Below are 57,671 nucleotides of genomic sequence, written 5' to 3'. Positions count from 1 at the left end.
ATATCATAATCGATATTCACATTCCCCGTGAATCCAATTGTCGGTTCAAACTCCATCCAGCCTGTTCCAGGTACATACGCTTCCACCCAAGAGTGTGCATTATCATTTGTAATTCGATACTCACGTAAACCGTCTGTCATTCGACCAGGATTACCAGGTGCAAAGCCTTTTACCCAGCGTGCGGGTATCCCTACCGAGCGTAGGAGCACGACCATTGATGTTGAGAAATTATCACAGTAGCCAACTTTAGTATCGAATAAAAACTGGTCAACATAATCTTGGCCCTCAGCCGGGGTTGCTACTTCTTTTTTATCGTATCTAAAGCCATGAGATGAAAAATATTTTTCGACTGCTTTTATCTGATCATATACCGAAGCTTTATTCTGTGTGATTTCTTTTGCTAAATTCTCTACACGTTGCGGAAGGGTGTTTGGCAATTGTAAAAAACGATTAAAGGATGAATCTAATGTTTTTAGCTCGGAAGGTTTAGACAATTGGAGCTGCTCCATACTATATACCGGATTACTATATGACACCGTATAGTTAGACAATAATTTTGAATCGCCATTCTGTTGCTCTATTGCTATTTTTTCAGTTTGTTCATCTTGAATAAATAGCGGTGAGTCTTGGGCAGAAACAGATGTCATGCCATATGTTTGAATTATAAATGGCATTGGAACAGCAATGTCCATTTGAATTTTACTTTCATTTTTAGGAGATCCAACTTGTAATGAAGTTTGGATAGGGGTATTGGTCTGATAAACATTTTTCCCAAAGTTACCCTCCGAAAGAATCCAGCCCTTGGATGTATAAGTATCCTTTGTATCTATCCGCCAATAATGACGATCACGGGAAGTTGCAGTAAAAATTAATGTATTATCACCTTTAAACGGTCCCCCTAATCGGCTATCATCCTCGCTGTAACCAACTGTTTTTTCACCCGTTCCAAAGTCCCCTTGCCCTGCAACCCCTTTAATAAAAGGCACAGGATCAGCCCAAGTCGGTCCTACCTTAGGTAAAAAAAATGCCACTACACTAACAAGCATTACCGAAACAATCATCGGAATAACCAATTTCCACTTTTCCATTACATTGCCCGGTGCATCTGTTTGAAGCCATAAGCGCTTAACAAAAAGCAAGCCTGTCATTATTAATCCAAGTACAACAACTTTAACAATTGCCACCTTTCCATCATAGTCACTAAATGTATCTAGTGTGGCAATAAAGAATACGGTTAACGCAAAGAAATAGAATATATTTTTCCTCACAGTTATCCAGTGATGAATTAGGTATATTAACATCCAAATAAGCGCAAGGAATAGCACCGTTCTAAATGAATCCGATACTTGTCCAAAATCGCCCGATAGAATAGTAGTCATATTCCATTTCAATTCATGCATTAAAAATGGTAACGTCTCTCCTGAGAAAAGGGGACTTTTACTATATATAAACACTATAAACCAAGTAATATAACCAAATTTCACTAACCCCGACAACAATGGATGTACTTGAAATAAGTTGAGTGCTAGTGATAGACCAATAAACACTAAAAATAAATGAAACACGCCTGTATTTGTTAACTCCATTACAGGAATAAGCCATTCACGTAAAATTAGAAAAATAATTACGTATGCTATTGCTAATTCTATAAAATCTCCTAGTGATTTTTTCACGGCTTCATCACCTCCGTGAACAAATGGTAATAATCTGTTGGATTAACATGTACAACTTGAATTTGCTTATAACGCTTTGCCAGCTCTGTTTGCATAGGTGGCTGCTCCGCTACTACAAAACAAATACAACTTTTCACCATCATGGCAAGAGAATGAAATAATTCATCGGATACTTCACTCGTAACATACAATAGTGTTGCAACATGCTTAAACACTTGTTGATTTCGTAATTGAAATTTGACCGTTTCAGCAGGTTTTATAGCAGCTAAATGATACATTACTTGATCTAGCTGCTTATTACCTTGAATAATCGGAAACGCCTTCGTTTTAGAACCAGCTGAAACAAATGAAATATCTCCATGTTCATTGACAATTGTTTGTAGCATCGATGCCACAAGCTCAATTTTTTCTTCAAATAACGGAGACTTTCCGGCATGAAGTACCAACATTAACTCCTGTGATTGACGATCTTCAAATTCCTTAGATTGCAACGTTTGTGTTTTCGCAAATGATTTCCAGTGAATCCATGAAAAACGGTCACCAGGAACATATTCACGTAAGCCAACAGCCATTGATGTATCCTTAACAATCGAATAAGGTGACATCATTGAACCAACATCAAATTTTGTTTGAAGCGCGGCATACCTCATCTCTCGTACTCTCGGGTAAACTAAAATAACTTGTTCCTTTTCTGCCGCAACTTGCTTTTTTGCCCAGCCAAAAAAATCACAGAAAACAATATTAACACCTAAGTAGCGATGCTCGCCACGGGACATATTTTCCAACACATAATTCCAGCTAAATTTTTTCCTAAAGCCAACGAACTTAATGGCATTCGTTCCTTGCACCTTCGATTGAACAAGGGCCTCGCTGTTCACAAGTTCTTCCATTATCATATAAGCAAACGGAAAGCGCGTTTTTCGTTCTACCGTAATTGTCACCTTAGCAGATTGTCCACTCTCCACATGGGAAGGCTCGATTTTGCGTTCCACCAGTAAAATATCTTCTTTCACCAGTAAGAAAGTAAATGCGTATAACAAAAACGGACTCACCGTAAAAAATACAAACCAACTGACAAACCCACCTTGGAACATGGCATAACAAAACGTTAAAATCATTAGCAAAGATACTAATAAGAAATGTTTACTTTTCTCTATTAAAGCTTGCCATTTCTTCATTGTTCTGCAAACCTCTTTGTGGGCACAGGTGTTTTGGCAATAATACGCTCAATAATTTCTTCTGCCGCTACGTTATCATAACGAGCATCTGGTTTTAATACTAAACGATGGCTAAAGACAAATGGTACTAAATATTGAACATCATCAGGAGTAACATAACTACGCCCTTTTATAAATGCATAAGCTTGTGAAGCTTTCATTAAAGCAATTGTTGCCCGAGGACTTACTCCTAAATGTACATAGCTATTTTCTCGTGTTTGAGTCGCTAGTTCGACCATATAGTTTTTGACTGAATCATCAACATACACACCCTGTACAAGCTCCTGCAATTCATTTAATTGCGCAACCGTTAGCACTGCTTCAATTTTTTCAATCGGTTTACCATGTTCAGCACGACGAAGAATCTCCACTTCTTGCCCTCTTGTAGGATAACCCATTTTTATTTTTAGTAAGAATCGATCGAGCTGTGCTTCTGGTAACGGATATGTTCCTTCGTGTTCGATTGGGTTTTGAGTAGCCATAACGAAAAATGGTTGACTGATTGTTAGAGTTTTACCATCAATAGTGACAGATGCTTCCTCCATCCCCTCAAGCAAAGCAGATTGTGTTTTTGGAGATGTACGGTTAATTTCATCAGCTAAAATTACATCCCCCATAATCGGACCAGGTCGAAACTCGAATTCCAACGTTTTTGGATTATAGATAGATACACCTACAACATCTGACGGTAATAAATCAGGTGTAAATTGAATCCTTTTAAACTGTGCATCAAAGGATTTTGCCAATGCTCGTACCATCATTGTTTTACCGACACCTGGTACGTCCTCAAGCAAGATATGTCCCTTTGCTAGCAAGGCTACTATGCTAAGCTCCGCAACCTCTCTTTTGCCTATCATTACTTTTTCTATATTTTCTAATACATCTTGTATTTGCGAATTCATAAATCAAAAAAACCTCCTATTTCATTTTCATCAATTGTTCGAATTGCATGATAATTCCTTTAAGAATAACGAAATATGTTTAGTAACACAATTATATGAGACGATCATCTATTGCTTAATCCCTATAGTTTGAGCACTTAGCGAGAAAAGTAGTAATACTTCAGCATGAGAAAGAAGGCTTGTCTGAATTCTCGTTCAAACAAGCCTATCTCCTAGTATAACGTCATTACCTATCAAAATGTTACAAATTTAATTTTTTTAACCATAAATTCTCTAATGAAGATGAATTTTCTTGTAAAAGTATTTCCTCTAATTCACCAGAAATTAGTATGTTTCCTTCATGTAAAACTAACACATCGTCCGCTACTTCCTCCGCAAAAGCAAGCAAATGCGTAGAAAATATTACAGTACAGCCTCTTGCTTTTTCCTCTAGCATCATTTTTTTCAGCTCTGCAATCCAATAAGGATCAAGGCCATTAGTCGGCTCGTCTAAAATAAGCAAAGAGCCTTCGCCAAGTAAGCTTTGAGCGAGATTAAGTCTTTGACGCATTCCCTTTGAGAAATGCTTCACTTTTTGCTTTCGAACATCCCATAAAGCAACACGTCTCAGTACATCTTCCTGTTCTTTTTTACCAATTTTCTTTAAAGAGGCAAGTAGCTGCAGAATTTCTGCCGCTGTTAACATAGATGGAAAATCCACATCGTCAGGCATGTATCGAATAGCTTGTGGTTTATGCCATATTATTTCTCCTGATTTTTGCTTTTCCTGCCCAGTTAGTAGGCGAATTAAAGTACTCTTTCCTGCACCATTTCCTCCTACAAGCGCTAAAATACGCCCTGCCTGTAAAGAAAAGGAGGCTTCTTGAAGACCTCTATTATTATCATAGATATTCGATAACTTCTTTGCTTCTAATAGCATTATCTTCTGTCCCCTTTCTTTAAAAGTAAGCTAGTGTAAGCTAACGGACATACTATCCAAAGCAATGTCACAGCTACGTATACTGCGTAACCTAATGGTGACGCATAAAACTGTGTTACTTTATAAAATGCTGGGCCAAGCACGCTAGCCTGATCTGTAAAAATAAAGTAACCAAAGCGCAACCACTCCACAGGATTAATATGTATCGCTATAATCGTCAGTTTTTGAAGAATATGACCAGCCACGACAGTTCCAATAGCCATTAAAGCGTAAGAGATTAGTAATAAAAAAATTGACCAAAAAACAAGTGATAACGACAGTGCAAATAATCTTGTTTTCGCAAAAGCTCCCACTGCAATGGCCAATGACACAAAAATGAATATACATAGCAAGGTTAGAATTATGAAAATAAATGGCAAACGCACTCCACCAAGAAATCCACCAAGCGCTAATATTACGCCAAACGCCACGACAACGACCAATAAAAAAGCAAGTACAGTGGCAATATACTTCCCTGCAATATATTGCGTACGAGTCATTGGATAAGTCTTTAATAATGAAAACCAGCCTGATTCTACATCACCAGCTACGCTCATACTACCGATAGTTAATATAAATAGAGGCAATAAAAACAACAGTACGTTTAAAAACGAGGCTGTCTGTCGTGTAAAACCCTCTACATCTGGTAATGCCATTTGCTGAATGACAATGATAGCTGTAAAAATGAAGGTGAAAAGTACGCCTACAAGCTGCATCCAACGACTTCTGAGCATTTGCTTTAATTCTAGTTTAATAAGCATACTATACATCACTTATGGATCCCCCATTTAAAATCGTGTAGATCCTTATAGGCAAGTAGCTGACCTTCTCCCTCTGTAGACATCCACTCCTGTGCCGCTTCCTTCGAATCGAACGCAACTACCCCATAATTCATAGGAGTCCAATAATCCTTGTTGTATACATAAACAGCATTAAAAACGTCAATCCATTCATTTTTTGCTTCGTCTTTAATATAAGCCGCCCCTATCTCATCTTCTCCATTTGCTTTTATATATTCCATCAGACAGCCAATGTCATCGAAAATTTCATAATCACCATTCTTCAATGCAATCTGACCAGCATATGCATTGTGAACTATACTCATATTGCAAATTTTACAAACATCGGTTTCACTTACTATTTCACGAGGTTCATATGTTTTTTCACTACAGCCCATCAACACACCACAACATAGCACGACAATCATTATCCATTTTTTCATTCTGTTATTCCTCTTTTCCATAGCCATAAACTACTTAATGTCAAGAATAAGCCTAATAGCATTTGCTCCATATTCATCTTGTTCTTTTCTTTATCATGCTTCATAGCCAATCGCGGAGTATTATCAACAAGCATATTCTTTTCAGTTCTATTAATTTGCTGATCCAGTGATGTCAGTAAAATAACGCTCGGAGATGCCACGAAATATTGGTAAACAGGCTGACGAACCATCCATTGACCAAAGCTTGACACAGCCACATAGGGAATATCACCAATACCATTGTCTTTTAAATCAATCCCTGAGTAATCATCATAATAATTATTTACTAGTCGAAAGCCTTGTTTATCGGAGCGCGCCGTTAAAATATTACCTGTAAAGTTATTACTACTAGCCATTGTGTCATCACTTACCTTGGTACCTTCAAGGGCTGTTTGGTTCATCTGAAAATCATTAGTTTCAATTTGGATATTTGAACTTTTCTGCATTGCAACACCAGTTCGATTATTTTTGATCGTGTTATGTTTAACTTTTGCTTGCTGTACATCATATAGCAGCATACCGTAGCCATTAAAATCAAAATGGTTAGCTATTGTATTACTCTCAAGGAGTATGTCAGTTGTCATCATAATCATAAGACCAGTCACATTATGAACATATGTATTAAAAAGTGCTTCAGCATCACTTGTATACATAAAGTGCGTACCGTAACGACTACTCGTTATCTTGTTATGTTGAACAACAATATGCTTTACCTCTTCTATATAAATTCCGTCCTGCACTTGCTCAATAGTATTGCCTTCGATGGTGATGTCCTCACTCTTAAAGACAGCTACCCCATTACCCTTTTTAGAATAATGACCTTCGATCCCAGTCACATTGATTTCATGTATGCGTACATTTTTGGAGCGTTGTATATGAACACCTGTATGAACATCTTTAATTTGTAATTTTCGTAGCTCTAGTCCATTTACAGTATTAGCAACGATCGCTTTATTTTTTCCTGATAACGTTATATTTTCCACAGTGACATTAGCAGTGTTTTCAATTCGGAGTGCTGGGTCGTTTCTTTCACCAATAAGTTCAGCTCCCACTTCACCTTGTAGCTTTATCGGTTTTGACACAATAAAATTACCTTGGTAACGACCAGCAGGAATATGAACGACCTCCCCTGGCTTTGCTTCATTAATTGCCTCCTGTACATCGAAATCGGCGTGCACTGTCTGACTCATGAATAGAAAAAATAATAAGGCAAACCCTATTTTTTTCACCAATCCTTACCTCCCAGTTCAGCACGAAAAGACTAGAGGAAATCCCCCTAGTCCATTCGATTAATGACCATGACCATCTTGTTTCTTTTCTTCCATATGCATAGAATCAGATTCACCTTTGGCTTCTTTTTCTGCTTTTTCATTCATTTTCTTATTACGACGCTCTAATGCATCATCTTTAATTTTTTGTAATTCCTCTACATGTGCAGTTGGATTGTCAGCTATATATTTGTCTGCATCAGCTTTATCTTTGAAATAAATATATCCCCAGTTCATCGGAGATCTTAGGTCTGTTTTGACGATAGTTGCATCATCAACCTTTACCCAATCTTTTGTATTAAAATCACGTACAAATTTTTCGTTCTTTTCATTATTTGCAACCTCGGCATTTACTAAACAGCCGATGTCATCATAAAAGGCAATTGTTCCATCCTCTTTAATTGCTTGAGTAGAAAATTCACCCATATCTTCGTCCTTCAAATATACTTTCATATTACACATTTCACACATTGTACCTTCTTTTGGCTCTTGTAAACGTGGATCCACTAAAGAAGCGACTTGTTTAGATTTATCCTTTGCTTCTGCTTCACTTGTTGTAACATCTTGCTTAGACTCTTCTTTCTTAACTTGATCTTTTTCTGTACCACACGCCGCAAGTAAAAGTAATGCTGCAAGTGCAGGTAACCATATTTTTTTCACAATTGCTTCCCCCATATTTCTGTTTTCTGTTTCTATTACATATTTTACAGGTAAGTTGTGAAATAAGTTAAAAATAGCTGTGAAGTATTGGAAAAATTACCTTGAATATTCATTGAACATCTCGACTTCAAATATTTTGAATATAAAATATATTATTTCCATTTTTTCGATAACTTACAGGGTGATTCTACTTCGATCAAACTTTCTCCAAAGGAAAAAACTCTCTACATTAAGAATGACATAGAGAGTCTCATAGTGTTGAAAAACAAAATCCTCAAAGGAATCTTTGTAAATGTTGGCGCTTTAAATGGAGTGATTTCCGTTTCAGGTACTCACTTTTCTGTGAGTAAGCGTACAGAAATATTTGTTGCAGAAGTTTCGTTGAATATATTAAAGTGACATACCAGAAGATACATATTATGTGAAGAGGTTGATTGGAGTGGAGGCCGGGCGACTCCTTGGGGATTAGAGTCACAGATGAGACCCTGGAGCGAGCATCGCGAGTGAAGCGGCTCATCGGACGCCCCTAGGAAAGCGCCATGCCGGAACGGAAATCAACCCCTCGTTTTGCCGAAGAGCCATACTTTATTTAATAGAAAACCTTTATTTTATTGACATAAAAGTTTCATTTACGATCGGTTATACAGAAGAGCGGTAACTATTGAGAAGCTTCTTTCGCTTGCTGACAAGACTTAGCTTAACGGCAGTTTCATTTAATTCATTGCGTATTTGTAAATCGTAAGCACTGTCCCCACAACCAGCCGCTATTTTATTTGGACGTTGTTGTTGAATTTGTCTAGTGTTACTTATATGTTTATTATTTTTATTCTTTTGCAAACTGTTTTTAAACTGTCTCTTCGGATTTTGTCCAAAATTATGACTTAAATCCCCAGCATGTAGATACTGTTGTTCGTTACGAAATATACTACTAGTCGTCGAACTTACTCTAGAAGTCCTCATAAATAATTACCCTCCTTTACTTTTCATCAACTTTATAGGTATATATATCGACATTATATGCTTGAACTTAATAATACAGAACCAAATTACTTAAAAAAAATAGAAAAGAGTTATAAGAAAAAGTGATAAACACTATTTCTTGTAACTCTTTCCCTAAATATTTGTTTACTCGCCACCAAAAGTTGGAGATGATAATTCCATTGTATATAAGTTGATTGAAGTGGAGGCTGGGCGACTCCTCGGGGATCAGCAATAGAGGAACGAAGGCTAAAACCATCACGTCCTGTGATAACGCCTTCGTGACCTACATCGTATTGGCCCGAGACCCTGGAGCGCAGCGGATGTTTTCTGTGCGAAAGCGAAGCGGCAGCGATAAAAGCGCCCAGCCGGAAAGGAAATCAACCCCACGTTATGATGATAGCTAAACATCACTTCCAAAAATCATCAAATATAGTAATTGGCATATGACGTTTGTGCTGGGAACGTAAATAATGCCCTTCTAATGTTTTTCGAGCTTCTTCAGGGATTTCTTTCCCTTCCAAATAATCATCAATTTGGTCATACGTTAAACCAAGCGCTACTTCATCTGGTAATGAAGGACGATCTTCCTCTAAATCCGCAGTTGGTGTCTTTAAATATAAGTGCTCCGGGCAATCAAGCGCAGCTAACAACTGCTTACCCTGGCGCTTGTTGAGACGGAAAATTGGCATTAAATCCGCCCCACCATCCCCAAATTTCGTGTAAAAACCTGTAATTGCCTCCGCAGCATGATCGGTCCCTAACACAACAGCATTATTCATTGCAGCAATTGAATACTGCACCTTCATTCGCTCACGTGCCTTTTCATTTCCTTTTACAAAATCGCTTAGTTCAATATCCGCATTCGTTAATGCTCTAACACTCGCATCGACAGCATCTTTAATGTTGACCGTATAAGTTTTCGTAGGCTTTATATAGTCAATCGCATCCTGACAGTCCTTTTCATCTGCTTGCACACCATATGGTAAACGAACAGCCCAAAACGAGTACTTCACTTCTCCCACCTCGGCATTTAACTCATCAACCGCAAGCTGCGTTAATTTCCCTGTTAACGTTGAGTCTTGTCCACCTGATATCCCGAGGACAAATCCCTTTACAAAGCTATAGCGACGCGCATATTCCTTTAAAAAATCAATGGATTTGCGAATCTCTCTCTGCGCATCAATAATAGGTAATACACGTAATTCCCTAATGATTTCTTGTTGTAATGTCATTTTGTCCTTCACTCCTTACGCTTTACAATCGATTGACCATATCACTTACTTCTTCAATATTGCGCATTTTATTATTCCAGCATTTTTGACTTAAATCGACTGGGTATTCTTCAGGATTCATGGCACGTTTATATTCATCCCATAACAACTCTAAATTCTCAGCTGCATAATCGCGCATTTCTTCTAAAGTAGGATTTTGATAATTAATTTCGCCATTTTTGATCACATGATGATGTAAATTCTTAGCTTCAAAGTTTGTTACAAATTTTGATACGAATGTATGAACAGGGTGGAACATTTTAATTCGTTCCTCTGATTGAGGGTTTTCATCTTGCATCGTAATGTAATCTCCCTCTGCCTTGCCGTTTTTTCTATCAATAATGCGATATACATTTTTTAAACCTGGCGTTGTTACCTTTTCAGCATTCGCTGATATTTTAATCGTATCTTCTAATTGTCCATCTTTATTTTCAATAGCGACCATTTTATAAACAGCCCCTAAAGCAGGTTGGTCGTAAGCTGTAATAAGTTTTGTACCAATTCCCCACACATCAACTTTTGCACCTTGAGCCTTTAAGTTTAAGATCGTGTATTCATCTAAGTCATTTGATACGATAATTTTAGCGTTCTGGAAACCTGCCTCATCTAACATGCGACGTGCTTCTTTCGACAAGAAAGCTATATCTCCACTGTCTAAACGAATTCCAATAAAGTTAATTTTGTCACCAAGCTCTTTAGCAACTTTGATCGCTGTTGGTACACCCGATTTTAACGTATTGTAAGTATCTACAAGGAATACGCAATCACGATGACGTTTTGCATAGGCGTGAAAAGCATCGTAATCATTTTTATAAGCCTGTACAAGTGCATGTGCATGTGTTCCTGATACTGGTATATTGAAGAGTTTACCTGCTCTCACATTACTAGTTGAAGCAAAACCACCTATAAACGCTGCTCGTGTTCCCCAGATCGCTGCATCCATCTCATGAGCGCGTCGTGTACCAAACTCCATCGCCACTTCATTTTTTATAATTTGTTTGATACGACTTGCCTTTGTTGCGATTAAGGTTTGGTAGTTCACAATGTTAAGTAATGCGGTTTCAATTAGCTGCGCCTCCACTAACGGTGCTTCAATGCGAACAATTGGTTCATTAGCGAAAACAATTTCTCCTTCCACCATAGAATACATATCCCCTGTAAATCGAATATTTTTTAAATACTCGATAAAATCCTCTTTATATCCAACCTCTTCACGTAAATACGCAATGTCTGAATCACTGAAACGGAAATTACTTAAATATTCAAGGATTTTCTCTAATCCTGCAAAAACTGCATAACCATTGCCAAAAGGTAACTTTCTAAAATATAATTCGAAAACTGCTTTTCTATTATGTATACCATCAGCCCAATACGACTCTGCCATATTGATTTGGTATAAGTCCGTGTGTAGCGCTAAGCTATCATCTGCATAGTTTGATCTCACAAGAAACCCCTTCTTCCGCTTTGATAATTAGTCCTAGTATACACTATATACCCAATTTCTTGCGTTTGAACATTCTCCTGTATTAATGTTAGATTTCCTTACATGAATAATCAGAAAATTTCAAACCAGACACATTTTAGACACATTTTTTTAGTACCGCTTTCATTCCTCTTAGAAAAACCTTTTTAGCAAACTATTACGAAACGCGAAATACATGATGTAACAAAACGTAACATGCATAACAAAATAATAATTGCACTGCTTTTTATGTCGTTTTAACATGTAAATTAAAATTACGCAAGGAGCTGGTATTGATGAAAAAAATAGAAGCAATCATTCGTCCTGAAGTTTTCGGTACTGTTAGGGACGGACTGGCACAGGAAGGAATTGCAGGACTAAGTGTTTCTGAAATTGCTGGCTGCGGAAGGCAATTAGGCCGGACTGGGCTATTTCGTGGAAATACCTATGAAATTGAATTTTTACCGAAGTTGAAATTAGAAATGATTGTAGATGACGAAAAAGTAGATCCAATTGTAGAAGTTTTATTACGTGATGCAGCAACCGGCAAGGTTGGAGACGGTAAAATCTTTATTTATCCAGTAGAACAAGCAATTCGTATCCGCACTAAAGAAGTCGGATCGATTGCAGTAGAATAAAGGAGGCAAAATATATGGATGAAGTAATATTATCTGTAAATTTAGTTTGGATGATGCTCGGTGCAATTTTAGTATTCTTTATGCATGCAGGATTTGCGATGGTGGAGGCTGGCTTTACGCGTTCAAAAAACGCAGTCAATATTATTATGAAAAACTTCCTTACTATTTCACTTGGCGGTATCGTCTATTTTCTATGTGGTTACGCCATTATGTTCGGTGATACAGTTGGAGGTTTCTTCGGTACAAGCGGCTTCGCTTTAAAAGGTGTAGATAATCTTTCCTTCTTTATCTTCCAAACGATGTTTGCAGCAACTGGAGCAACAATTTTATCTGGAGCAGTGGCAGAACGTACTAATATTTTTGCTTATATCGGCGTTATTATTCTCATGTCATCACTTGTTTATCCTGTTGTCGGTCATTGGGTTTGGAGTGGTCAAGGTTGGTTAACAAAACTTGGCTTTGTTGACTTCGCTGGATCTACTGTTGTTCACTTATCAGGTGCAGTTGCGGCATTTATAGCAGCGATTATGGTCGGCCCCCGTCTTGGTAAATATGAAAATGGTCGTGTTAACGTTATTACAGGACACAGCATTCCACTAGGAGCTTTAGGCGTATTTTTACTTTGGTTTGGTTGGTTCGGCTTCAATGGTGCCTCTACATTAGCTGCTGATCCTAAACTTGTTCCTATCGTAATCGCAAATACATTTTTCGCAGCGGCTGCTGGAGTTGTCGCTACTGCCTTTTATACACAGTTTCGATATGGTCATATTGATGGCTCACTAACATTAAACGGTGCTTTAGCAGGGCTCGTATCTATTACTGCTGGTGCTGCTAATGTTAGTATTATCGGTTCAATCATTATCGGCTTGATTGCTGCTCCATTATTAGTTGAAGGCGTCCGCTTTATTGAATGGAAATTAAAAATTGATGATCCTGTTGGTGCAATTGCTGTGCATGGTATCTGTGGTGCTTGGGGTACCCTTGCAGTTGGTTTGTTTGATATTGGTGGTCAAGGATTATTTTATGGAGGAGGCTTTAGCTTATTAGGTGTGCAAGCAATTGGGGTTATCGCTACAATTGTCTGGGTTAGCGTTTCTGTAACTGCTGGTTTATTTATAATAAAAGCATTTGTGCCATTACGAGTTTCCGCTGAGGAAGAAGTCGCTGGCTTAGATGTCATCGAACATGGCGCTCCTGCTTATGAATTTCAAGATATTTTCAAAGGCTCTGCCGTACGAGGAGAAACATTTGCTCAACGTCTAACTCATTTCGGTAAAACACACACCAAGGTCCAAGAAGAACATGTATAGTGTTCATTGAGCTTTTATTCCTTTGCAACGAAGAATAAGAATCTGCAAACGCTTTAAGCAGCATATGCAGATTCTTCTTATTATACTCTCTCTAGCTCAAGTAAAAATTCTTTCATAGCTAGTCCACTACGAAAGCCTGTTAGCTTACCATCTTTTCCAATCACACGATGACAAGGAATAATTGCCAATATTGGATTAGCACCGATTGCACTACCTACAGCTCTTACTGCTTTCGGATTACCGATGCGATGTGCAATATCTGAATACGTTGTAGTTGTACCATATGGTAACTCCTTCAAAGCATCCCATACTGCTAGTTGAAAGGGTGTTCCTTTGACATGTACTGGTAAATCAAATTCAGTAAGTTCTTTATTAAAATAAGCCGTTAATTGCTTAATATATTGCTGTAATTTATCTTTATTCTCTTCAAAGTGATAGCCTTTAAAGGGCTTTTTTGCCCACACTTCCACCTCTTCAAATGGTGCATTTGGTGTTCCGATATAGACAAGACCTTCATCTGAAGCAACGATGTACATATTACCTTGTGCATATGTTAATGTATCTACATATAATACATCCATTCTCTATCCCCCTTAACTTAATTTACCCATTACCTGTAAAATATTATTTAGCTTCCCTTTGTTTCATGCTACAGTTATTTTACCTATTAGTATAAAGGAGTTTTAACTTTATGAATACATCATATGAGCCTGCTATTCATTTTCAACAGGTCACCTTTTCATCGAATGACAAAATGATAATAAAATCGATTACTGGTTCATTCCCAAAAGGAAAAATCACTACATTAGTCGGCCCTTCAGGTGCTGGCAAAACAACTCTACTTAAATTGTGCAATGGACTACTATCCCCTACAGATGGTCAAATTTTAATTGATAATCAAAACATTTCTACATACGAGCCAACCGCTTTAAGAAGGCATGTGAGTATAGCTCTTCAAGCGGCCCCTATGATAGAAGGAACTGTATTTGACAATCTTGCACTTCCTCGTTCGTTACAAGGAGAACAGCTTACAGAGCAAGAAGCTATTCAATATTTACGAGATGTCGGACTCGATCAAAGCTTTTTACAACGCCCTACGCATAAATTATCAGGTGGACAACGACAAAAAGTTTCTATAGCAAGAACACTTATTAATCAATCCTCCATTTTATTGCTAGATGAAATCACATCTGCACTAGACCGTCAATCTGTTCAGGAAATTGAGACACTTATTGCTACAATCAATAAAAAGTTTAATGTCACAATAATTTGGATAACTCATAATTTACAGCAAGCGCTGACAATCGGACATTACACTTGGGTCATGATGGACGGAGAACTTATTGAAACAGGAAAAAGCTCCTTACTTAACGCACCTAAAAATCCACGTGTCGCTGAATTTGTACAGGGGGTGAATGTATGACGTATACTTCGCTTTCCTTAACGTTAATTTTTGTTTTAATTCCTCTTCTACTGTCAAAAACCTTAAAGCTAGGACTTGAAAAAGATACACTCATAGCTACTATTCGTTCTATTATTCAACTACTTGCCGTCGGTTACATTTTAAAATTTGTTTTTGATGCTCAAAGCTATATTTATATTTTCCTTATGATTGCTTTAATGATTATAGTAGCAACACTAAATGCTCGTAAAAAAGGGAAAGGTATTAAAGGTATTACATGGAAAATAGCACTAACTCTTATTGTAGTAGAATTTGTTACGCAAGGAGTATTGCTTGGTTTTGATATTGTACCTGCAACAGCGCAGTATATTATTCCAATTAGCGGCATGATGATTGGGAATTCAATGATATTATCGGTTCTATTTTTAAATCGTTTTACATCGGAAATTGCAAGTCATCAAAACGAAATTGAGTTAATTTTATCGCTTGGCGGCACACCAAAACAGGCAATTCATCGACAGCTAATGAATGCGATAAAGGCAAGTATGATTCCTACAATTGAAAGCCAAAAAACAATTGGTCTTGTTCAATTACCAGGTATGATGAGTGGACAAATAATTGGCGGAGCAGACCCTATTCAAGCGGTGCAATTCCAACTATTAATCATTTTCGCTCTGCTAACAGCAGCGACATTATCGAGCATAATGATAGGTTTTTTAAGCTATCCTGCACTTTTTAATGAGCGCATGCAAATGCTTGAAGTGAAATAATTGTTATAGTAAAAACAATATTTATTTTCTAAATTATGCTATAATATAGAAAAAAGAAATGCAGTGAGGAGAATGACCATGTTATTACGCGATTTTTTCATCCATTTATCTGAAAACCAACTATTAAATAGTGCTGCAAAAAAATACGGACTAAAATTAGGAGCACAAAGTGTAGTAGCTGGTACAAATATTGAAGAAACGATTGCGAGCATCAAAGAGCTTAACGCACATAAAATCTCTTGCACAGTAGATAATTTAGGGGAATTTGTTTCAACGGAAGAAGAAGCAACAAAAGCTAAAGAACAAATCCTTGCTGTAATTGAAGCTATTCATGAAAACGGCGTTGATGCGCATATTTCGTTAAAGCCATCTCAATTAGGTTTAGATATTGATGTTGATTTTTGCTACGATAATTTAAAAGAGATTGTAGAAAAAGCAGCAGCATATGATATATTCGTTAACTTTGATATGGAAAACTACGGCCGTTTACAAACATCCTTTGATATGGTTGAAGAGTTATCCAAATCATTTAATAATGTAGGTACTGTTATCCAATCTTACTTTTACCGTGCTAAGGACGACATCGAAAAATTCAAGGACTATCGTCTACGTATCGTAAAAGGTGCATATAAAGAACCTGTAGAGGTTGCTTTCCAAGATAAGTTAGATATTGATTTAAATTACATCGAGTTAATCGAATATCATTTACTACATGGTAAATTTACGTCCATCGCAACACATGACCATAATGTTATTGCACACGTAAAACGCTTTGTAGCTGACAATAATATTCCACTTGATAAATTCGAATTCCAAATGCTTTACGGCTTCCGTACAGATATGCAAAAAGAGCTTGCAAAAGAAGGCTATAACTTCTGTGTATATGTACCATTCGGCGAAGATTGGTACGGCTACTTTATGCGCCGTTTAGCGGAGCGTCCACAAAATGTTAATCTTGTAACAAAGCAAGTATTTACGAAAAAAACGAATACAGTCCTTGCTGTAGCAGCAGGTGCATTCGTTCTTGGACGTTTAACAAAACGTAAAAAATAAGGTCCCACATAAAGAAGCCAGAAGCTTAATCGTACAAGCTTCTGGCTTTAGTTGTGGATTTTCAAACTCTGATTCCTCAAGCACTGTTAGGAATTTCTTAAAAACGTGTCATAAAAATAATCAGTGGGGATGAAAAAAGCCCCACTGATTTAAGTTTTATATTATTCAACGTGTAACGCAATGGTTGAAACAATTGTTTCTGCTGCATACTCCCATTTACCATCAATAAGACTACCTAATTTTTGCCCAAGTTCTTGTATCATTTCGAGCGTAATCGGGATATCATTCTTTTGTGCTAATGTAGCAAGAAATGGTGCAGATAAACTTGTCCAACCTCCACGGTCAATTTTAATCTCTACTTTCTTTACTTCTCCATTTTCTATATCAATACGGTAGTATAACTGATCATCCGGACGCCAGCTTAAGTGATGGGATATTTGCCCATTTACAACTGTTAGTTCATTCTTTTTCGAAATAGAAGCTGGTTTTACATTAAATTCATGACCTAGTACATTTAATTTTTTAATTTCAGGACCGACTAGTGCCGCCTGAACAGCTAGATCCATATTACTTTGTAATGGGATAGATGTCTCCGTCTCAACTACTGGATCAACCATATCGTTGCTTGCAGCAAAAACGGCTGAAGGATATGCGCTAGTCATGGCAAAAGTTGTTGCTAATAATGCTGTTGAAGTAACTTTCATAATTTTTCCCATAATCATTTTCATCCTTCCTATTAGAATATTTATAGTTTTCTAAATATTATCATTAGTAGTCTAAATATTCAATATGCTAATATATTTTTTATAATAATAAAAGGCACTGAATTTAAATGATTCAATGCCTTTTGTCTATTTTTAAACCATACACTTTCTTAGGTATAAGGGTATTCATGATAGGTTCTTAAGCTACTTATTTATTCCAGCCTTTTTCTTTAAAGCGTGCAATGGCTTCAATACGATTCCCAACATTTAATTTTTCTAAAATAGTGGAGATGTAGTTTCGAACAGTCCCTGCCGATAAAAATAATTCTGCAGCAATTTCTTTTGTCGTTTTCCCCTCTGCAACAAGTGTCAGTACCTGGCTCTCGCGGTCAGTTAAAGGATTTTCACTATCATCCTCATAGACAAAATCAACGAGTTCAGGCGCATATATTCTTTTGCCATCCATTATTGTACGAATGGCACTGGCCAATTCTTCTATCGGACTATCCTTTAGTAGATAGCCACGAACGCTGGCCTTTCTTGCACGCTCAAAATAACCCGGCCTTGCAAATGTCGTTAATATAATCACTTTACAATCAGAACCTGAGCAATGCAGGTCCTCAGCAGCATCCAATCCAGTTTTCACTGGCATTTCAATATCCATAATACAAATATCAGGCTGATGCTCTTCTACAAGCGCCAATGCTTCCTCACCATTTTTTGCTAAGCCGACGACCTCCATATCATCCTCCATACTAAGTAAAGAACGAAGTGCGCCTAATAGCATACCCTGATCTTCAGCAATTACAATTCGTATCATGTCACAATCCTCTTTTCTATATGTTCTTCAGATTTTCTTTGACCTTCTGATGCGTAATCGCTACTGGAATCGACACTGTTAAAGTAGTGCCCTCTTCACTTTCGATTTTAAAGAAACCGTTTATAAACTCTAAGCGTTCTCGCATTCCCTTTAATCCGTTACCAGTTTTCCAAGCTTGCTTTTTGGAGATACCTTGCCCATTATCACGAACTACTAAATATACTTCCTTAAAGTTTTGATGGAAGGCAATTTCGCATTTTGTAGCGCCACTATGCTTAACGACATTATTAACTGCCTCTTTTAAGCACATGGATAAAACATTTTCTACAAGTGGTGGAACTTGTAATGAATCTTTATCACCCTCAAATACAAACTCCATTTCAGCGGCCTTTAATATTTGAGAAATACGCATAAGCTCATCCTCAAACCTAGCTGTTCGCATACCGGATACTAATTCACGTACCTCTTTTAATGCGATACTTGCTGTCTGGCGAATATCCCTAATCTCTGTTAGAGCCTGCTGTGGATCACGTTCAATTAATCTTGAAGCTAAGTCACTTTTTAAGCCTATCATCGATAACTTTTGACCGAGAGTATCATGTAAATCCCGAGCAATACGTTGGCGTTCCTCAAAAACAATTAACTCAGCTATTCGTTCATTAGCAGTCTCAAGCTGCCCCTCTAAATTTTCGCGTTTATTTTTTGAATAAATCGTTAGTGGGAGAAGCACAACCGCTAGAATCGTCAAAACAACAAATGGTAGTTGTGATAAAAATAAATGTAGCTCAACGAAGAAGCCAGCACCTGTAGAAATAACCGTAAAACCAATATGTAGACCATACATAATATAGAAGCCAACAGGTTTACGAATATTTCCAATGAAGAAAGCTGTGAAAATTGATAAATACACATAGCCAAACAATATGGTCATAACGATATTAATGACCATTTCAAAGCTAATCCACATATAAACAAGACCGTTTTTCGAATTCATGGAAAACCGATAGAAAATAAAATATAGCATTAAAAATGTAATACCCATTGATATTTCTATATAGGATGATTTTCTAAAGATGAAGAAAAACGGTAGGAAACAGAAAATAATCCATAAATATACGCTGAGCATTGGACTATTCGGAATAATACTTTGCCATTTCCTCAACATAATCTCACGCTCTTTCCTACTTTTCCCTTATTATAACAAGAAAATTAATTTTATGCCTGCACATGGTTTTTACCGTGACAGCTGTACAGTTGCTTCATCCACAATATATGATTTTATTACGTAAAACAGCCATCCCTAAGAAGAGATGGCTGAAAAAATTTTACTAAGCAGCAAAACTGCCTCTTGCTTTTCGCTTGATTATTTCATTAACTTCTTTAAAGCTTACAAACTTGCCTTGTTCTTCATCATATAACTTGTAGCGTAATGATTCTAAGCTTGTACGTAACGTAATAGTCGTTGCAGTGTGTAATGGCGGTATGTCATTATGCGCTTTTTCAAGGTTATAGTTTGGTACACGAGGGGCTAAATGGTGTACATGGTGGAAGCCGATATTACCTGTAGCCCATTGTAATAACTTTGGTAATTTATAATACGAGCTACCTTCAACAGCAGCCTTTACATAATCCCATTCTTTATCATGCTCAAAATAAGAATCCTCGTACGTATGTTGGATATAGAATAACCAAATACCAAGAGAACCAGCAACAAATAATGTTACACCCTGTACTAATAAAAATGCTTGCCAACCCATAAAGTAAATTAAAGCTATACAAATTCCAGCAATAACAACATTTGTTAAATATGTGTTAAAGCGTTCCTTCTGTTTAGCGTCTTTACGATTAAAACGATTTAATACTAATACCATTAATAGTGGGCCTAAGCCGAACATTACGAACGGATTACGGTAAAAACGATACCATAAACGTTGTCCTTTAGATGCTTGTAAAAATTCTTCTACTGTCATCATATCAATATCACCGATACCACGCTTGTCTAAGTTCGAGCTAGTTGCGTGGTGAATTGTATGTTCACGCTTCCATTTTTCATACGGGAATGATGTTAACACTCCAGTTACAAAACCAACCCAGTCGTTTGCTTTTTTACTTTTGAAAAATGAACCGTGTGTACAATCATGGAAAATAATAAATGTTCTTACGACAAAGCCAGCAGAAATTACACTTAACCCAACTGTTAGCCATGGTGAAATATCTACTAACATATAGCCAGCTACCCATAGAGCAATTAAAGGTACAATCGTATTTACCATTTGAAAAATACTTTTACCTGTGTCAGATTTCGCAAATGGTGCTACGTCCTGGCGCAGTTTTTTTGTTTTTTCTTTATCTGTTGCCATTGTTTTTACTCCCTCGTTTCCTTTTCCTTATGACCTCATCATAAAACAAGAGTGTAATCATGCAACAGAAGCAAACATCATAAAAAGGATATGACATTTGTCATATCCTTTTATCTTGTCTGCAAAGAAAATAAATATAAATTTTTATGGCTACTCACTATAAAGTAGAGTAGATTTCCGTTCCGGCTGGGCGCTTTCCTGGGGGCGTCCGATGAGCCGCTTCACTCGCAAGGCTCGCTCCAGGGTCTCATCTGTGACGCTGATCCCCGAGGAGTCGCCCAGCCTCCACTCCAATCAACCTATTATACAATGTATATTTCATCCCCAACTTTTGGCGTTAGGCTTTTAAATGTAGCATTGATATGAGTAGGCAAGCTGAACAAAAAGAGTATAGCAAGGATTAACATATTATAAAGAAAGAATATGACACGACATACCCTTATGCTTTTGGTCCAGTTAACTGTAGCTGATAAAATACAAGATCTAGCCATTGTCCAAATTTATAGCCTGCATTTTTAATTGTACCCGCATATTCGAAGCCTAGTTTTTCATGTATTTTAATGCTTCCGATGTTTTCACCATCAATGCCTGCTACGAGTGTCTTCACATCTTGCTTTTTAGCAATTCGAATAAGTTCATGCATTAACTGTGAAGCTATCCCCTTTTGATAGTGTTCCTTATGCACATACACTGAGTGCTCCATTGTGTGCTTATAACCTGGATATGGACGAAACTGACTATATGTTGCAAAGCCGGTTACTGTGCCATTTTCGTCAAAGACCAGCAGTGGATTACCCGTTGTTTGCTGCTCCTTGAACCATTGTCTTTTTTCTTCTAACGATTGTGTTTCATATCGATAAACGGCTTTGCTCGTTAAAATAATATCATTGTAAATTTCTAAAACCTCAGGTAAATCTTTCTCTTCCATTAATCGAATCATCACGTTCACGCCCCAACCATTTCTACTTTTCACATAAAGATACACTATTTTTTTCTAGCATTACACATTAAAGTATCGAGCATCTGGATGTGCAAAAACAATTGCTGAAACAGAGGCCTCTGGCTCCATCATAAAGCCTTCCGTTAAATGAACGCCAATGTCCTCTGGTTTTAATAAGCCAAACAGTTTCTCTTGATCCTCTAAGTTCGGACATGCAGGATAGCCGAATGAGAAGCGTTGTCCTTGATATTTTGCCGCGAAACGGTCACGCATTGTAAAATCTGTCGCATCCGGGAAGCCCCACTGGTCGCGAATTTCTTGGTGTATACGCTCCGCGAAGCCTTCTGCAAGCTCAAGGGCTGTAGATTGTAATGCATGACTTTCAAGGAATTTCCCTTCTTCTTTTAGTTGACGTGCCTTCGCCATAACACCTTGCCCTGCTGTTACCACCATTAAGGCAAGATAGTCCATTTCACCGCTCTCGACTGTTTTTAGGAAATCTGCAAGACATAAAAACGGTTCAACTTGCTGACGCGGGAAGGTAAATCGTTCAATTTCTGTTTTGCTATCTGCTGGATCATAAACGACTACATCATCTCCATCTGCTTGTGCAGGGAAAAACTGATACATACCTGATGGCTTCAATACATCACTTTGTAAATAATCATCGACTAAATCTTTTAACTCTGTTGCTCTTGCATCGCCAACATCAAGTAATTGCTGTACTTGACCCTTTAAACCTAGATGATGTCCAAGTAATGTCCGCATATTAACATATGGATATAAATGCGAAACAGCATATTCTCTCTTTACATGGCGTCGCATATCAGCTGGAAGAAAGACAGAAGCTTCCTTTATAGTGCGTACAGGCTTCACAATTACTTCTTTTGCCGGGCGAGCAGCTCTTTTTTCGTCTGCCTCTAAGCGTTTTTTTCGAGATTCCTCAATTTCAACTAAGAAATCAGCACGTGTATCTGTCCCCATTAATCGATTTACCTGCTCTAATCCTTGCATCGCATCCTTTGAATAAATGACAGGTCCATTATATTCGCCAGCGATTTTTGTTTCAGTAAAGCGACGAGATAATGCCGCCCCCCCTACTAAAATAGGTACGTCAATACCCGCTTCCTTGAAATCTTGAGCTGTAATAACCATTTGCTGTGCTGATTTTACAAGTAAGCCTGAAAGCCCGATGAAATCTGGCTTCTCCTTGCGAATCGCTTCTATTAACTGGGCAGGTGTTACTTTAATACCTAGATCAATCACTTTATAGCCATTATTACTTAAAATAATATCGACAAGGTTTTTCCCAATATCATGCACATCGCCTTTTACAGTAGCAAGTACCATCTTCCCCTTGCCAGCACTCTCTTCATTTTTCTCCATAAATTGCTCTAGATGTGCCACGGCTGCCTTCATAACTCCTGCTGATTGTAATACTTCTGCTACGATGAGCTGATTATCGTTAAATAAACGGCCAACCTCTGCCATCCCATCCATTAATGGTCCATTAATAATATCAAGCGGTGCTTCAAAAATTTTACGAGCAGCATCTAAATCCTCAATAAGCCCTTCCTTTGTCCCTTCTAAAATATAGTAAGCTAAGCGACCTTCTACTGTTTTCGGAATATCTGCCTCTGTTTTTTCCTTCTTTTTATCACGATAGAAATCTGTGAAGACAGCTAATGTTTCATCATTTGTATTAAAGAGTAAATCATTAGCTAGCTTAATTTCCTCCTCAGGAATAGATGCATAACGTTCTAGCTTCTCCGTATTAACAATTGCATAATCTAAACCAGCAAGAGTACAGTGATATAAATATACGGCATTCAATACTTCACGACCTACTGGTGGTAATCCGAACGAAATATTACTTACACCAAGCACCGTTAATGAACGTGGCATTTTTTCTTTAATAAGGCGAATTCCTTCTACCGTTTCAAGTGCCGATCCAATATATTGCTCATCTCCTGTACCTACTGGGAACATTAATGGGTCAAAAATAATATCTTCAGGAGCAATACCCCATTTTTCTGTTAACAATTTATATGAACGTTCAGCAATCTCTAGCTTGCGTTGTCGATCAACCGCCATGCCTTGCTCATCGATTGTACCTACAACTAAAGAAGCTCCATATTTTTTTACTAGTGGTAAAACAGCGTCAAAACGCTCCTCTCCATCCTCTAAGTTAATAGAATTAATGATGGCTTTCCCTTGAGAAAACTTAAGTGCTTCCTCAATTACTTTTTCATCTGTCGAGTCAATAACAAGAGGTACTTTTACTTTTTTTACAACCTCCTGCATAAAGCCACGCATATCCGCTAGTTCATCACGGTCAGGATTTGCTAAACAAATATCGATAACATGTGCTCCATTTTTCACCTGAGCACGCGCGATTTCTGCTGCTTCCTCAAACTTCCCATCAATAATTAAATTTTTAAACTTACGAGAGCCGATGACATTTGTCCGTTCTCCAATAAATAATGGACGCATAGAATCGTCATACACCAGCGGCTCTATACCTGATACTACATGACCATGTGTTGCTTCTGGTAATTGGCGAGGCTTTTCGTCCTTTAGCACCTCTCGAATAGCAGCAATATGTGCTGGCGTTGTACCACAGCAACCTCCGACGATATTCAGCCAGCCCTTTTCTGCAAAGCCTTTTAGTTTTTGTGACAGTGATTCAGGCGACTCATGATAGCAGCCTTCCTCGTCAGGTAAGCCTGCATTCGGATAACAGCTAATATAACCTGTTGAAAGTTCTGCTAGCGAACGGATATGATCAGTCATAAATTCTGGTCCAGTCGCACAGTTTAAGCCAACTGACAATGGCTTTATATGCTCGATGGAAATATAAAAAGCATCAATTGTTTGACCGGCTAGTGTCGTTCCCATCGGTTCAATTGTTCCAGATATCATCACAGGAAGCTCTTTTCCAGTTGCCTCAAAGGCACGAGATACCCCCAATGTCCCTGCTTTTACATTCAGCATATCCTGACTAGTTTCTAGCAACAGAACGTCAGCTCCGGCTTCGATTAATGCCTTTGCCTGAACATAAAAGTTTTCCTCTAACTCATCAAATGTAATTCCACCTGTAACCGATAAGGTTTTTGTAGTTGGTCCCATTGCCCCTGCTACAAAACGTGGCCAGTCGGATGTTGAAAACTCATCCACTGCTTTGCGTGCAATTTCCACAGCCCGTTTATTGATTTCTTCTGCCTTCGCACCAAGATCATATTCATTTAATACAAGTGGTGTACCTCCAAATGTATTTGTACAAATAATATCTGCTCCAGCCTCTAAGTATTTTCGATGAACTTTTTCAAGCACATCTGGTCTAGTTAGCACGAGATTTTCATTACAGCCATCATATTCCTCGCCGCCAAAATCCTCTGCTGATAAATTTTCATTTTGTAGCATTGTACCCATTGCGCCATCAAGAATTAAAATTCGTTTTTCTAGTTGCTCTTCAATCAAGTGCTTAGCCATTTATACTTACCCCTTTTTTCTGTTCATCCAATTGCTCAATAAATTTCATTAATTCTAGTGTCATATCGTAGCGTAAAAATGGTGTGATGAGGTAAATTCCATTGAAATATTCCGCTGCTACTTCTACTAATTCTTTGGCAATTGCAATCCCTTCTAGTGTTGCGCGTTCCTTATCATCCCCACAAGCCTTCATACGCGTTAACGCATCATCTGATAGCTTGATGCCCGGTACTTCATGATGTAAGAACTCCGCACTTTTATAGCTCGTTACTGGCATAATACCTATATAAATTGGTGTTTCTAAATGCTTTGTTGCCTCGTAAATTTCCACGATTTTTTCCTTTGTATAAACAGGCTGTGAAATAAAATAATCTGCCCCATGTTCAATTTTCTTTTCTAATCGAGAGACAGCTCTATCCAGCACACGTACATTAGGATTAAACGCAGCAGCTACAGAGAAATTCGCCTTTTTACGAAGTGGTTTCCCTGAGAACGATACACCTTCATTTAATTGTTTTATTAATTGGATTAGCTCCATTGATGATACGTCATAAACGCTAGTTGCCCCTGGGAAATCGCCTACCTTTGTCGGATCTCCAGTAACTGCTAAAATATCATGAATCCCTAGTGCATTTAATCCCATTAAATGTGATTGAAGACCAATTAAATTACGATCTCGGCATGTTATATGTGTCATCGGGCGTACCCCGTGCGTTTCTTTCAGTAAGGCACCCATTGCGACATTGCTAATCCTTGGGGAAGCAAGTGAATTATCTGCCATCATGATGACATCTGCGCCCGCCTCATATAATTTTTTTGCCCCTTTAATAAAGCCCTCAATCTCTAAATGTCTTGGTGTATCTAATTCCACTATAACTGAGCGTTCACGTTTTACTTTTACATGTAATGGCTCGTAATTTGGTGGCTCTGCTTCACGTAAAACCTCTACTTTTTCGGGCTTCGCGTACTTTTCCTCTACTGGAGATAGCTCCTCTAAGTACTTTTTCACAGCAGCAATATGCTTTGGTGTCGTACCACAGCAGCCACCAATTAAACGCACCCCCTGGTCACGAAGTGCTACAGCTGCTCGCCCAAAATAATCTGCCTCTGATTCATAAACGACACGGCCATCCTCCAAGTCAAGAAGAGAGGCATTCGGATATGCCGACATAAAAGCCTTTTCAGGAAGCTCTACACCTTCAAATGCTTGAATAGTATGGTGCGGACCTAAGCGACAGTTAACACCTACGATATCAGCACCTAGCGCTTCAAGTTCATGTAAAGCGTTATTTAAACTCATTCCATTTTGTAAAACTCCTGGTTCATGCATAGAAACTTGAGCAATAATCGGTAATATTGTTTTAGTTCGTAGCATTGTTAAAGTTGCTGTTAGTTCTTCAAAATCATAATATGTTTCAAGTAAAAGGCCATCTGGATTTCCTGCAAGTAAAACAGTAGCTTGCTCATCAACCGTTGCTAAAATTTCCTCTAACGTTGCGTCACTCTTTCGAATACCGCGGATTCCCCCAATAGTACCTAAGACAAATTGTCCATCCTCTGCCGCCGCTCGTTTTGCAATCGTTATAGCAGCTTCATTAAACTGCTGCACACGAGATTCTAATCCATAGCGGGCTAATTTTATTGCATTAGCACCGTAAGTGTTCGTTTGAATAATATCGGCTCCAGCTGCTATATATTCTCTATGAATCTTTTCAATTAATTCAGGTTTTTGTATATTCATTTCCTCATGGCAGTACTCCAAGCCATAACCATATAAAACTGTACCAATTGCACCATCTGCTGTAAGAACATTTGTTTTTAACCTTTCAAGCAATCCCATGAAACTAGCCTCTCTTCCCTTATTTATGAAAATAAAAAAGCCTTCTTTTACATAAAAAGAAGGCTTTAACGTTTCGTAATTGTTTTCCTTCTCATCTTCGACACAATGGTCTTCTGGATTTAGCACCTGACAATAAGTTGGTTGCTGAAGCTTCATAGGGCCAGTCCCTCAGCTTCTCTTGATAAGAATTTAGTATGAATTTTTTAAATAATTAAAAGAATCATAACGTTTACAAACGATTGAGTCAAGACTATTTCACTGAACACAGGATAATTTTTGCGAAAAATATAATATTTTGATTTATATCAGACAATTACGATAGTTTTCCAGCAAGTTCTTCACCAATTTTTTTACCATTTTGAATACATGCACCTATGCCTACTCCAAAATAAGAGCATCCCGCTATCGATAAATTGGGATAGTTTTTCTCAAGCTCTTGCACTAAACCTTGCAACGCTTCACGATGTGCCAAATCATACTTCGGCATCTGGTCAATCCATTTTGTCACATCGACAACAGTTGGTTTTTCCTCAATCCCCAAGCTTTTTCTTACATCCTCTAGGGCAACAGCTGCTAACTCTTCATTTGTCATTATACGCAATCTTTCATACGCAGGGTTAATGCTCTTATAAAAAAGTCGTACAAGTAGTTTTCCTTCGGATGAGGTATGTTTCCACTTACGACTTGTCCACGTTGCTGCATTACAAATAACATCTGAATTATGGGATACTATATAGCCTGTTCCATCTGCTGGTAATCTATTATCAGGTACATCAAACCCTAAATAAATCGTAATTGCGGATGCAGTATTGAATTGTTCAAAATAACAGTTCAAAGATTTATCCTGCAATAAGCTTTGTACCGATTCATTTGGCAGTGCCATTACAACATGATTTGCTTCTATCATTTTACCGTTTGCTAATGTAACAAGGTATTGATTTTCCTGCTTTTTAACACTAGTAGTGGCAATTCCTTTTATAACTTCTACATCCGTTAATGTTTCTTCAAGCCTATCAATTAGTGATGATAAACCATTTTTAAATGAAATAAATTTTTTATTGGATGCTTTCACAAATTGTTCCCTATTTGCATCGAAACCTTTAATAATACTACCGTAATCATTTTTGTAATCAATTAAATACGGTAAAGTGGAAGCAATTGAAAGTTGATTTAAATCTCCCGAATATACACCTGCAAGTACGGGTGCTATTTGGTTTTGAACAAGCTCCTCACCTAAATAATACGTTAAAAATTCCCCAATAGAGCTTTCCTTTGTAAACTCTTCATTTGGCATTGTTAAATCCTTTAATGCTTCTTTTTTACCTTCCTCTGATACAAGCGTACTTTCCTCAAGAGATTGTAAGCTCATAGGAATACCGAACGTTGAGTCTGCTGGGATGGCATGTAGCTCATTATTTGTGTAAATATATGAAACACCCGTTTCATTGTACACAAGATTGTGCTCAAAATTAAGTTCCTCTACTAACTCCATGACACCTTTATGACGCGCTACAATAGAATCTGCACCTGTTTCCATGATGAAACCTTGTTCGTATGCAGAGTGAAGCTTGCCACCAAGGTATGTATTTTTTTCAACAAGCACAAGTTTTACATCTAAATTTTTCTCCTGAACTTGGCGTTGTAAATAATGCATCGTACACAATCCCGTAATTCCGCCACCTAATACAACAACTGTTTTCATATTAACCGCCCCTATTTTTAGTTCTTTATTCAGTATAAACTTTTTTATCGAAAAATTACGTTAAACCCTTTACAAATTTAGCAAAAATGGAGCTAACCAGCGTAAATGTTGTGGCGCTTTAGATGTGATTTCCGTTTCAGTCTACTAGCTTTCGCACAGAAAACATTTGTTGCTGCCGCTACGCTTTCGCACAGAAAACATTCGTTGCCCAAAGCTGCTCATCGAACAGTCGGAACGGAGATCAACCTCTCGTTTTGCCGAAGAGCCATACTTTATTTAATAGGACTCCTAATTTCATTGACATAATAGTTTTTCAACGACATGAAAGGAGCTATCCAGCGTTTGGATAGCTCCTTTTGTTTCATAGCATATATTGAATTAAACAGTACATGTTCACTAGAGGCTTTTATCTACATAATAGATACTATATATTAACAGTTGATATAGTGTTATTTATACCCTGAAGTGTGTAGCACCTAAAAAAATTTAAACACTATTTCTTCGCCTTTTACTTTTCTCTTAATTAATTTAAATTTTGTGCAAAGCTAGCTAACGTTTTAGCAGAATTTTTCACTTCATTAAAGGCAATACCTAAATCGCCTAGAATTTCTACTATTGCTTGTACTTCTTTTTCCATCCGACCATTTTGTTCTTTGGCCTCGGTCATAGCTTCCAATATGTTTGTAAATTGTCCTTCCGTTTGAACCATATTTTCTTCACCAGATGCTACCTCTTCTTGAATATTACTAAGCGAATGAACAAGTTTATCTGTTCGCTCATTCGTTTTGTGTAGTAATGTCGCTACCGATGTGACAGATTCCTTTGTTTGAATCGATAGTTTTCTCACTTCATCTGCAACAACACTAAAGCCTTTACCCGCTTCTCCAGCACGAGCAGCTTCTATTGCCGCATTTAAAGCCAACAAGTTCGTTTGATTGGCGATATTTGTAACGACGTTCATAATCGATTCCATTTCCTTTGACATATCTGACAACTGTGCAATATTTTCCGCTATATCATTAAGCGAGAAAATAATATTACTCATATTTTGTGATTGATTCTGTAATCGTTCACGACCTTCTAATGCCTGACTCTCAGCCATAGTCGACACTTGAAGTGATTTTTTTGCTAGTTGTTTAATTTCATCTGATTGTTTACTTAAGCGACAAAATGAGTTATTCGTTTCCTGAGATATTGTGGCAAGGGCTTCCGAAGACTCAACAATCTTTTTCTCTACCACTTCTTTTTCACGTTCAATATTTTCATGAAGTTGCTCAATTGTGTGCTCAAACGCTTCTAGAACCAATTGTTGCTCAAAATTGGAAATTTTAGAGATAGCTCGAATTGTATTGAGCTGATCCATAGGATGATTAATATGTTCTTCAACCAAGTCAATAAATGATGCCGTTAACTCCTGGAAAGCACAAATATACCAATGCGTTTTTAGCCCGATGTGGACATGAACCTTAGCAATTTTAACTCGTCTTTGATAAAAATCATCATCAATCATACCATTAAACATTTCAATTATATGACGTCGCAATGTAATTTTCAGCTTTTCCACAGAACTATGTCTATTAATAATATCTACTAAATTACGTTCAGTTCCAATTTTTTTATAAAATCGATTAACAATGTGATCAATATTGTCTTCTACAAAAGGTTGAAAGGCTTTTAAATATTGTAAGTCCCGATTTGTCAATTTGAGCAAATCAATTTGCTGTTTCATTGAATGGCTATTAGCTATATCCATTTTTACAATGTATTGTTGTAAATCTAATGCCATTGTCTTTCTCTGTTTTTGAAAAATCACACATTTACCCTCTTTCATGTCGTGTACTTTTGAAAAGCTGAGAAAATCTATTTCCGTTCACCAGAAATATAAGAAATTAGGACGGTTCCATTCCGACTGGGTGCTTTCCTGAGACGTCCGACCAGTTGTAAAGAGTTGCCCAGCCTTCGCTCCAATCAACTAATATATATGTGGCATATGTTTTAATAAATGTCGTTCTCAACTTTTAGTGATAAGCCATCAGGATGTTAGTTAACCATTTCTATCCCTTTCATTAGAAGACGCTGATTTCTGCTACGGGCTACAATCAACTAAAAAATGGGCATACATAAGCAAAATATCAACAAAAAATCCTTTTATCGGTCAAAGTAAACCTATATTTTCTTATTCAGCATGTCCATGCCTAATAAGAAAAGGTACCATTAATATTGCAAAAAAAGTCTAACAAAATCACATTAAAATTAGCTATAGCTACTAATCTACTCTTTCAAAATCACTCATATACAATATACATTTTATAAATAGCTGTCAATTTTCATATATACTTTTTTTTCCATAAATTATATATAAAGTCCCTGTTACTTAATTTATTGTACTAAGCAGTAAAAAAGCTACCACAATACTTTTGGGTAGCCAATTTACATCGTCTCTGTTTTTTTATGCTTACATTTTCCTTGTTTTAGTTTGTAGTAATTACCACTTCATTATATTAATATTATTACAATTCGTTGGTTCTGATAATATATACCTAAATAATATCTCTAAATAAATACTTAAGACCTGCATACAAGGAGTTTATAATCGAATCTAAATACTCATTATTTTTTAATAAAAAATTTACATTCCTTTTAATTCTTGCAGTAAACTAGCTGCCTCCTCATTTCCTGCATCTGCTGCAAGTCCATACCACTTTATAGCCTCTTTAATACTTCTAGCTATTCCTTCGCCTTTATTGTATATATGCCCTAGTTGTAATTTAGCTTCCGAATCACCTTGAAGAGCAGCCTGTTTAAACCAATGAATACCTTTTTCAATATTTCGTATACCTGTTAACCCTTGGCTCCAAATAAAGCCCAAATCATAAAAGGCATCGACATGATATTGCTCTGCAGCTCTTTCATACCAATATAATCCACGGTTCGCATCTTTAGGTTGCCCTAGACGTCCCTCCAAGTAGATTCCTCCAAGCCTGTATTGTGCCTCAACATAGCCTGCTTCAGCAGATTTTTTATAGCAGCTACATGCTTGCTCCTCGTCTATATCGATTCCTAATCCTTGCTCGTAAATAATTCCGAGTGTAAACATAGCCTCTGCCACACCTTGTTGTGCGGCGAAATCAAACCACTTCTTCGCAAGGACCAAATTTTCTGATACTCCCTCACCGTTAAAGTACATATCCGCTAAATTATTAGCAGCATCTGGATGCCCTTGCTTTGCTGCAGCCTCATACAATGAAAAAGCCGTATTATAGTTTTCTTGAACACCTATGCCTTCAAAATAAAAATTACCAAGCGCATATTGTGCATCAGCATTACCTTGTGATGCAGCTAACTCAAACCACTTTATTGATTTTCCAGGTTGGAAATATTCACCATCAATTGCGTTATAATATTCCCCAAGCTGTAATTGTGCCTCTGCATCCTGTTCCTCAATGGCATCTTTGTATAGGTCAATGATGACCTCATGATCTAGATCCTCTTCATCAAACGCCTCCACCTGCTCATTTTGGTGAATAAAATACCATTCCAATATATCAAGTAAATCATCAACAACTTCAACACGATTGGCTATCTTCTCTAGAGAAGAAATTTGCCAAATGAAAATATAGATAGGGAGTGGAATTGCTTCACGCAGTAAATCATCATATTCAGCTAAAAGCGTTAGCACATTCTCCTGTACTGACTGTGTCTGTTCTGGATGTATAATTTGTAAATGTCGTTGTTGATTTTTTTTCAAAAGTCCTCGCACAACTTGATATAATATTTTGTGCAAAGCTGCTAATTGTACTTCTTCGACTGTTATCAAATTAATGTTTTGCGCAAACCATGTATCTTGTGTTTGCGTGAGCTTTTGTAAGGATCTAATTCGCTCTTTATTTTGTTTTGCTAAAAATTGCCTATACATACGTTTCCCCCCTTGCACACTATCAATTTCGCCTCAGCGTAATTGTTGTTGCTGTCGTGATAAACCTTGTTGTCGCTTTGCTTTCGCACAGATAAACAATGTTGCTGCCGCTTTGCTTTCGCACAGAAAAACATTGTTGCTGCCGCTTTGCTTTCGCACAGAAAAACATTGTTGCTGCCGCTTTGCTTTCGCACAGAAAAACATTGTTGCTGTCGCTAAAAAACATTTACTGATTAGAGATAAAAAACTGTCTTACCACTATTATATGGAAGACAGTTTGAAATTGGTTACACATATGCTCTCAAGGTTAATCCAATGAACAATGTCATAAACAAAAAGACAGTGATATGAATCCATTTATACATTTCTAATAAACCGATAAATTCACGAGTAAATGCATTAGGTACATAATAAAAGGCAGTCCTTGAACCAACGCCTTGTGCATCAAGCTTCGCCTTTTTGGCATAAATACTTGCACGAAAAACATGAAAATTATTCGTTACAAATAGGGATCGATATTTTTTTCCTTGAGCATGTTTATCCATAATTTCTTTAGAGAATGCCATATTCTGTTCAGTATTTGTCGATTGATCTTCCATTAATACTTTTGGAGTTGGCATCTGATGCTCGTCAACTATATATTTTTTCATAGCATATGCTTCTGATACTTTTTCATCAATTCCCTGTCCACCTGAGACGATAATGTAAGGCCGTTCACCATATTTTTGAAATTGCTTTACAGCCTCGTCTAAACGACTAGCTAAAAGTGGTGGCACTTTATCTCCGATTAACCCTGACCCTAGTACAATAATATAGTTAGGCTCATAAAGGATTGATGTAAAATGATATAGCGTGGCATAGGCCATTATGCTTGTGTATATAAACATTGTATAACCAAAAACCAAAAACGCATAGAAGAAAAGAATATGCCAAATTTCATTTTCGATATTTGCAAAAATCACAAATACATACCAAATCATCATGATAAAAAAGCTCAAGCCAAAAACAGCTAACAATAGATTACGAACTTTACGTCCTTCTTTTTCAAGTAAAACTTTACTATTAAAAAACGTAGCTATCGATAAAATAAACATAATACTCGGGAAACTTCCAAGTATTATAATTATACCCATCTTCGACACAATCCCCTGCTCATTTTGGAGCAATAAAGGATAATGACTAATTATTGTGCTCAAAATATACATCCCTAAAAAACCTAAAACTACTGCATTGAGAAAACGCCTTTTTTCCGTTATATATAACAATAAAAAAATTGACATTAATAGTAATAATGTTGAAATCATCGTCTCACTCCTTTCTTTTCAACTATATACATGGCATATGTTATAAGTAATGCATTCTAATTTTTGGTGATGAGCGCTGACACTACTTGTTCAAATTTATTGATATACCTAAATTAACGGAAGCGTTTATTTTATTTTTCGAGATGGTTCATGTAAGATTACTATTAAGAACTAGTTTATGACAAAACCCAAAAATATATTGGAGGAATGTAAGCAATGAAAAAAATCCTTGCTGCTCTTTTTGCAGCGACACTAATGTTTGCGTCTGTTGGTGCAACATTATTCATCTCAGATACACCAACTGCAGAAGCTAAATCTTATAAGTCAGGTAAAAAAGGTTTCTCAAACAATAATCATAACAATAGCTCAAATTTCCAAAAATCTCAGGATAAATCTAAAGATCAAAATAATGCAACAACAAATAAAAACAATACAACTTCTACAAACAAAACGGATTCAACAGCTAAGAAAGGTGGCTTCTTCTCAGGCGGCCTTATGAAAGGCTTAATGCTTGGTGGCTTAGCTGGCTTATTATTCGGAGGTCTTTTCAGTGGCATGGGTATGCTTGGAAATATTTTAGGCTTATTAATTAACGTTGCAGCCATCATGGTTATCGTAATGCTAGTTGTAAAAATTGTTAATATGTTTAAAGATAAAAAACGTAAAGAGGAAGCACAATGGCACAAATAATTAATGAGCAGGATATTATAAATGCAATTTGCTTATCACAGGCCTACAATAAAAACATTCGCCCTGAGGATGTGCTTGTAGAACTAACATACGATGATGACACAGGCTTTGGTGCAGAAGTTGAAGTTAATGGGCAAATCGAGATGTTCAATACAGCAGCAATGATTGGCGCACTACGTGTATGGATTAAAGATGTCCTACATAGCGACCCATTTTCAACAGGCATTGAACTTGTCCTAGACGATGAGGAAGGCATTATTGCTAGACTATCGTAAATAAGTAAAAGAATAGCAGTTCAATAAATCATAAATTAGATTTATTGAACTGCTTTTTAATTTTCAAGACCTTTTTTTCCTGTTCTTGGAATCATTTCACTTCATTATTTTGGCTCTTCACCATATGGTCCCCAAGGAATCGCCTAGCCTCCACTCCAATCAACCTATATCAATTTCGCCTTAAATTGCACTAGATATTCATAGCAATAAAAATACATAGCGTGGTAGAGGTTTCAATTTACAAGCTCTAGCTTGAATTGTTTCACTATCTTTATTTTTTTAATAGACTATTGAAATTTACGAATATTTTCGCTGCATGGCTACGTTTTGTCGGAGCCTCTGGTGAAAATTTCCCTTCACTACCTACAACAATGCCTTGTTCATACAACATTGTTATTGCACGTTTTGTTTCTGCATTGTAAGATGCAATATCAGAAAAAGGTGCTTTTCCTTTCACAGCATAAGATTGCTTTAACTGATGTTCATAGGCACGATTAATCATTAATGCTAATTGAGCACGAGTAACTGGCTGTCCTGGGTTAAACTTCTCACCCGTTCCCTTAACTAGCCCGTATGCATAAGCTGCTGCAATTTCTACCTGCGTTCCAACATCATAACTTGCGATGTCTGTAAATGGTGCCCGTTCTTTCGTCGTTAAACCTAGGCTTCTAACAAGCATGCTAGCAGCCTGTGCACGAGTTACATTTTGCTCAGGTCTAAACGTACCATCTGCGTAACCTTTCATAATGCCATCTTCTGAAGCGTTCAGGATAAACTCCTTCGCCCAATGATTGTCGATATCAGTAAAGCTTAAAGTGCTTCCTGTAGTAAAAGTAACTGTTGGACTTTGTACACTTTCATTGCCAGCTGCATCTACTGCTTTAACAGCTACCGTGTATGCTGTATTCTCTGTTAAATTATCTAAGGTTATCGCCGTTGTCTCAGCATTTATTTTAAATGTCACCTTACCATTTACATATACGTTGTAAGTAGTGACACCTACATTATCCTTCGCTTCCTGCCAACTTATTTTTACAGTTGTACTATCTTTCATATTTGCTTGAATAGTTTTTGATACATCCCATAACGTATTTGCTTTAATCGCTGGTAAAAACGCCTCGTTCGCTACTGCTAAATAGCCCGCTTCGCTTAAATGAATATTTTCAGGATTTGGTAAATAGCTTGGAACATCTTTTGCTACAATATCGTATGTCGGTACAAAGATGGCACCCGCTTTTTCAACAGTTGTTTTGATCGTTGTATTCATGACTGTTAATAACATTTTAAATTGTTTCTGTAAATCCTCACTATAGTACGGGAAAGAATTATAGTACCCCATAACATAAACTTGAGCGTTCGGATTAATTTTCTTAATTTCTTCTAAAATAGTGGCAATATTTTTTATTGCTCCTTGTGATGCCTTTAACATCGCTGCTACATTAATACCAGTTGACTGAGACTCTTTTAAAATAGGTATTAAATCATTGGCGCCAGCTGTCAAAGTAATAATTTCAGCCTCTTTAATAGACGTACGAAGTTTTACCTTGTCACTTGGATAACCGAATCCTGTCACAGGCTTTTCTACATCATTTTGTATATCTTCCAATACATTTTTTGTTGTATAGCCTGAATACGCAAACCCTTTATTATAAGAAGAGATGAATCCATCTTGCTGTAAAGCTTGCGCAACAAAATCTGCGTAACCTAAACCGATTATGCCAACCTCATTCATACCATGAGCCAAGGAATCACCGAGTGCTATGTAATCTGCCTGGGCCACCCAACTTGGCGCTATGTAATCTCTTTGCTCCACAGCGTTTGCTCCTACTGGCATCGCTAATTGCAACGCCAGTACACCAGCCGCCAAAAATCGAAATCCCTTTAATAATTTCATAATTACTCCCTCCACTTCTACTAATTACTATTTTAATAGATGAAGGATGAAAATGGGTTAAATATGAGCAAGTGTTTTTTATTCACTTTGTATCTTCCCGTAAGTCCCCCCGCCACCAGCTTCAATTGCTAATTGTCCTGTTCTTGCTAAATCGATCATCTTAGCAATCTTATGTGGTACGGTTTGTTCAAGCTGTTCTAGTGAAACTCGATGCAAGATGTTCATCTCTGTTCCAAATGCTAGTAGTAATCTTTCCATCATTTTCGGCCCTAGACCTGGAATAAAATCCAGTGGTACTTGGTGAATATATGGTGGTCGAACACGTTTATCCGTCAGTTGCTCTGATAGCTCCATTATACGTAAAGAAACGCCCTTAATAATTTGAGGACTTTCACAGTTAGTACAGATTGTTGCCATATTGCAAAGCTGTTCACCACATTTTGCACAGACAGTCTGATGATATTTACCAAGCAACGGATTTAAGCCATAATTGGCTGTTACAGCTCGATTTTGCTGTTCATGAAGTGCCATTTTCAATTCTGTAAAATTGGCATCAGTTAGTCTTAATTTTTGATACTCGCGTGCAATTTTCCCAAGTGAATGTGCATCAGAATTGCTGACAAATGTGTACGCTTGAAGATCTCTAATGTTACTCACCATATCGGTATCAGAACTTAAACCTAACTCAATCGCATCTATAAGCTGTGGATCAAATACTTCTGTTAAACTACGATGTACACCTTTTCCAAACAAGCTTTTAAATGGTGTAAAAACATGAGCAGGAATAAAAAGCCCTCCTAACTCACGAACCTTTTGTTGCAATGTTTGACCATCACAATAGATTCGCTGAGAGCTTAAATGGATATTTTTCATATAATGAGATATCCATTTTGAAAATTCTCCCATAAGTGAAAGTGTCGGAAAATAGGCAAGTACATGGATTGGGCCAAGGCAATGATGATCATAAATCTCAATTTCAGTGCCTGGGATAAGGGATGTGTCTTGATAACGAAGTCCTCCCTGTACTAGCTCCTTTAGCTCCCCTTGTTCAATCATCCCTGCCATTTCATCCATTATTTCTGGTGAATGACAATCAATAATCCCGATAATATCTAGTCCCTTTTTTGCACTAGCAGTCTCTAAAATCTTTGCTAACGTTAGCGTTTTACTGCCGGTAATTTTGACAGCTCGTCCACTAAAAGTACGTCCAATATGAATATGTAAATCCGCATAGAAATCTTTCATTGTAACAACTCCCATTTTATTATGTACAAAGTGGAAATACCTCACATTGCTGCAAGGTATTCTCGCTTAATTATGAAGGGTGATTGCTATTGGTTGATTCATAGGCGCTAGAACCCTGTGCCGATGTTGACGAAGAATCATATGCCACTATCGTCACGCCAATTGTCTTCTCTAGCTCATTAATTTTTTCAAGCTGTTGCTGGTCTAATTGTGCAAACTTAATCTCTTCCATTTCCATCAAATCCTTTCATAAATAAAGTTCCCCGAATAGGAAATATGTATACACGGAAAAAATGACTGATTTTCAGTCATTTTTCTTTGACTTTATTTCAGCTATTTTGTAACATTTAAATAAGCAGGTCAAAAGCGAGGGATTTCATGTCAAAGGAAGAAAAAATTATTCAGGCTGCTATTGAAGTTTTTCGTGAAAAAGGAATTGAAAAGGCTAAGGTTTCAGATATCGTAAGAGCTGCAGGTATCGCACAAGGAACATTTTATCTTTATTTCCCTTCACGGCTTTCAGTAATGCCGGCTATCGCGAAAGATATGGTTGAAAAAATTATTACTGCAATCGAAGAAGGCGTATCAACTCAAAAGCCTTTTGAACAACAACTTGAAGAAGTTGTAGACGTTGGCTTTTCTATAACAAAAGAATATGGCGATCTCGTTGCACTCATCTATGCTGGTATTGCACAAACTGAGCATTTGAAAGAGTGGGAAAATATCTATGCTCCCTATTATGCATGGATGGATAATTTTTTATTACAAGCTCAACAACAAGGAACGATACGTGCTTCGATCGATACTTCACGGTCTTCCAAGCTCATTATAGGTTTAATCGAATCTGCAGCTGAACAAGTTTATTTGTTTGATGATTGCAAAGATGAAACGATGAAATTTGTTAAGCTCGAGCTCCTAGATTTTTTACACCATGCACTTGGCCTACGTCACCCATAAGTGGCGTTCTCTTTTACATTAAAAATGACTGAATGTCAGTCATTAGAAAACTATCACGTGAAAGGAATCTCTAATTATGCAAAAAGATTGGATATATGTTGGATTAACTAGTTTGTTTGAATTGTTTTGGATATTTGGTTTTAATGTTGCCGATTCTTGGTGGCATTGGGTTATTATCGTGTCCTTAATTGCGTTGGATTTTCATTTCTTATCGAAGGCTTGTGAAAACCTACCTACAGGCACTGTTTATGCGACTTTCGCTGGGGTCGGTACAATCGGTACTACATTAATGGACATTTTTATTTTTGACGGTGAATTTAATGCTATTAAAGGAATTTTCATTTTTATTTTAGTACTGGGTGTTATTGGTCTTAATTTAGCTGATAACCCTTCAAAAGATCATGCTGAAAAGAAAGGAGCTAATGCATAATGGGTTGGTTACTTGTTTTATTAGCTGCAATTTCAGAAATTATCGGTGTTGTAGGTTTACGCTTTTATAGTCAGGAAAAAACTATACGTAATTTATTAATATATGCGGGCGGCTTTGGAATGTCCTTTGTGCTTTTGTATACATCCTTTAACTATTTACAGTTAAGCATTGCCTATGTAGTTTGGGTTGGAATTGGTACAGTTGGTGCTGTTCTCGTAAATATTATATTCTTCGGGGAGTCTAAAAATATGAATAGGATTATTAGTATCATTGCTATTATCATTGGTGTGGCAGGATTGAAAGCAGTATCTTAAATTATTTGGCTCCTGTTCTTTGTGTTGTGGACCAATATTGGAAATTTACTTTTCGTTGAAACTATATTTTATAATTACTTATATAAATGAAGAGAAAAGGAGTTTTGCTGAATGGTTTATTTGTTACAAGTTAATTTTACAATGGACAGTCCTTTTGGTGATGAAATGTCTGAAGGATTTAAAGATTTAGCCCATAGCATTAATGACGAAGAAGGAATCATGTGGAAAATTTGGACTGAGGATGCGGTAGCTAAAGAAGCTGGTGGTGTTTATTTATTCGAGACGAAGGAAAGTGCTAAAAAATATTTAGCCATGCACTCTGCTCGATTAACAAGCTTTGGGATAACAAATATTCGGGGTAAAATTTTTGAAGTTAATGAAGCCTTATCTTCTATTAACAATGGTCCTATCCATAAATAACAGGCGTATCTGTTATTACAGATACACCTTATAGTGTTGAAATACAAAATGGGCAAGAAAATCTTTGTGAATGTTGTGGCGCTTTAAATAAGGGTGGTTTCTGTTCCAAACTATTCGCTTTCGCACAAAAAGCATCGCGCTTAGTCGGAACGGAAATCACCCCTCGTTTTGCCGAAGAGCCATATTTTATTTATGTAGTTTTTAAAGCTTTCTTCGTAAATTGCTCTGAGACATACGTTAAATAAGGCTTCCCTGTAAGTGGATGTGTTTGAATATCAGCGTATACACCAAAAACATCTTGTAATAATGCTGGTGTAAGTACTTCTTCTGGTGTTCCAAAACAAACAATTCGACCTTGCTGTAAAACATAAATTTGATCACAATACATGGCTGCAATGTTTAAATCATGTATTGCTGCAACAACTGTTAAATGTAGGGTTTGAATTAGATCCATTAGCTGCAATTGATGCTGAATATCTAGATGATTCGTTGGCTCATCTAAAATAAGCACCTGTGCTTGCTGAGCGAGGGCACGAGCAACCATCACACGCTTTTTTTCTCCACCCGAAAGAGTGCTAAAGCTACGTTTCTCTAAATGAGCGATACCTGTTTGGTTCAGTGCATCTTTTACAATTTGAAAATCTCGTTCCTGATCAAGCTCGAATAGTTTTTTATGAGGTGTTCTTCCCATACTCACTAAATCATGTACGGTAAAATCGAATACGACCGGCGTTTCTTGACTCACTACTGCTAAATTTTTCGCAATACTTTTACTCGATTGCTTTAAAATATCCTGTTCATTTAATAAAACTGTTCCACTTTCTGGTTTTAATAAACGATACATATTCTTTAATAGCGTTGACTTCCCACTACCATTTGGACCGATTAACCCAACAAATTGTTTTTCCTTTATTTGTACACTTACTTCATGTAATATGCGTTCATCAGAAATGGAGAAAGATACTTGTTTCGTCTCTAATGACATATGCTTTAATCTCCTTCACCGAATGAATAATTGTTACTACGTAGCAACCAAATGAAAAATGGACCTCCGCAAAAAGCCGTGATAATTCCAATTGGCATTTCCTCCGGAGCAATTAAAATTCGAGCAAGTGCATCTGCCCAAACTAGGAAAATCCCTCCGAATAATGCACTAATCGGTATAACATATTTATGGTTTGAACCTACAATTAACCTTACAATATGTGGAATGATTAAGCCGACAAATCCGATTGAACCACTTACAGCAACAAGCACACCTGTTAATAATGAAACTAATAAAATAAGCTGTATACGAAATTGTTGTAAGTTAACCCCTAGTGTGACCGCTGCTTCTTCCCCAAGAAGTAATAAATTTAGATTTCGATAGTGGAGCCATAACAAGGCAAATACTACAATAAAAATAATTGTAGGAATTAAAAGATTACTCCACTTCGCACCAGCAAGGCTTCCTAGCATCCAAAACATGACTGCCTTCATTCCGCCCTCTTGTTTCGACGTCATTAATATAAAATTTGAAATAGCAGATAAAATAAACGACACCGCCATCCCTGAAAGTAAAAGTCGAAAGACAGAAACTCTACCGCCAACACGTGCTAAGAAGAAAACTAACGTCATTGCTGTCAGAGAACCTATAAATGCAGATACGGAAAGAGCATAAACGCCAAGAAATGAAAAAGCACCTAAAATGATGACAGCTGTGGCCCCAACCGTTGCACCAGAAGAAATCCCTAAAATATATGGTTCGGCAATTGAATTACGGACAAGAGCCTGAATAGCTGCTCCTGCAATTGCCAACCCCGATCCAACAATAGCAGCGAGCAATACACGCGGAACTCGTATTTGCCAAATAATAATTTCCTGTGAACGACTCCAATCTTGCTCGATTGAGTTTTGTACAATTGGTATTTTGGAAAGGATAACCTTCCATACGTGAATTGGCGTAACAGAAACCGATCCAACCATTATGGCAATTGTCATTGAAATGATTAGTACTAAAAGAAGAGCCATGGATAGTAGCATAATTTTTTTATTCATCTGTTTATTAACTCCTAATCATTAATAATAGACTTAATGAAGATAAAAAAAGGGTATTCTATGCAAAATACGCATAGAAATACCCTTGATTAAACAAAGTCAGAAAGATATCCTTCTACTATTGTCCGTAATCGCTTTCATCCTCGTGGGCATTACAGGAATCACTAATTGGCAGGTCTCCTGGCTTCGAATCAATGTACCTATGATTGCCTTCCCATTCTAGAACAGTGGCTATTACATCATAGAACTCCTCGTTACAGTTGCGGGACAGCGTCGGATTTGCACCGACTTCCCTTTTAAGTGACACATTTTACAAGATGTCACACCATTAGCATTTAATATTTTAAAATTATGACGATTCTATCATATATTTTAATAGTTAGCTATAACTATTAGTTATTTAATCATCTTAAGCAGGATAAAAACTTTTGTGTTAACCGATTTAAATAATCAAGTTGACACAAAAGCTTTATTTTTTTACACTATTATTATCAACATTACTTTTTAGGGGTGAAATAATGACAACAGTTGCGCAACATACTCATCACAAATTAAGAACAGTAGATCTTGCATACATTGGACTATTTTCAACATTGATGATGATAGGAGCTAATATCACGTCTATTGTACCTTTCATGATGGTCGGTGGAGTACCTATCACATTGCAAACATTTTTTGCTATTTTAGCAGGGCTTATTCTTGGTAGTAGAAAAGGGGCACTCGCTTGTACTGTTTATATGTGTATCGGTTTAGCAGGTGCACCTGTATTTGCTCGTTTCGGTGGAGGCTTTGGACAAATTTTAAGTCCTACATTTGGTTTCATTGTCTCTTTTATATTAGCTGCATATGTCGCGGGGCTTATTGTAGAACGCAGTGGAACGAAGAAAAGCTATGTAGTTGCTGCATTAGTTGCAACAGCTATTAATTATTTACTAGGGACAAACTGGATGTACTTTGCCTATAAGCTATGGGCTAGTGCTCCTGATGCTTTCACTTATAAGATAGCATGGCTTTGGATGATGCCTCCTTTACCAAAAGATATTATTTTAGCTATATTTGCAGGTATTTTTGCATACCGCCTTCAAAAGGTGTTAAAAATAATTCCGATTAAATAAAAGCTTATCACCATTACGAGGGGTTGATTTCCGTTCCGGCTGGGCGTTTTTCTGATTGTCCTATTTGTCGCTTGGCTCTTCTATCCGTCGCTCTATCTTAAACCCAATAAACCAAAATGCCCCATAAGTATTGTTATACTTATGGGACATTTTTTTATTTTTAAACGTATTTTTTCATCCAGTTTAAGAAGTTATCAATTACTACATCTAGGAATTTGATAGTGCCTTCATCTGTTAGATTGCCTTCTGTATCAAATTTAGTGTGTACTGCTCCAATATAAACATCATTACCACTTAGTAATGGTGAATTTACTCCAGGTGAGAATAAAATATCTCGTAAATGTAATTGTGCTTTAACAGTACCTAAGTTACCCATTGATGCTCCCATCATAAATGATGGCTTGCCAATCATTACTTTATCAACTCGAGATAACCAATCGATGGCGTTAACCATAACACCTGGTACTGTACCGTTATATTCAGGCGTCAACCAAAGAACCGCATCTGCCTCTTTTACTTTTGCTTTAAAATCAAGTACAGGTTGTGGTGCTTCATTTTCGATATCTTGGTTATACATTGGTAAATCTTTCAAGCTTAATACTTCAAGATCAAATTTCTCTGTATAATGTTTTTGAATAAATTTTGCTAATTGCATATTATAAGATTCTTTACGGATACTACCTACGATTGCTACTACTTTCATAATTGCTTCCTCCTAAACATACATTAACTTTATTATTTATAAACAATTCTATTTTATACCACCCTAATAATAGGTAGCAAATTCCTCAACTGGTTTACGATAACCACGCAAGCGACGACTACTTTCTTTTTCTTTACCTATTGTTATTATTAGTGCAATTTCATGTGTTTCCGGAACATTAAAAAGTGCTCTCATTTGTGGTTGATCAAAGCCGATCATTGGGCATGTATCCCATCCACGATTTTTCGCTGCCAGCATAAATAACATAGCTGAAAGTGAAGCGTTACGAATGGCTTCCTCCTTCATAAATTCCTCGCCACGTTCTTCATAAAATTTCTTATTATCATCAACAAGATTTTCTAACTCACAAGCAGTAATAATGCCTAAGTCTACCATCCCTTGATTAAGGTTAGCAGTATTTTTATATGCTTCTTTATCCCCTAGGACAAGTATAACCGCTGAGGCCGAGTGCACTTTATATTGCCCGTATGCTGCTTCTCTTACTTTTTCTTTTTTTTCTTTATCTAATACAACGATGTAATTGGCATGTTGTAAATTAAAGGCGGACGGAGCAAGCTTAACATCCTCCAAAATGGGACGTATATCTTCTTCACTCATCTTGATATCCTTTATAAAATTATTCGCAGAACGACGCTTATCTATTAGCTTTGAAAACTCCATCTAACTGACCTCCAATTATCATATAGCTGTTACGAGTATCTCATTTCCATTTAGCAGAGGCTTGTATTTCTCTACTGAATGGAGTGAAAGATATTACTCATATTCTTTATCGAACATAGTCGTACTTCTTACAGTGTCAATAGGTCGAACAAGCTCTTCAATTTGTGCACGCTTTGTCTCTAAAAATGGTGGCAATGATAATTTTTCACCTAAAGTTTCAAAAGGCTCATCCCCCATAAATCCTGGGCCATCAGTAGCTAGCTCAAATAAAATCTGTGGTGCTACTCGTGCATAAAGCGATTCAAAGAAGTGACGATTTACATAACCAGAAGTATGGAAGCCAAAGCCTTCAAATCGTTCAGTCCATTCATCTAACACAGCTCGATCCTCTACGCGGAATGCAGCATGATGTACTGTACCGAAGCCTTGACGAGCTACTGGTAAAACTGTGTTAAATTCTACAACGATTTGTGCACCGTTTCCGCCTTCACCAACCTCAAATAGATGGAAATCCTCTTCCTCAGCAATTTCTGTAAAGAGCATCACTTTTTCTAGCATCTCTTTGAAATATTTAAAATTAGCAACTCTTACAAAAACCGGACCTAAGCCTGTAATTGCATATTCAAGAGGAATCGGTCCATCTTGCCATGGAGTGCCTGATGCAACACCTGTATTGTTTTCATCAGAAATAAGTTGGTATTGCTGATCGTCAAAATCGACGAAAGATAAAGTTTTCTTGCCAAACTGCTCTTTAATACTTGTATGTTTAACATTTAATCGGTCGAAACGTTTTACCCAATAGTCTAATGACGCATCTGTTGGCACGCGGAATGAAGTTTTTGAAATTTCATTTGTTCCATGGACACCTTTTGGAATGTTTGGGAAATCAAAAAATGTCATATCAGTGCCAGCGCTACCTTTATCATCTGCAAAGAATAAATGGTATGTTTGAATATCATCCTGATTAACGGTTTTTTTCACTAATCGCATCCCTAACACATAAGTAAAAAATTTATAATTTTCTTCCGCACTACTTGTGATAGCAGTTACGTGGTGAATTCCTTTTAGATGGTTCATTTTGTATTCCTCCATTTTATCTCGATTTCGAGATATTTGTGTAAAATTTTTTATTTTTTAACTGCGTTCAAACCAACCTTTTTCAGAGACAGAATCATTGTGTCCATCTCCTGTTGATCTAATACTTCAAAAATCTCGTTAATTTTTTGTTCATGCTTTGGAAATATTTCTTCCATCAACGTTTGTCCTTCATATGTTAATAAAACATACGTGACACGACGGTCCTTCGGGCAAGCACGTCGATACACAAAACCTTTTTGTTCGAGCTTATCAATAACATACGTAATGCTACTACTTGCGATTAATATTTTCTTTCCAATCACTTGGATTGGTTGCTCACCATGGTGATATAAAAACTCAAGTACCGAAAATTCGGTTTGATTTAAATCGTATTGAAGTAAATCTCTCTTTGTTGCATCTTGAATCGTTTGATATGCTCGGAACAATACAGTAAAGGCTTTTAAATTACGATTGTCTTCCTTCATACGACTCCCTCTTTTCATTTACCTCGAAATCAATTATCTTTAATTCGAGATAATAATAACATATAAACTACTAAACAGCAATCCTTTTGCTTTACTGTTATCACAAAAAGGGCATCCCCCTAAAATTAGAAGATGCCCTCTCATTTATAAATTATTAATTAATAGTAACGGCGATCGTTGTTTTGTTCATAGGCAGCCTTTGCTAAACGAACTGTAGATACAGCCAAATCTGCATATGTCACTTTCTCAGTAGCATTGAATTTATTTTGCTGTCCATCAATTAGTCCCATTGCACTCGCTAAAGCAACATAACCTGCGTACGCTGGGTCAATAGAACTTGCATCAGTAAAGTTTAATTTGTAAATGTCACTATGCTTAGCAGCATTCTCTAAATTCAGTACGCGCACTAACCATTCTGCAAGCTCTTGACGAGTCAATGTTGTATCTACTGCAAATTGATCTGCCGGTTGTAAAATACCCATTCTTACAGCTTGTTCAACGACTCTGTATAATGGATGCTTTTTGTCAATATTACTAAAGGATTGCGTATCGTTGTCTCTTCCATACGGACCGAAATCATATCCATATGATAATGATTTAACTAAGATTTTCAAAGCTTCTCCCTTTGTTACAGCTGTATCAGCATTAAAGTTTGCAGGGTCTTTAACTTCTAACACATTTTGGCGTAGTAAATAAGTTAATTCTCCTCCAGCTGTTGGATGTGAAATGGCTGGTTTAACTTTAGAGTCATCAATCTTTTGAAGCCATTCACCAGTTGTTGCATCAATACCATTGTACAAGCTTCCATTATAAACTGGAGCGTATACTAAATCATAGTGGTGATTATCCTCGCCATCCTGTTTTGCATACTGTAGCTCCAATTTTAACCCCTCACTGAACATTGCTTTTGCTTTATCAGCAGGAATAGCAGCTTTGTTTACAGACGGCCAATTATCAATCTTACGATTATTAACATGTAAAGCACTTAATTTCCCATCTGCACTAATACCAACAGAAATTTCATCCCCTACTACAGCAATTCCATTGACAATGCGTGGGAAGGAGAAGAAATACTGTTTACTGTATTTGTCATATGCTGTATCTTCTAGTGGTTTTGAATAGTTATGAATATATGACGGAGCCCACTCTTTTAAGTAGTCGATCGCTTTTGCTAATGCAGCATCTTTTGAAATTGGTTCTACTTTATCATCTGTCTCCGCGAAATCTCTACGTATATCCCAGTATTCCGTAATCTCACCTGTTGCCTTGTTCACTTCAAATGATGACCCTGAGCCGTGATTACCAAAATCATACATATAATTCACAACATAAATTGTCTCACCATTTTCATTTTCTCTTTCTTCAACCACATCAACTTGTAGCTTTACTTTATCTGAATCAACTTTTAAGAAAGACTTAGCTAACTCTTCAACTTCTGCTAATGTAATACCATTCTTTCTAGGTGCAAGTGGTTGCGATGCAAGTTTCTCTACACCTTTTGCTTTTGGTACTTGAGAAGTGAAACCATTCATTGTTTGCCACTGCCCATTTATTGCATGTACACCATTAAAGCTTGTTGGTGGCATATACACAAGCTTAGCAATAGCTTCGCCTGTTTGGTAGTTATAGTCGACCATATAACGTAGATCTGCTGACAAACTTTCGCGAACCTGTGCAAGCATATCTGACTCATTCTTTTTCTGTTCTAAGTTATCAAATGTTGCCTTACTAGTTGACGCAGTATCACGATACATATTTGTAACTTCACCATTCGCTAGAACTGTAATATTGAGAGACTCATTACTAAGTGGTACACCATTATGTGTTGGTGAATAAGTGAATGAATACGTAATTGGTTCAGATAAAGGTCTATTAAAACTTAAACCAAAATCGCCAAAAATACCGTCTTCACGAAGCTTGTAATTCGCAGTATTCGGCAATTTCTTTAGAAAGTCTTGGGCAATTTTCTTTGCCTCACCCTCTGAATACTTCACTGGGTACAATGCATCCGCTATATTAGCAGGTTGATAGTAGAAATTTTCTAATTCTAAATCTTCGCCTTTAAAAGTAAAACCACCATAAGCGTCTTTGCCATTGATTGTCTTATGGAAGTTTAATTCATAGCGTATCGTTTTATCATCATTAAAATAATGCGATTCCCCCATTGAGAAATCTTTCTCTGTCACAAAATTGAACTTGTCTGAGAATAGTGTATTCAATTGCTTAATAAGCATACTTTTTGTTACTTTTGTTTCCGTTGAAGAAACTTGAATTGCAACTCTCTCTTGCGGTTCTTTTACATTTGCTGAAGCTTGTGCCATGGGAGAAAGTACACTAACAGAAAATGCAGTAGATGTTAGTATAATTCCTAACTTTTTAAATTTTACCAAAATATCCCTCCTAGATTATCATTTACCATAATTATAATATAGACTACCATAAATGGAAATGATATTTTCGTATTATTTATATTTTTAAGAAAATAGAATGAAAATAGAGCTTCTTTGTTGCTCCTGAAAATTCTCACTTCTTTACTACATCAAAATTTGACCCGATTAATAACCAATTTTGAGGGAATGGTAAACCTAACTTCCAATACCCTACTCCTCGAAGTTTGTACTGTTTGATTAAATTGAACTTCGCCTGAATTGACCTTGCATCCTCAAACCACACTATATGTGCTTTCCCTTGTTCATCATAGTAATCAAAGAAGGGTGCTTGGGACCTCAAATCATACTGAATGGCTGCATTATATTTCTTTGCAATCTCGATAGCTGCTTGTGGACTAACTGCTTTTGCATATGGTCCCCCTTGTACAAAGGGCAGCGTCCAGTCATAGCCATATAAATTTTGTCCTAGTAATATTTTGTTCGGAGGTATCTCACTTACTGCATATTTTACAACTTCCTCTACCTCTGGAAGTGGCGACACTGCCATAGGTGGCCCTGCAGAATACCCCCATTCATACGTCATTAACATAACAAAATCCACTATTTCTCCATGTGCTTTATAATCATGTGCCTCAGTCCATGGACCTTTCTCACTTGCACTTGTTTTTGGAGCTAGCGCTGTCGATACTGTATACCCCTGTGGATGGAATCGATTCACGGCTCTTCTTAAAAAATTGTTATACGCCTCACGTTGATCGCCCGGCAAATGTTCAAAATCGAAATGAATATCTCTAACTTTTCCTAACCTCTTTGCCTCTTCAAGAATATTATCAAAGAGCAAATCCTGTACTGCTGTACTTTGAAAAATATCTCTCGCTAAATCACCGCTAAAACTAAAATTCTCTAAATTAGAGACAACCATTGCTAGAGAAGCACCTGTATCATTTGCAATTTGCGTCACACCTTGACTCGGAGGTCTCTTAAGTGTCCCATCTCGCCTTGCCTCATAGCTAAATAAAGCAAGATAAGTTAAATATGGACCCGCTTCTCTTGCTTGACTCAATAATGCCTCACTAACGAATGTCCCTTTCGGCTCTAAATATGCCAATGTTTCAGCTCTTGTTTTTGGCTGAGGTGGAATATAAAGTCGCATACCAACAGATAAAGGCCGATTCGGACTAATATTGTTCACCTGAGCAAGAGTTAAATAATTGATGCCAAAGCGTTGACCGATTGAATATAAACTATCTCCTGGCTGCACATAATAAAAACTTCCGACAATCGGTATCACAAGAGCTTGCCCTATAACTAATCGATTTGGTTCAGGAATTTGATTGGCATCTACAATACTTTGAACTGTAGTCCCATACGCCTGCGAAATACCCCATATGGATTCCCCTGCCCGTACAACATGTATTTGAATGGTAGTGCCTCCTTCTAGCTTGATAAAATCACACCTATAAAGCTTATGAATTTAGAAAGAAAAAGATGTCATTGCTTAGTAAGAACAGATTCCCTGAAACAAAAAAAGATCCATCGCTTTATTCCAGCGAATGGACCTTGTTTTCCTTAATTTCTTTATAGTATTTATGAAATGCTCGAAAATAAAATATAAAAAAGAAATAAGCAAACAACTGTAGTACAGAACCTATAAAATTAACATTTTCCCGCATACTCGCATCGAAGTTTATTGAAAATGCCTGTATCACAAAGCCGCAAAGCATAAATGCCATGAATTTCTGATATGTTTTAAATGTTTTAGCTTCAAGAGGTTTATTATTATGAATGTGTAATAATAATTGAAAAACCCAATACATAAAGACGATGAATAAAAATTGCATAAACTGAATCCCAATTTCCCCAAGTATCTTATAGCCTAGCCATTGATCTAGCTCCACAAAAAATGACATTATCATTAAAATAATAGCGAAGTTTTTCGCCCAACGTTTTAAATTATGAAAGGACGGCAACAGGTGAATACCGTATGCAAAAGATAAATAGCCAATAAAATCTGGTAAGATATCTGGTAATCCTAAAGAGCTAATATCTATAAAAACAAAACACATGCCATTAAATAAATAATCATAAGGATTTTTCATTATTTTATACCTCCTTCCATTGTTTTCATCAAATACTTATCCTGTTCCTGTTGAATTTCATCTATATTGTCTCGCTTACTCATATAATCGTAGGATTCACTATAGCTTGGTTGCACAATAGGTTCATCAATATTTTGATGCTCTGCATATACTAAGTTCCCTACCCATGCCACGAACGACAAAGAAAATGTCATATAGACAAGTCTTCCCTTCGTAAGCCCCTTGTAATAAACGAACAAAATAAATGACGAGAGCGCTAGCATAAGGAAAATGCACACTATAATGGTAAGGTCTTTTTCCAAATTAGCGGTTAATTGTGCTGCATTTTTCAATTCGAACGATTGTCCTGTTCCAATCATAAATACAAATAGAAGAACAGCCAGTGTCACAGGAACGGTTAGTATTGTTGCGATAGAAAATCTTTTTGTCTTCTTTATATAAGGTTTTTGGAGCCTTTGACGTAATTGATTCGAGAAATCTTCATCTGGATCTTTATCAGTGCGTTTTTTTAGTGCTTTAAATAATTCGTAATCATGTTCTTCCATCAGTCATCCCTCCCTACCTTTTTTCGAAGTCTTGCCATTGCTCGGTGAAAATCAACACGTACCTTAACTTCTGAGATACCTAAAATTACAGCTGTTTCTTGTATCGTGTAGTCTTTTAGCATTCTGCAAATAATGATTGTCCGATCATGTGATTTTAATGTCATTAATGCTTCTTGTACTGTTTGCCATTGCTCATTTTTCTCTACAACTTCCAAAGGCTTTTGCACTTCTTTCAATACAGGCTGCCGGCTAAGTTTTTCTGTTAATAAACGCTTTATTTTCTGCCTTCTATGTATATCTACTGCTGTATTCCTTGCAATTGATAAGAGCCAAGTTTTTACTTTATCGTTATCCTTTAAATTATCTAACTGCTTCATCGCCTTAAAAAACGTTTCTTGCGTAATATCCTCTGCCTCTTGTTTGCTATTTGTATAATAAAGCGCAAAATGATACACATCACGATGATAAAAATCGTACAAATGTTCTATTTTTGGTATGTCCTGATGCAAAACTTCACCCCACTTTCTACACTCACAAATAAGTCGTCGCAACCAATTATTTGTTACACTTTTCCCATTTTTTTATACATAACTAGCGTAAAACGCCTCATTCTTTTCCCTATTTATTCTCTTGTATAATGAAATTACTGTAAGGAGGTGTTAGGTTGCGTTTATTTTATCAACAAAAAATGATCGGAAAAAAATCGCGTAAACTTCAAAAGATTCCATTCACTATTGAAGAGCCTGTCCATACTTTAAAAGATTTACTTAAGCAACTCGTTACACAAGAGGTTCATCATTATAACGGAAAGGCAGTGGATACTCCGCTTCATATGTATATAACTGATCAGCAGTTAGAGGATGCAGCACTGCATGGCAAAGTACATTTCAATGAGAAAAAAAATGCTTCTATGCAGTCTGTAGATCAAGCAATATCCACAGTTCTTCAAGCCTTTGAAGACGAATTTTTTTTAGTATTACAGAACGAGGAACAGTTAAATTCACTTAATGAACCTTTAGCAATACGAGAAGATGATGTTTTTACATTTATTAAACTGACAATGCTAGCAGGAAGCATTTGGTAAGGAGCGATTCCCATGACACTATCAAACGATCAAAGAAACCATTTTCAAAATAAAATAGATACTGCACCGATAGCCATTCAACCAATAGCTACAGCATTACTTCAATATATGGATAACAGGGATTATGACATTGAACAGCAAATTACTAATTTGAAGATCGCAACACTTGAGGAGCTATTTACTGGCACTCTTTTCGAAGTACTAACTCTATTTTCTTCGCAAGAACGTGCACTAACTATTAAGAAATTGGCATTACGTTACGATACAACAATGTTTCAGACTGACATTATGCGTAGATCATTTCGTTCTGCACAGCCCGTACAGGATCACCTTTCTCAATGCTTACAATTAATTGAAGAAATGCTGACATTTGAAGAAATGAATCTACAGGAATTACTGATGAATCACAATCAATATGAGCATGGTTCATACCCTAACTATAGCTCCTTTGTGATTAAAAATGAGAATACGAAGGTAATGCCTTTTAATGTTTTTGAACAAATGCTTGCTGAAGAACTGTCATTAGAAAACTCTGTTATTGAAGAAGCTGTTGAAAATATACTATTTGATGAACATCAGGGCAGCTTTTTTGGTTATCCATTAATAAGAGGTATTTTCAAATCAACAAATGCTCGTCTGCATGAGGCACTCGGTAAACTATTAGTAGCTGCTGCACGACAAGAGGGGTTACGCCAAGCCATAGTAGAAAATATTGATCATGGCACATTAGAGGCCCAGCTTACCATTATGAAGCTTATACAGGAACATCAGCTAACTCGCTTCTCCTCAGTTATTCGCGCAGTCGATACATGGATGGGGCTTGGCTATAATAGCTTTGAAAATCAAAAAGTAACAGAGGAAGTACTGTCGATAGCGATTCAAGCAATTGGGGACAACCATTTCGTCCTTGAACTATTAGAAAGTGAACGAACAATCGATATTTACGTGGCACTATGGACAATTTCAACGAAGGATTATACAAAGCTCGACACTATTTTGCCAGAGTTGTTGAAACGCGAAAAGCATATCCAGTTGACAACGCTCGCGTTTTTGAAAAACTTAGGGAAGGTTTCTTTCACTGCACAGTTTGTCAAGGATCTCATTTTAACAACGAAGGATATTGAGCTATTTACATTTGCTTGGGGAAATTTCGTAAATGCAAATAACTATATTAATAGTGAATATGCTTGGGATAACGATTGGGTTAAGGATTTACAAAAGTTCATGCAGGAAAATACCCAGCTGCAAGGCATTGAATACCTTCTTTTTGAACAGCTTGAATGGGCAAAGAGCGAGCTTACGAAAGATGGTATTACAATTACAGGAAAGCCTTTATCATTTGTCTATGCACACTTGTCATTAGAAGATTTAATTTCAACACAAATTATTTTGGCCCATTATTTACAAGATGAAGAGCTATTTCAACGTATTATTGCGAATGCAGATTCTTATTCTCCTACAAGTAGAATCGGCCTTCTTAATATTTATTGTCTTGACAATACGACGCAAGGAAAACGTGATTTTCTCTTTAGCGCTTTACGAGATCGAAGCTCCATTAATCGTTCCCTTGCATTGAAAAAGATACAATCACTAACACCTACAGACGATGAAATTTTAAAAATCGAGGACCTTTTAGCGAATAAATCAGGTTCACTTCGAAAGGAGGCTATTTCACTCTTAAAGCTACAGTCGCAGGAGAAAATATTGCAAAGTGCTAAGCGACTTATTCAGGACAAGAAGCAATTGAAGCGACTTGGAGGGCTTGAGTTGTTGTTGGAGGCCTCTAAAGAATATCAACTAACTAGCGAGCAAATAACAGCATTATGTGACCTGCTTCCCAAAATAACGAATACTGAGCAAGTGCTGTTAGATCAATTGTTAACTAGTGATGTACCAAAATATAACGAGGACAATGGCTTTGCTTTATATATACCACACTCTCCGATCCAATATGACAGCATCTCAAATATAGATATAAAGATGAATGATGTGGAAGCATGGCAGCAGCTAGTTCCATTATATTTACAAGAAACAATGCCGCTAGAAAGATTCTTTGATTATGATATAGAGGAGCTTTTGTTAAAGCTTGAACAGCTTATTCAACTATTAGATGCTAATGCCCAATATGAGTATGAGACATATCAATGGAGTGATACGCCAATCACAACAACATTAGGACAAACTTTTAATGTTGTTGCGTCAAAAACAGAAAATAATCGCAACGCTAGCCTTGATGTATATCCGATACCAGACGAAATTCTCCAATGGATCAAGACATCAAAATTCAGTGCAGAGGATTTAGCTTATTTTAACTTTTACAACACACTCTCTGAATATCCTGCGGCACATGAGCTGAGCGAAGCAGCGCAAGCCTTAATCGTGCCATTCTTTAATTATGCAGAAATAAAAAATCTCGTTGCTAAGTTCCATGCAATAAAATATCAGCGGACAATGAAACAAATTTTCACTGTACTCTCACAAAAATTAGATACTATTTCTGGAGAGCAAGAACTCCATAAAAAGGCTATCGCATTACTTGAAGAACATTCACCCAAGTTTAACGCTTTTGAACAAGCAATCGGTATTATGCTTCAGCTTTTAACGCAAATTCCTTCTGAACAGTGGAAGCTCGAAGTACGAGATGAGGGCTATTATTATTATCATTCTACTTCAACATTAGTAGATTTAGATGTTATTGATGCCTTTGTCGATCGTTGTGTCTCAGACTATACGACTTACGGTGAATATGTCAAAATGCTAGCTATCAATGAAGAGTTAACAAAGAGGATGCAAAAAGAGCAATATAGCCCGAGTATATACAACCTAAACCTTTTCCAATATTTAGATGCATTTAATGCAGGTTTATTCACTCAGGATCATTTATTTGAAGCCATCTTCACGAATACGCTAGCGTCTGACATATTGGTCGCTCCAAACAAATTAACAGAACGTTATCAAGAGTCATTTGAAGACTTATCGAAATTCTTTGCTGTTCGTGAGCAGGCCATCGATCGAATTTTAGAAATAGAGCTGATGCGCGGGGATATTCCTACAGCAGTAACGAAGCTCACTAGTAGCATTTCCTATGTCGAGGGTATCGATTATTTCTTAAAAATTTTACAAGCACTTGACAGTGAAAAGCTTGCTCGCGGCTATATTTGGCAGGCTGAAACGAAGAAGGATGTTTTTTCCCGTCTCCTCGCAAGCTGCTATCCTAAAAAGGATGAAACTGCGCAGCAATTAAAATATGCATGGGAGAAAACAGATATTTCAAAAGAACGCTTAATTGAAGCAATGATGTATAACCAGCATTGGATAGACCTTGTTAGTGAAGTGATTAGCTGGGAAGGATTAAAAGAATCTGCATGGTACTTTATTGCCCATACAACCGACTATTTATCGGACTTTGCTAAAGACCAGATTGCCCTTTTCTCAAGCATTACCGCTGATGATTTCCGTGATGGTGCCTTTGATTTAGCTTGGTTCCAGAGTGCCTATCAAACACTAGGTGCTAAACAATTCAAGCTCGTCTATGATGCAGCAAAATACGCATCGGAGGGAGCTAATCACCGTCGAGCACAACTTTATTCAGATACAGCAATAGGTAAACTTAGCCCAAAACCGTTAATGGAAGAAATTCGTGATAAACGTAATAAAGATAAATTACGCGCACTCGGCCTTATTCCTTTGAAAAAATCGGATAAAAAAGATGCATTAACACGCTATCAATTCATCCAGCAATTTATAAAGGATAGCAAACAATTTGGAGCACAGCGTCGTGCAAGTGAAGCACGTGCAGCCAGCATTGCGCTTGAAAATTTAGCACGAAATGCAGGAGATGGCGAAACAACACGCTTCACATGGCGGATGGAGCTAGCAGCCTTTAAAGATATAAAGCATTTATTCGATGCACAACAAATCGAACATATTACTGCACATCTACAAATTGAAGAAGATGCAAATGTTTCGATTATCGTTGAAAAAGATGGGAAGCGACTAAAAAATATTCCTACTGCTCTAAAAAAACAGGAGCAAGTTTTAACATTACAAGAGGCAAGAAAAGAATTGCAGGAGCAATATAAACGAGCACGCCCAGCACTTGAACAGGCGATGGAGCTTGAAACTAGATTCTCCGCCGAAGAGCTAATCAATTTATTAGAGCATCCGATTTTAGCTCCGCTTCTTCAAAAACTAGTCTTTAAAAATGATGAACATTTCGGATGGCTAACTGAGGATGGCCTAAAGCTACTTTCAGATGAAATAGTCTCGCTTGCTCCGACAGCAACATTAACTATTGCCCATCCGTATCATCTACTTGAAGGTGGACAATGGCGACAATGGCAAGCTTATATGTTTGAACATAAAATCAAACAACCATTTAAGCAAATATTCCGCGAGCTGTATGTGATAAATGCAGATGAAAAAGGTCAAAAAAGATCATTGCGCTATGCGGGACATCAAGTAAATCCATCTCAAACAGTTGCCCTCCTAAAAACGCGCGGTTGGCAAATTAGTTATGATGAAGGACCACGAAAAGTGTATTACAAGGAAAACATCGTTGCCTCCTTGTATGCGCAGGCAGATTGGTTTACACCAGCAGATATCGAAGCACCAGCAATTGAGGGCGTTTATTTCTATAATCGTTTAACAGGTAAAGACATCGTATTAAATGACATTCCTGCAACGATATTCTCTGAAGTGATGCGGGATATTGACCTTGTTGTAAGTGTTGCACATGTTGGTGGTGTCGATCCTGAAGCAAGCCATTCTACAGTTGATATGCGTAGTGTCATTGTGGAAGAATTAGCGAAGTTATTAAAACTAACAAATGTTGAAGTTAAAAAACAACATGCACTTATTGAAGGCAAACTTGCTAGCTATTCATTGCACTTAGGTAGTGGTATTGTCCATCAAGTAGGCGGCTCAATGATTCCAATAATCGCCGTGCCATCTCAGCACCGCGGACGTATTTTCTTACCAATGGTAGATGACGATCCGCGTACAGCCGAGATTATGTCAAAGTTATTATTGTTAAGTGAGGATACAAAAATTAAAGATCCAGCTATTTTAGGACATATTCGTAGCTACGAGCAAATGCGCTAAAAAAGAAGACGAACGTTAGCTCTTCTGCAAAACGAGGGGTTGATTTCCGTTCCGACTGGGCGCTTTCCTGGGGGCGTCCGATGAGCCGCTTCACTCGCGAGGCTCGCTCCAGGGTCTCATCTGTGACGCTATGAACTGCACCCGAATTATTGGACTTTAAAATTCTAATAAAAGAGGTGCAGTTTGTGATTTCCGATGAACAAAAATTAACAGCTATTGTCGC

General features: G+C 37.1%; 51 protein-coding genes and 2 riboswitches (1 of these 53 running past the window's edge). Of the genes, 14 read left to right on the top strand and 37 right to left on the bottom strand.

The window, feature by feature from the left end; genetic code table 11:
* The 11 genes from ACQKMV_RS21020 to ACQKMV_RS20970 all read right to left on the bottom strand — a co-directional run.
* Positions 1-1,673, bottom strand: partial view of a transglutaminase TgpA family protein gene (locus ACQKMV_RS21020; protein ID WP_427506278.1) — the 5' portion only. Its footprint begins 514 nt before the window's first position; 1,673 of the gene's 2,187 nt are visible here — the first part of the coding sequence; its start codon is at positions 1,671-1,673; its stop codon lies off the left edge, out of view.
* Positions 1,670-2,851, bottom strand: coding sequence for a DUF58 domain-containing protein (locus ACQKMV_RS21015; protein WP_427506276.1), 1,182 nt, complete (start codon positions 2,849-2,851; stop codon positions 1,670-1,672). Before ACQKMV_RS21015 ends, ACQKMV_RS21020 begins: the two co-directional genes overlap by 4 nt.
* Positions 2,848-3,792, bottom strand: coding sequence for an AAA family ATPase (locus tag ACQKMV_RS21010; protein ID WP_427506275.1), 945 nt, complete (start codon positions 3,790-3,792; stop codon positions 2,848-2,850). Before ACQKMV_RS21010 ends, ACQKMV_RS21015 begins: the two co-directional genes overlap by 4 nt.
* Positions 3,793-4,033: 241 nt before the next feature.
* Positions 4,034-4,711 carry an ABC transporter ATP-binding protein gene (locus ACQKMV_RS21005; RefSeq protein WP_427426239.1) on the bottom strand — a complete coding sequence of 226 codons (678 nt, stop codon included), beginning with the start codon at positions 4,709-4,711 and terminating at the stop codon, positions 4,034-4,036.
* Positions 4,711-5,520: an ABC transporter permease gene (locus ACQKMV_RS21000; RefSeq protein ID WP_427506291.1), complete on the bottom strand. Its 810-nt coding sequence runs from the start codon at positions 5,518-5,520 to the stop codon at positions 4,711-4,713. The genes ACQKMV_RS21005 and ACQKMV_RS21000 overlap by 1 nt, the downstream gene beginning before the upstream one ends.
* The gene (locus ACQKMV_RS20995) at positions 5,520-5,972 is read right to left on the bottom strand and encodes a nitrous oxide reductase accessory protein NosL (protein ID WP_427506273.1); all 453 of its coding nucleotides are present in this window, start codon (positions 5,970-5,972) and stop codon (positions 5,520-5,522) included. Before ACQKMV_RS20995 ends, ACQKMV_RS21000 begins: the two co-directional genes overlap by 1 nt.
* On the bottom strand, positions 5,969-7,240 hold the full coding sequence (locus ACQKMV_RS20990) for a right-handed parallel beta-helix repeat-containing protein (RefSeq protein WP_427506272.1): 1,272 nt from the start codon (positions 7,238-7,240) through the stop codon (positions 5,969-5,971). The genes ACQKMV_RS20995 and ACQKMV_RS20990 overlap by 4 nt, the downstream gene beginning before the upstream one ends.
* A 60-nt stretch (positions 7,241-7,300) precedes the next feature.
* The gene (locus ACQKMV_RS20985; protein WP_427506270.1) at positions 7,301-7,939 is read right to left on the bottom strand and encodes a nitrous oxide reductase accessory protein NosL; all 639 of its coding nucleotides are present in this window, start codon (positions 7,937-7,939) and stop codon (positions 7,301-7,303) included.
* Between the two features lie 639 nt (positions 7,940-8,578).
* A complete protein-coding gene (locus tag ACQKMV_RS20980) occupies positions 8,579-8,899 on the bottom strand; it encodes an NAD synthetase (protein ID WP_427426243.1) in 321 nt (106 codons plus the stop codon).
* Positions 8,900-9,327: 428 nt separating this feature from the next.
* Positions 9,328-10,152: an ammonia-dependent NAD(+) synthetase gene (gene nadE / locus ACQKMV_RS20975; RefSeq protein WP_427506269.1), complete on the bottom strand. Its 825-nt coding sequence runs from the start codon at positions 10,150-10,152 to the stop codon at positions 9,328-9,330.
* A 22-nt stretch (positions 10,153-10,174) separates the two neighbouring features.
* Entirely contained in the window at positions 10,175-11,635 is a 1,461-nt protein-coding gene (locus tag ACQKMV_RS20970) for a nicotinate phosphoribosyltransferase (protein ID WP_427506267.1), read from the bottom strand.
* 314 nt (positions 11,636-11,949) lie between these two features.
* On the opposite strand from ACQKMV_RS20970, the gene ACQKMV_RS20965 reads away from it, so the two are divergent.
* Together ACQKMV_RS20965 and ACQKMV_RS20960 are read left to right on the top strand one after the other, a co-directional pair.
* On the top strand, positions 11,950-12,291 hold the full coding sequence (locus tag ACQKMV_RS20965; RefSeq protein ID WP_427506266.1) for a P-II family nitrogen regulator: 342 nt from the start codon (positions 11,950-11,952) through the stop codon (positions 12,289-12,291).
* A gap of 14 nt (positions 12,292-12,305) precedes the next feature.
* Positions 12,306-13,601, top strand: a complete 1,296-nt coding sequence (locus ACQKMV_RS20960) for an ammonium transporter (protein ID WP_427506264.1) — start codon at positions 12,306-12,308, stop codon at positions 13,599-13,601.
* A gap of 80 nt (positions 13,602-13,681) precedes the next feature.
* On the opposite strand, the gene ACQKMV_RS20955 is transcribed toward ACQKMV_RS20960, so the two are convergent.
* Complete coding sequence (locus ACQKMV_RS20955; protein ID WP_427506263.1) at positions 13,682-14,182, bottom strand: methylated-DNA--[protein]-cysteine S-methyltransferase; 501 nt, start codon at positions 14,180-14,182, stop codon at positions 13,682-13,684.
* Between the two features lie 110 nt (positions 14,183-14,292).
* Here ACQKMV_RS20955 and ACQKMV_RS20950 point away from each other — a divergent pair, with 110 nt between their 5' ends.
* From ACQKMV_RS20950 to ACQKMV_RS20940, 3 genes are all read left to right on the top strand, one after another.
* A complete protein-coding gene (locus tag ACQKMV_RS20950) occupies positions 14,293-15,024 on the top strand; it encodes an ABC transporter ATP-binding protein (protein ID WP_427506262.1) in 732 nt (243 codons plus the stop codon).
* A complete protein-coding gene (locus ACQKMV_RS20945) occupies positions 15,021-15,773 on the top strand; it encodes an ABC transporter permease (protein ID WP_427506260.1) in 753 nt (250 codons plus the stop codon). Before ACQKMV_RS20950 ends, ACQKMV_RS20945 begins: the two co-directional genes overlap by 4 nt.
* Positions 15,774-15,851: 78 nt before the next feature.
* The gene (locus ACQKMV_RS20940; RefSeq protein WP_427426251.1) at positions 15,852-16,826 is read left to right on the top strand and encodes a proline dehydrogenase family protein; all 975 of its coding nucleotides are present in this window, start codon (positions 15,852-15,854) and stop codon (positions 16,824-16,826) included.
* A 161-nt stretch (positions 16,827-16,987) separates the two neighbouring features.
* Here the strand turns inward: ACQKMV_RS20940 and ACQKMV_RS20935 are convergent, their stop codons facing one another.
* From ACQKMV_RS20935 to ACQKMV_RS20885, 11 genes are all read right to left on the bottom strand, one after another.
* On the bottom strand, positions 16,988-17,548 hold the full coding sequence (locus ACQKMV_RS20935) for a methyltransferase (RefSeq protein ID WP_427506259.1): 561 nt from the start codon (positions 17,546-17,548) through the stop codon (positions 16,988-16,990).
* A 190-nt stretch (positions 17,549-17,738) separates the two neighbouring features.
* Entirely contained in the window at positions 17,739-18,350 is a 612-nt protein-coding gene (locus ACQKMV_RS20930; RefSeq protein ID WP_427426253.1) for a response regulator, read from the bottom strand.
* A gap of 16 nt (positions 18,351-18,366) precedes the next feature.
* The gene (locus ACQKMV_RS20925; RefSeq protein WP_427506257.1) at positions 18,367-19,515 is read right to left on the bottom strand and encodes a sensor histidine kinase; all 1,149 of its coding nucleotides are present in this window, start codon (positions 19,513-19,515) and stop codon (positions 18,367-18,369) included.
* A 163-nt stretch (positions 19,516-19,678) separates the two neighbouring features.
* Positions 19,679-20,710 carry a fatty acid desaturase gene (locus ACQKMV_RS20920; RefSeq protein WP_427506256.1) on the bottom strand — a complete coding sequence of 344 codons (1,032 nt, stop codon included), beginning with the start codon at positions 20,708-20,710 and terminating at the stop codon, positions 19,679-19,681.
* Positions 20,711-21,149: 439 nt separating this feature from the next.
* A complete protein-coding gene (locus tag ACQKMV_RS20915; protein ID WP_427506254.1) occupies positions 21,150-21,650 on the bottom strand; it encodes an N-acetyltransferase family protein in 501 nt (166 codons plus the stop codon).
* A 60-nt stretch (positions 21,651-21,710) separates the two neighbouring features.
* Positions 21,711-25,142 (bottom strand): methionine synthase, encoded by a 3,432-nt coding sequence (metH, locus tag ACQKMV_RS20910; protein WP_427506253.1) that lies wholly within the window; start codon positions 25,140-25,142, stop codon positions 21,711-21,713.
* A complete protein-coding gene (locus ACQKMV_RS20905; RefSeq protein ID WP_427506252.1) occupies positions 25,135-26,982 on the bottom strand; it encodes a bifunctional homocysteine S-methyltransferase/methylenetetrahydrofolate reductase in 1,848 nt (615 codons plus the stop codon). The genes metH and ACQKMV_RS20905 overlap by 8 nt, the downstream gene beginning before the upstream one ends.
* 88 nt (positions 26,983-27,070) lie before the next feature.
* Positions 27,071-27,170: riboswitch (SAM riboswitch) on the bottom strand.
* A 125-nt stretch (positions 27,171-27,295) separates the two neighbouring features.
* On the bottom strand, positions 27,296-28,684 hold the full coding sequence (locus ACQKMV_RS20900; RefSeq protein WP_427506250.1) for a protoporphyrinogen oxidase: 1,389 nt from the start codon (positions 28,682-28,684) through the stop codon (positions 27,296-27,298).
* 523 nt (positions 28,685-29,207) lie between these two features.
* Positions 29,208-30,497 (bottom strand): protoglobin domain-containing protein, encoded by a 1,290-nt coding sequence (locus ACQKMV_RS20895; protein WP_427506249.1) that lies wholly within the window; start codon positions 30,495-30,497, stop codon positions 29,208-29,210.
* An 816-nt stretch (positions 30,498-31,313) separates the two neighbouring features.
* Positions 31,314-32,600: an SEL1-like repeat protein gene (locus tag ACQKMV_RS20890; protein ID WP_427506248.1), complete on the bottom strand. Its 1,287-nt coding sequence runs from the start codon at positions 32,598-32,600 to the stop codon at positions 31,314-31,316.
* Between the two features lie 287 nt (positions 32,601-32,887).
* A complete protein-coding gene (locus tag ACQKMV_RS20885; RefSeq protein WP_427506247.1) occupies positions 32,888-33,904 on the bottom strand; it encodes a YdcF family protein in 1,017 nt (338 codons plus the stop codon).
* Between the two features lie 216 nt (positions 33,905-34,120).
* Between ACQKMV_RS20885 and ACQKMV_RS20880 the strand changes: the two genes are divergently transcribed.
* Together ACQKMV_RS20880 and ACQKMV_RS20875 are read left to right on the top strand one after the other, a co-directional pair.
* The gene (locus ACQKMV_RS20880; protein WP_427506245.1) at positions 34,121-34,594 is read left to right on the top strand and encodes a hypothetical protein; all 474 of its coding nucleotides are present in this window, start codon (positions 34,121-34,123) and stop codon (positions 34,592-34,594) included.
* Positions 34,582-34,869, top strand: a complete 288-nt coding sequence (locus ACQKMV_RS20875) for a DUF2653 family protein (protein WP_427506244.1) — start codon at positions 34,582-34,584, stop codon at positions 34,867-34,869. The genes ACQKMV_RS20880 and ACQKMV_RS20875 overlap by 13 nt, the downstream gene beginning before the upstream one ends.
* Before the next feature lie 271 nt (positions 34,870-35,140).
* Here ACQKMV_RS20875 and ACQKMV_RS20870 read toward each other — a convergent pair whose 3' ends face one another.
* The 3 genes from ACQKMV_RS20870 to ACQKMV_RS20860 all read right to left on the bottom strand — a co-directional run bounded on the left by ACQKMV_RS20870 (position 35,141) and on the right by ACQKMV_RS20860 (position 38,240).
* On the bottom strand, positions 35,141-36,763 hold the full coding sequence (locus ACQKMV_RS20870; RefSeq protein ID WP_427506242.1) for an S-layer homology domain-containing protein: 1,623 nt from the start codon (positions 36,761-36,763) through the stop codon (positions 35,141-35,143).
* Positions 36,764-36,841: 78 nt separating this feature from the next.
* The gene (locus ACQKMV_RS20865) at positions 36,842-38,008 is read right to left on the bottom strand and encodes an endonuclease Q family protein (protein ID WP_427506240.1); all 1,167 of its coding nucleotides are present in this window, start codon (positions 38,006-38,008) and stop codon (positions 36,842-36,844) included.
* A 70-nt stretch (positions 38,009-38,078) separates the two neighbouring features.
* The gene (locus ACQKMV_RS20860; protein WP_427506239.1) at positions 38,079-38,240 is read right to left on the bottom strand and encodes a hypothetical protein; all 162 of its coding nucleotides are present in this window, start codon (positions 38,238-38,240) and stop codon (positions 38,079-38,081) included.
* 146 nt (positions 38,241-38,386) lie between these two features.
* Here ACQKMV_RS20860 and ACQKMV_RS20855 point away from each other — a divergent pair, with 146 nt between their 5' ends.
* The 4 genes from ACQKMV_RS20855 (at position 38,387) to ACQKMV_RS20840 (ending at position 40,129) form a co-directional block, all read left to right on the top strand.
* Positions 38,387-38,965, top strand: coding sequence for a TetR family transcriptional regulator (locus ACQKMV_RS20855; protein ID WP_427506237.1), 579 nt, complete (start codon positions 38,387-38,389; stop codon positions 38,963-38,965).
* Positions 38,966-39,041: 76 nt separating this feature from the next.
* A complete protein-coding gene (locus tag ACQKMV_RS20850) occupies positions 39,042-39,395 on the top strand; it encodes a DMT family transporter (RefSeq protein ID WP_427500037.1) in 354 nt (117 codons plus the stop codon).
* Positions 39,395-39,709, top strand: a complete 315-nt coding sequence (locus ACQKMV_RS20845) for a multidrug efflux SMR transporter (protein ID WP_368638126.1) — start codon at positions 39,395-39,397, stop codon at positions 39,707-39,709. Before ACQKMV_RS20850 ends, ACQKMV_RS20845 begins: the two co-directional genes overlap by 1 nt.
* 111 nt (positions 39,710-39,820) lie before the next feature.
* Entirely contained in the window at positions 39,821-40,129 is a 309-nt protein-coding gene (locus tag ACQKMV_RS20840; protein ID WP_427506236.1) for a monooxygenase, read from the top strand.
* Positions 40,130-40,319: 190 nt separating this feature from the next.
* On the opposite strand, the gene ACQKMV_RS20835 is transcribed toward ACQKMV_RS20840, so the two are convergent.
* Both ACQKMV_RS20835 and ACQKMV_RS20830 read right to left on the bottom strand, forming a co-directional pair.
* A complete protein-coding gene (locus tag ACQKMV_RS20835) occupies positions 40,320-41,114 on the bottom strand; it encodes a heme ABC transporter ATP-binding protein (RefSeq protein ID WP_427506235.1) in 795 nt (264 codons plus the stop codon).
* A 5-nt stretch (positions 41,115-41,119) separates the two neighbouring features.
* A complete protein-coding gene (locus tag ACQKMV_RS20830; RefSeq protein ID WP_427506233.1) occupies positions 41,120-42,166 on the bottom strand; it encodes a FecCD family ABC transporter permease in 1,047 nt (348 codons plus the stop codon).
* 152 nt (positions 42,167-42,318) lie between these two features.
* Positions 42,319-42,511: riboswitch (cobalamin riboswitch) on the bottom strand.
* 173 nt (positions 42,512-42,684) lie between these two features.
* On the opposite strand from ACQKMV_RS20830, the gene ACQKMV_RS20825 reads away from it, so the two are divergent.
* Positions 42,685-43,281 carry a biotin transporter BioY gene (locus ACQKMV_RS20825; protein WP_427506231.1) on the top strand — a complete coding sequence of 199 codons (597 nt, stop codon included), beginning with the start codon at positions 42,685-42,687 and terminating at the stop codon, positions 43,279-43,281.
* 160 nt (positions 43,282-43,441) lie between these two features.
* On the opposite strand, the gene ACQKMV_RS20820 is transcribed toward ACQKMV_RS20825, so the two are convergent.
* The 9 genes from ACQKMV_RS20820 to ACQKMV_RS20780 all read right to left on the bottom strand — a co-directional run bounded on the left by ACQKMV_RS20820 (position 43,442) and on the right by ACQKMV_RS20780 (position 51,770).
* Complete coding sequence (locus ACQKMV_RS20820; protein ID WP_427506229.1) at positions 43,442-43,984, bottom strand: NADPH-dependent FMN reductase; 543 nt, start codon at positions 43,982-43,984, stop codon at positions 43,442-43,444.
* 63 nt (positions 43,985-44,047) lie between these two features.
* The gene (locus ACQKMV_RS20815) at positions 44,048-44,665 is read right to left on the bottom strand and encodes a nitroreductase family protein (protein WP_427506227.1); all 618 of its coding nucleotides are present in this window, start codon (positions 44,663-44,665) and stop codon (positions 44,048-44,050) included.
* A 93-nt stretch (positions 44,666-44,758) separates the two neighbouring features.
* Positions 44,759-45,742, bottom strand: coding sequence for a ring-cleaving dioxygenase (locus ACQKMV_RS20810; protein ID WP_427506226.1), 984 nt, complete (start codon positions 45,740-45,742; stop codon positions 44,759-44,761).
* A gap of 50 nt (positions 45,743-45,792) precedes the next feature.
* Positions 45,793-46,227: a MarR family winged helix-turn-helix transcriptional regulator gene (locus ACQKMV_RS20805; protein WP_100544986.1), complete on the bottom strand. Its 435-nt coding sequence runs from the start codon at positions 46,225-46,227 to the stop codon at positions 45,793-45,795.
* A gap of 158 nt (positions 46,228-46,385) precedes the next feature.
* On the bottom strand, positions 46,386-48,617 hold the full coding sequence (locus ACQKMV_RS20800; protein ID WP_427506225.1) for a YcdB/YcdC domain-containing protein: 2,232 nt from the start codon (positions 48,615-48,617) through the stop codon (positions 46,386-46,388).
* A gap of 133 nt (positions 48,618-48,750) precedes the next feature.
* Complete coding sequence (locus ACQKMV_RS20795) at positions 48,751-49,923, bottom strand: glycosyl hydrolase family 18 protein (protein WP_427506289.1); 1,173 nt, start codon at positions 49,921-49,923, stop codon at positions 48,751-48,753.
* A gap of 235 nt (positions 49,924-50,158) precedes the next feature.
* Positions 50,159-50,716, bottom strand: coding sequence for a hypothetical protein (locus ACQKMV_RS20790; protein ID WP_427506223.1), 558 nt, complete (start codon positions 50,714-50,716; stop codon positions 50,159-50,161).
* Positions 50,716-51,261 (bottom strand): hypothetical protein, encoded by a 546-nt coding sequence (locus tag ACQKMV_RS20785; protein WP_427506221.1) that lies wholly within the window; start codon positions 51,259-51,261, stop codon positions 50,716-50,718. The genes ACQKMV_RS20790 and ACQKMV_RS20785 overlap by 1 nt, the downstream gene beginning before the upstream one ends.
* Positions 51,261-51,770 (bottom strand): RNA polymerase sigma factor, encoded by a 510-nt coding sequence (locus ACQKMV_RS20780; protein ID WP_427506219.1) that lies wholly within the window; start codon positions 51,768-51,770, stop codon positions 51,261-51,263. Before ACQKMV_RS20780 ends, ACQKMV_RS20785 begins: the two co-directional genes overlap by 1 nt.
* 155 nt (positions 51,771-51,925) lie before the next feature.
* On the opposite strand from ACQKMV_RS20780, the gene ACQKMV_RS20775 reads away from it, so the two are divergent.
* Both ACQKMV_RS20775 and ACQKMV_RS20770 read left to right on the top strand, forming a co-directional pair.
* Complete coding sequence (locus ACQKMV_RS20775; RefSeq protein ID WP_427506218.1) at positions 51,926-52,345, top strand: hypothetical protein; 420 nt, start codon at positions 51,926-51,928, stop codon at positions 52,343-52,345.
* A gap of 12 nt (positions 52,346-52,357) precedes the next feature.
* On the top strand, positions 52,358-57,448 hold the full coding sequence (locus tag ACQKMV_RS20770) for a DUF4132 domain-containing protein (protein WP_427506216.1): 5,091 nt from the start codon (positions 52,358-52,360) through the stop codon (positions 57,446-57,448).
* Positions 57,449-57,671 lie beyond the last annotated feature (223 nt).

Source organism: Lysinibacillus sp. NPDC094403, assembly GCF_050278745.1.
Taxonomy (GTDB): domain Bacteria; phylum Bacillota; class Bacilli; order Bacillales_A; family Planococcaceae; genus Lysinibacillus.
Note: the sequence above shows the minus strand (reverse complement) of the source record. Positions and strands in the feature narration are given on the sequence as shown.

What these genes read in the sequence shown, in the direction of transcription:
- ACQKMV_RS21015 (WP_427506276.1), bottom strand. Translation starts at nt 2,851, where the DNA reads ATGAAGAAATGGCAAGCTTTAATAGAGAAAAGTAAACATTTCTTATTA.
- ACQKMV_RS21010 (WP_427506275.1), bottom strand. Translation starts at nt 3,792, where the DNA reads ATGAATTCGCAAATACAAGATGTATTAGAAAATATAGAAAAAGTAATG.
- ACQKMV_RS21005 (WP_427426239.1), bottom strand. Translation starts at nt 4,711, where the DNA reads ATGCTATTAGAAGCAAAGAAGTTATCGAATATCTATGATAATAATAGA.
- ACQKMV_RS21000 (WP_427506291.1), bottom strand. Translation starts at nt 5,520, where the DNA reads ATGTATAGTATGCTTATTAAACTAGAATTAAAGCAAATGCTCAGAAGT.
- ACQKMV_RS20995 (WP_427506273.1), bottom strand. Translation starts at nt 5,972, where the DNA reads ATGAAAAAATGGATAATGATTGTCGTGCTATGTTGTGGTGTGTTGATG.
- ACQKMV_RS20980 (WP_427426243.1), bottom strand. Translation starts at nt 8,899, where the DNA reads ATGAGGACTTCTAGAGTAAGTTCGACGACTAGTAGTATATTTCGTAAC.
- nadE (WP_427506269.1), bottom strand. Translation starts at nt 10,152, where the DNA reads ATGACATTACAACAAGAAATCATTAGGGAATTACGTGTATTACCTATT.
- ACQKMV_RS20965 (WP_427506266.1), top strand. Translation starts at nt 11,950, where the DNA reads ATGAAAAAAATAGAAGCAATCATTCGTCCTGAAGTTTTCGGTACTGTT.
- ACQKMV_RS20960 (WP_427506264.1), top strand. Translation starts at nt 12,306, where the DNA reads ATGGATGAAGTAATATTATCTGTAAATTTAGTTTGGATGATGCTCGGT.
- ACQKMV_RS20955 (WP_427506263.1), bottom strand. Translation starts at nt 14,182, where the DNA reads ATGGATGTATTATATGTAGATACATTAACATATGCACAAGGTAATATG.
- ACQKMV_RS20950 (WP_427506262.1), top strand. Translation starts at nt 14,293, where the DNA reads ATGAATACATCATATGAGCCTGCTATTCATTTTCAACAGGTCACCTTT.
- ACQKMV_RS20945 (WP_427506260.1), top strand. Translation starts at nt 15,021, where the DNA reads ATGACGTATACTTCGCTTTCCTTAACGTTAATTTTTGTTTTAATTCCT.
- ACQKMV_RS20940 (WP_427426251.1), top strand. Translation starts at nt 15,852, where the DNA reads ATGTTATTACGCGATTTTTTCATCCATTTATCTGAAAACCAACTATTA.
- ACQKMV_RS20935 (WP_427506259.1), bottom strand. Translation starts at nt 17,548, where the DNA reads ATGATTATGGGAAAAATTATGAAAGTTACTTCAACAGCATTATTAGCA.
- ACQKMV_RS20930 (WP_427426253.1), bottom strand. Translation starts at nt 18,350, where the DNA reads ATGATACGAATTGTAATTGCTGAAGATCAGGGTATGCTATTAGGCGCA.
- ACQKMV_RS20925 (WP_427506257.1), bottom strand. Translation starts at nt 19,515, where the DNA reads ATGTTGAGGAAATGGCAAAGTATTATTCCGAATAGTCCAATGCTCAGC.
- ACQKMV_RS20920 (WP_427506256.1), bottom strand. Translation starts at nt 20,710, where the DNA reads ATGGCAACAGATAAAGAAAAAACAAAAAAACTGCGCCAGGACGTAGCA.
- ACQKMV_RS20915 (WP_427506254.1), bottom strand. Translation starts at nt 21,650, where the DNA reads ATGATTCGATTAATGGAAGAGAAAGATTTACCTGAGGTTTTAGAAATT.
- metH (WP_427506253.1), bottom strand. Translation starts at nt 25,142, where the DNA reads ATGGCTAAGCACTTGATTGAAGAGCAACTAGAAAAACGAATTTTAATT.
- ACQKMV_RS20905 (WP_427506252.1), bottom strand. Translation starts at nt 26,982, where the DNA reads ATGGGATTGCTTGAAAGGTTAAAAACAAATGTTCTTACAGCAGATGGT.
- ACQKMV_RS20900 (WP_427506250.1), bottom strand. Translation starts at nt 28,684, where the DNA reads ATGAAAACAGTTGTTGTATTAGGTGGCGGAATTACGGGATTGTGTACG.
- ACQKMV_RS20890 (WP_427506248.1), bottom strand. Translation starts at nt 32,600, where the DNA reads ATGTATAGGCAATTTTTAGCAAAACAAAATAAAGAGCGAATTAGATCC.
- ACQKMV_RS20885 (WP_427506247.1), bottom strand. Translation starts at nt 33,904, where the DNA reads ATGATTTCAACATTATTACTATTAATGTCAATTTTTTTATTGTTATAT.
- ACQKMV_RS20880 (WP_427506245.1), top strand. Translation starts at nt 34,121, where the DNA reads ATGAAAAAAATCCTTGCTGCTCTTTTTGCAGCGACACTAATGTTTGCG.
- ACQKMV_RS20875 (WP_427506244.1), top strand. Translation starts at nt 34,582, where the DNA reads ATGGCACAAATAATTAATGAGCAGGATATTATAAATGCAATTTGCTTA.
- ACQKMV_RS20870 (WP_427506242.1), bottom strand. Translation starts at nt 36,763, where the DNA reads ATGAAATTATTAAAGGGATTTCGATTTTTGGCGGCTGGTGTACTGGCG.
- ACQKMV_RS20865 (WP_427506240.1), bottom strand. Translation starts at nt 38,008, where the DNA reads ATGAAAGATTTCTATGCGGATTTACATATTCATATTGGACGTACTTTT.
- ACQKMV_RS20860 (WP_427506239.1), bottom strand. Translation starts at nt 38,240, where the DNA reads ATGGAAGAGATTAAGTTTGCACAATTAGACCAGCAACAGCTTGAAAAA.
- ACQKMV_RS20855 (WP_427506237.1), top strand. Translation starts at nt 38,387, where the DNA reads ATGTCAAAGGAAGAAAAAATTATTCAGGCTGCTATTGAAGTTTTTCGT.
- ACQKMV_RS20850 (WP_427500037.1), top strand. Translation starts at nt 39,042, where the DNA reads ATGCAAAAAGATTGGATATATGTTGGATTAACTAGTTTGTTTGAATTG.
- ACQKMV_RS20845 (WP_368638126.1), top strand. Translation starts at nt 39,395, where the DNA reads ATGGGTTGGTTACTTGTTTTATTAGCTGCAATTTCAGAAATTATCGGT.
- ACQKMV_RS20840 (WP_427506236.1), top strand. Translation starts at nt 39,821, where the DNA reads ATGGTTTATTTGTTACAAGTTAATTTTACAATGGACAGTCCTTTTGGT.
- ACQKMV_RS20835 (WP_427506235.1), bottom strand. Translation starts at nt 41,114, where the DNA reads ATGTCATTAGAGACGAAACAAGTATCTTTCTCCATTTCTGATGAACGC.
- ACQKMV_RS20830 (WP_427506233.1), bottom strand. Translation starts at nt 42,166, where the DNA reads ATGAATAAAAAAATTATGCTACTATCCATGGCTCTTCTTTTAGTACTA.
- ACQKMV_RS20825 (WP_427506231.1), top strand. Translation starts at nt 42,685, where the DNA reads ATGACAACAGTTGCGCAACATACTCATCACAAATTAAGAACAGTAGAT.
- ACQKMV_RS20820 (WP_427506229.1), bottom strand. Translation starts at nt 43,984, where the DNA reads ATGAAAGTAGTAGCAATCGTAGGTAGTATCCGTAAAGAATCTTATAAT.
- ACQKMV_RS20815 (WP_427506227.1), bottom strand. Translation starts at nt 44,665, where the DNA reads ATGGAGTTTTCAAAGCTAATAGATAAGCGTCGTTCTGCGAATAATTTT.
- ACQKMV_RS20810 (WP_427506226.1), bottom strand. Translation starts at nt 45,742, where the DNA reads ATGAACCATCTAAAAGGAATTCACCACGTAACTGCTATCACAAGTAGT.
- ACQKMV_RS20805 (WP_100544986.1), bottom strand. Translation starts at nt 46,227, where the DNA reads ATGAAGGAAGACAATCGTAATTTAAAAGCCTTTACTGTATTGTTCCGA.
- ACQKMV_RS20790 (WP_427506223.1), bottom strand. Translation starts at nt 50,716, where the DNA reads ATGAAAAATCCTTATGATTATTTATTTAATGGCATGTGTTTTGTTTTT.
- ACQKMV_RS20785 (WP_427506221.1), bottom strand. Translation starts at nt 51,261, where the DNA reads ATGGAAGAACATGATTACGAATTATTTAAAGCACTAAAAAAACGCACT.
- ACQKMV_RS20770 (WP_427506216.1), top strand. Translation starts at nt 52,358, where the DNA reads ATGACACTATCAAACGATCAAAGAAACCATTTTCAAAATAAAATAGAT.